The 48221-nt window shown below is 64.1% G+C and carries 45 protein-coding genes and 1 pseudogene; 23 read left to right on the forward strand and 23 right to left on the reverse strand.

Annotation, left to right across the window (positions count from 1 at the left end):
* Window positions 1-92: 92 nt before the first annotated feature.
* The 3 genes from CG471_RS14320 to CG471_RS14330 are packed head-to-tail and all read right to left on the reverse strand — an operon-like array spanning window position 93 to window position 2826.
* The gene (locus tag CG471_RS14320; RefSeq protein WP_099232275.1) at window positions 93-1334 is read right to left on the reverse strand and encodes a cyclopropane-fatty-acyl-phospholipid synthase family protein; all 1242 of its coding nucleotides are present in this window, start codon (window positions 1332-1334) and stop codon (window positions 93-95) included.
* A 32-nt stretch (window positions 1335-1366) separates the two neighbouring features.
* A complete protein-coding gene (locus CG471_RS14325) occupies window positions 1367-2113 on the reverse strand; it encodes a molybdopterin-binding protein (protein ID WP_099232276.1) in 747 nt (248 codons plus the stop codon).
* Window positions 2110-2826, reverse strand: a complete 717-nt coding sequence (locus tag CG471_RS14330) for a cytochrome b/b6 domain-containing protein (protein ID WP_099232304.1) — start codon at window positions 2824-2826, stop codon at window positions 2110-2112. The genes CG471_RS14325 and CG471_RS14330 overlap by 4 nt, the downstream gene beginning before the upstream one ends.
* Window positions 2827-3089: 263 nt before the next feature.
* On the opposite strand from CG471_RS14330, the gene CG471_RS14335 reads away from it, so the two are divergent.
* Together CG471_RS14335 and CG471_RS14340 are read left to right on the forward strand one after the other, a co-directional pair.
* Window positions 3090-3650 carry an outer membrane protein gene (locus tag CG471_RS14335; RefSeq protein WP_099232277.1) on the forward strand — a complete coding sequence of 187 codons (561 nt, stop codon included), beginning with the start codon at window positions 3090-3092 and terminating at the stop codon, window positions 3648-3650.
* A 326-nt stretch (window positions 3651-3976) separates the two neighbouring features.
* Entirely contained in the window at window positions 3977-4486 is a 510-nt protein-coding gene (locus CG471_RS14340) for an outer membrane protein (RefSeq protein WP_004209879.1), read from the forward strand.
* Between the two features lie 52 nt (window positions 4487-4538).
* On the opposite strand, the gene CG471_RS14345 is transcribed toward CG471_RS14340, so the two are convergent.
* From CG471_RS14345 to CG471_RS14355, 3 genes are all read right to left on the reverse strand, one after another.
* Complete coding sequence (locus CG471_RS14345) at window positions 4539-4961, reverse strand: hypothetical protein (RefSeq protein ID WP_099232278.1); 423 nt, start codon at window positions 4959-4961, stop codon at window positions 4539-4541.
* An 83-nt stretch (window positions 4962-5044) separates the two neighbouring features.
* A complete protein-coding gene (rlmN, locus tag CG471_RS14350) occupies window positions 5045-6304 on the reverse strand; it encodes a 23S rRNA (adenine(2503)-C(2))-methyltransferase RlmN (RefSeq protein ID WP_004209881.1) in 1260 nt (419 codons plus the stop codon).
* A 48-nt stretch (window positions 6305-6352) separates the two neighbouring features.
* Window positions 6353-6856: a hypothetical protein gene (locus CG471_RS14355; protein ID WP_026108758.1), complete on the reverse strand. Its 504-nt coding sequence runs from the start codon at window positions 6854-6856 to the stop codon at window positions 6353-6355.
* A gap of 171 nt (window positions 6857-7027) precedes the next feature.
* On the opposite strand from CG471_RS14355, the gene dnaN reads away from it, so the two are divergent.
* On the forward strand, window positions 7028-8140 hold the full coding sequence (gene dnaN, locus CG471_RS14360) for a DNA polymerase III subunit beta (RefSeq protein WP_004209883.1): 1113 nt from the start codon (window positions 7028-7030) through the stop codon (window positions 8138-8140).
* Between the two features lie 90 nt (window positions 8141-8230).
* Window positions 8231-10828 (forward strand): EAL domain-containing protein, encoded by a 2598-nt coding sequence (locus tag CG471_RS14365; protein ID WP_099232279.1) that lies wholly within the window; start codon window positions 8231-8233, stop codon window positions 10826-10828.
* A gap of 43 nt (window positions 10829-10871) precedes the next feature.
* On the opposite strand, the gene CG471_RS14370 is transcribed toward CG471_RS14365, so the two are convergent.
* Complete coding sequence (locus tag CG471_RS14370) at window positions 10872-13748, reverse strand: TonB-dependent receptor (RefSeq protein WP_099232280.1); 2877 nt, start codon at window positions 13746-13748, stop codon at window positions 10872-10874.
* Between the two features lie 224 nt (window positions 13749-13972).
* On the opposite strand from CG471_RS14370, the gene CG471_RS14375 reads away from it, so the two are divergent.
* Window positions 13973-15577 carry a M20/M25/M40 family metallo-hydrolase gene (locus CG471_RS14375; RefSeq protein ID WP_099232281.1) on the forward strand — a complete coding sequence of 535 codons (1605 nt, stop codon included), beginning with the start codon at window positions 13973-13975 and terminating at the stop codon, window positions 15575-15577.
* A gap of 36 nt (window positions 15578-15613) precedes the next feature.
* Here the strand turns inward: CG471_RS14375 and CG471_RS14380 are convergent, their stop codons facing one another.
* Both CG471_RS14380 and CG471_RS14385 read right to left on the reverse strand, forming a co-directional pair.
* Window positions 15614-16321 carry a 2OG-Fe(II) oxygenase gene (locus CG471_RS14380; protein WP_099232282.1) on the reverse strand — a complete coding sequence of 236 codons (708 nt, stop codon included), beginning with the start codon at window positions 16319-16321 and terminating at the stop codon, window positions 15614-15616.
* Window positions 16322-16349: 28 nt separating this feature from the next.
* A complete protein-coding gene (locus CG471_RS14385) occupies window positions 16350-17105 on the reverse strand; it encodes a class I SAM-dependent methyltransferase (protein ID WP_099232283.1) in 756 nt (251 codons plus the stop codon).
* A gap of 222 nt (window positions 17106-17327) precedes the next feature.
* Here CG471_RS14385 and CG471_RS14390 point away from each other — a divergent pair, with 222 nt between their 5' ends.
* The 3 genes from CG471_RS14390 to CG471_RS14400 all read left to right on the forward strand — a co-directional run bounded on the left by CG471_RS14390 (window position 17328) and on the right by CG471_RS14400 (window position 18822).
* Window positions 17328-17627 carry a hypothetical protein gene (locus CG471_RS14390; protein WP_004209889.1) on the forward strand — a complete coding sequence of 100 codons (300 nt, stop codon included), beginning with the start codon at window positions 17328-17330 and terminating at the stop codon, window positions 17625-17627.
* 105 nt (window positions 17628-17732) lie between these two features.
* Entirely contained in the window at window positions 17733-18407 is a 675-nt protein-coding gene (locus CG471_RS14395; RefSeq protein WP_099232284.1) for a hypothetical protein, read from the forward strand.
* A gap of 16 nt (window positions 18408-18423) precedes the next feature.
* Complete coding sequence (locus tag CG471_RS14400) at window positions 18424-18822, forward strand: Rap1a/Tai family immunity protein (protein ID WP_099232285.1); 399 nt, start codon at window positions 18424-18426, stop codon at window positions 18820-18822.
* Between the two features lie 3 nt (window positions 18823-18825).
* Here CG471_RS14400 and CG471_RS14405 read toward each other — a convergent pair whose 3' ends face one another.
* Entirely contained in the window at window positions 18826-19962 is a 1137-nt protein-coding gene (locus CG471_RS14405) for a nucleoside hydrolase (protein WP_099232286.1), read from the reverse strand.
* 50 nt (window positions 19963-20012) lie between these two features.
* Here CG471_RS14405 and pip point away from each other — a divergent pair, with 50 nt between their 5' ends.
* The 3 genes from pip (at window position 20013) to CG471_RS14420 (ending at window position 21789) form a co-directional block, all read left to right on the forward strand.
* Window positions 20013-20954: a prolyl aminopeptidase gene (gene pip, locus CG471_RS14410; RefSeq protein ID WP_099232287.1), complete on the forward strand. Its 942-nt coding sequence runs from the start codon at window positions 20013-20015 to the stop codon at window positions 20952-20954.
* Between the two features lie 21 nt (window positions 20955-20975).
* Entirely contained in the window at window positions 20976-21389 is a 414-nt protein-coding gene (locus tag CG471_RS14415) for a membrane protease subunit (RefSeq protein ID WP_037518689.1), read from the forward strand.
* 85 nt (window positions 21390-21474) lie between these two features.
* Window positions 21475-21789, forward strand: coding sequence for a hypothetical protein (locus tag CG471_RS14420; RefSeq protein WP_037490849.1), 315 nt, complete (start codon window positions 21475-21477; stop codon window positions 21787-21789).
* Window positions 21790-21898: 109 nt separating this feature from the next.
* Here CG471_RS14420 and CG471_RS14425 read toward each other — a convergent pair whose 3' ends face one another.
* The 4 genes from CG471_RS14425 to CG471_RS14440 are packed head-to-tail and all read right to left on the reverse strand — an operon-like array spanning window position 21899 to window position 25992.
* Window positions 21899-22330 (reverse strand): hypothetical protein, encoded by a 432-nt coding sequence (locus CG471_RS14425; RefSeq protein ID WP_099232288.1) that lies wholly within the window; start codon window positions 22328-22330, stop codon window positions 21899-21901.
* Complete coding sequence (gene uvrB, locus CG471_RS14430) at window positions 22327-24510, reverse strand: excinuclease ABC subunit UvrB (protein ID WP_097385271.1); 2184 nt, start codon at window positions 24508-24510, stop codon at window positions 22327-22329. The genes CG471_RS14425 and uvrB overlap by 4 nt, the downstream gene beginning before the upstream one ends.
* 50 nt (window positions 24511-24560) lie before the next feature.
* Window positions 24561-24986, reverse strand: a complete 426-nt coding sequence (locus CG471_RS14435) for a hypothetical protein (RefSeq protein WP_099232289.1) — start codon at window positions 24984-24986, stop codon at window positions 24561-24563.
* The gene (locus CG471_RS14440) at window positions 24976-25992 is read right to left on the reverse strand and encodes a DNA/RNA non-specific endonuclease (protein ID WP_099232290.1); all 1017 of its coding nucleotides are present in this window, start codon (window positions 25990-25992) and stop codon (window positions 24976-24978) included. The genes CG471_RS14435 and CG471_RS14440 overlap by 11 nt, the downstream gene beginning before the upstream one ends.
* A gap of 208 nt (window positions 25993-26200) precedes the next feature.
* Here CG471_RS14440 and CG471_RS14445 point away from each other — a divergent pair, with 208 nt between their 5' ends.
* The 4 genes from CG471_RS14445 (at window position 26201) to CG471_RS14460 (ending at window position 28569) form a co-directional block, all read left to right on the forward strand.
* Window positions 26201-26767, forward strand: coding sequence for a DUF3617 domain-containing protein (locus CG471_RS14445; RefSeq protein ID WP_099232291.1), 567 nt, complete (start codon window positions 26201-26203; stop codon window positions 26765-26767).
* Window positions 26764-27699, forward strand: coding sequence for a hypothetical protein (locus CG471_RS14450; RefSeq protein ID WP_099232292.1), 936 nt, complete (start codon window positions 26764-26766; stop codon window positions 27697-27699). Before CG471_RS14445 ends, CG471_RS14450 begins: the two co-directional genes overlap by 4 nt.
* Window positions 27677-27982, forward strand: coding sequence for an HNH endonuclease (locus tag CG471_RS14455; RefSeq protein WP_099232293.1), 306 nt, complete (start codon window positions 27677-27679; stop codon window positions 27980-27982). Before CG471_RS14450 ends, CG471_RS14455 begins: the two co-directional genes overlap by 23 nt.
* A gap of 80 nt (window positions 27983-28062) precedes the next feature.
* Window positions 28063-28569 (forward strand): DUF3617 domain-containing protein, encoded by a 507-nt coding sequence (locus CG471_RS14460; RefSeq protein WP_004209910.1) that lies wholly within the window; start codon window positions 28063-28065, stop codon window positions 28567-28569.
* Between the two features lie 25 nt (window positions 28570-28594).
* On the opposite strand, the gene CG471_RS14465 is transcribed toward CG471_RS14460, so the two are convergent.
* A complete protein-coding gene (locus CG471_RS14465; protein WP_099232294.1) occupies window positions 28595-29275 on the reverse strand; it encodes an HPP family protein in 681 nt (226 codons plus the stop codon).
* Window positions 29276-29342: 67 nt separating this feature from the next.
* Window positions 29343-30560 (reverse strand): MBL fold metallo-hydrolase, encoded by a 1218-nt coding sequence (locus CG471_RS14470; protein WP_099232305.1) that lies wholly within the window; start codon window positions 30558-30560, stop codon window positions 29343-29345.
* A gap of 198 nt (window positions 30561-30758) precedes the next feature.
* Between CG471_RS14470 and CG471_RS14475 the strand changes: the two genes are divergently transcribed.
* Both CG471_RS14475 and CG471_RS14480 read left to right on the forward strand, forming a co-directional pair.
* Entirely contained in the window at window positions 30759-32210 is a 1452-nt protein-coding gene (locus tag CG471_RS14475; RefSeq protein WP_099232295.1) for an arylsulfatase, read from the forward strand.
* Window positions 32211-32290: 80 nt separating this feature from the next.
* Window positions 32291-32923, forward strand: coding sequence for a MarC family protein (locus CG471_RS14480; protein ID WP_099232296.1), 633 nt, complete (start codon window positions 32291-32293; stop codon window positions 32921-32923).
* Window positions 32924-32979: 56 nt separating this feature from the next.
* Here the strand turns inward: CG471_RS14480 and CG471_RS14485 are convergent, their stop codons facing one another.
* The 4 genes and pseudogenes from CG471_RS14485 to CG471_RS14500 form a co-directional block, all read right to left on the reverse strand.
* Window positions 32980-34068 carry a DUF2235 domain-containing protein gene (locus tag CG471_RS14485; RefSeq protein ID WP_099232297.1) on the reverse strand — a complete coding sequence of 363 codons (1089 nt, stop codon included), beginning with the start codon at window positions 34066-34068 and terminating at the stop codon, window positions 32980-32982.
* Window positions 34069-34182: 114 nt separating this feature from the next.
* A complete protein-coding gene (locus CG471_RS14490) occupies window positions 34183-35544 on the reverse strand; it encodes a methyl-accepting chemotaxis protein (protein ID WP_099232298.1) in 1362 nt (453 codons plus the stop codon).
* 239 nt (window positions 35545-35783) lie between these two features.
* Complete coding sequence (locus CG471_RS14495; protein WP_099232299.1) at window positions 35784-36701, reverse strand: EamA family transporter; 918 nt, start codon at window positions 36699-36701, stop codon at window positions 35784-35786.
* A 30-nt stretch (window positions 36702-36731) separates the two neighbouring features.
* Window positions 36732-37789, reverse strand: a pseudogene (locus CG471_RS14500) (DUF3667 domain-containing protein).
* Window positions 37790-38019: 230 nt separating this feature from the next.
* On the opposite strand from CG471_RS14500, the gene CG471_RS14505 reads away from it, so the two are divergent.
* On the forward strand, window positions 38020-40314 hold the full coding sequence (locus CG471_RS14505; RefSeq protein ID WP_099232300.1) for a TonB-dependent receptor: 2295 nt from the start codon (window positions 38020-38022) through the stop codon (window positions 40312-40314).
* Window positions 40315-40322: 8 nt separating this feature from the next.
* Here the strand turns inward: CG471_RS14505 and CG471_RS14510 are convergent, their stop codons facing one another.
* From CG471_RS14510 to CG471_RS14520, 3 genes are all read right to left on the reverse strand, one after another.
* Entirely contained in the window at window positions 40323-40730 is a 408-nt protein-coding gene (locus tag CG471_RS14510; protein WP_099232301.1) for an endonuclease domain-containing protein, read from the reverse strand.
* Between the two features lie 72 nt (window positions 40731-40802).
* Window positions 40803-42323 (reverse strand): fumarate hydratase, encoded by a 1521-nt coding sequence (locus CG471_RS14515; RefSeq protein WP_069337419.1) that lies wholly within the window; start codon window positions 42321-42323, stop codon window positions 40803-40805.
* A 101-nt stretch (window positions 42324-42424) separates the two neighbouring features.
* The gene (locus tag CG471_RS14520) at window positions 42425-43081 is read right to left on the reverse strand and encodes a glutathione S-transferase family protein (protein ID WP_099232306.1); all 657 of its coding nucleotides are present in this window, start codon (window positions 43079-43081) and stop codon (window positions 42425-42427) included.
* A gap of 614 nt (window positions 43082-43695) precedes the next feature.
* On the opposite strand from CG471_RS14520, the gene CG471_RS14525 reads away from it, so the two are divergent.
* The 5 genes from CG471_RS14525 (at window position 43696) to CG471_RS14545 (ending at window position 47780) form a co-directional block, all read left to right on the forward strand.
* Window positions 43696-45582, forward strand: coding sequence for a ribonucleoside-diphosphate reductase subunit alpha (locus CG471_RS14525; protein WP_010336832.1), 1887 nt, complete (start codon window positions 43696-43698; stop codon window positions 45580-45582).
* Window positions 45583-45657: 75 nt separating this feature from the next.
* Window positions 45658-45978: a hypothetical protein gene (locus CG471_RS14530; RefSeq protein WP_099232302.1), complete on the forward strand. Its 321-nt coding sequence runs from the start codon at window positions 45658-45660 to the stop codon at window positions 45976-45978.
* A 5-nt stretch (window positions 45979-45983) separates the two neighbouring features.
* A complete protein-coding gene (locus CG471_RS14535) occupies window positions 45984-47036 on the forward strand; it encodes a ribonucleotide-diphosphate reductase subunit beta (RefSeq protein ID WP_004209931.1) in 1053 nt (350 codons plus the stop codon).
* Between the two features lie 240 nt (window positions 47037-47276).
* Window positions 47277-47531 (forward strand): hypothetical protein, encoded by a 255-nt coding sequence (locus tag CG471_RS14540; RefSeq protein ID WP_099232307.1) that lies wholly within the window; start codon window positions 47277-47279, stop codon window positions 47529-47531.
* A gap of 54 nt (window positions 47532-47585) precedes the next feature.
* A complete protein-coding gene (locus CG471_RS14545) occupies window positions 47586-47780 on the forward strand; it encodes a hypothetical protein (protein WP_099232303.1) in 195 nt (64 codons plus the stop codon).
* Window positions 47781-48221: the final 441 nt, after the last annotated feature.

Here is a 48221-nt window from a genome sequence, read left to right on the forward strand (position 1 = left end):
ACTGAACCGTCCGGGAACGGGGCTGACAGGCTTTGTTCAGCCCGCCCGGACGGTCGCAATTCTGCCTCGCATCGTCGGTGCGCGGTGGTGTTTCAGCGCCCCCGCAGCGCCGTTTCTGCCTCGATCATATAGTCGCGGGTGATCGGCAGCGCGCGGCGGTCGCGCACATATTGGACCTGGAAATTGACCATCGACCCATGTTCGAACACGGTCGCCGCGCCCGCCAGATAGAAGGTCCACAGGCGGAAGAAACGCTCGTCATAGAGGGCGACGATATCCGCCTTGTGCGCCATGGTCCGTTTGTACCAGTCGCGGATGGTCAGGCCATAATGGATGCGCAGCACTTCCACGTCGGTGATCATCAGCCGCGTGCCTTCGCTGCCCGCCACCATTTCCGACAAAGCGGGGATATAGCCGCCGGGGAAGATATATTTGGTGGTGAAGGTATCGGTGATGCCGGGGCCATCGACCCGGCCGATGGTGTGGATCAGCATCACGCCGTCGGGCGTCAGCAGGTCGCGACACTTGTTGTAGAAGACGCGATAGTCGGCGGTGCCGACATGTTCGAACATGCCGACCGACACGATCCGGTCGAACGGCCCTTCAATGTCGCGATAGTCGATCAGCTCGAACTGCACATGGTCGGCCACGCCGGCGTCAATCGCCCTCTGGCGCGCAACCTTCAACTGCTCTTCCGACAGGGTGATGCCGGTGACGTCGACACCGAAATGCTTGTGCAGATACAGCGCCATGCCGCCCCAGCCGCAGCCGATGTCCAGCACCTTCATGCCCGGCTTCAGGTAGAGCTTGGCGGCGATATGCGCCTTCTTGTCTTCCTGCGCCTGCTCCAGGCTGATCCCGGCCTCATTCTCCGCATCGGGGAAATAGGCGCAGCTATATTGCCGGTCACGGTCGAGGAAGAGGGCGTAGAGCGCGCCCGACAGGTCATAATGATGGGCGACATTGGCCTTGGACCGGCTGCGATGATTGGCCTTCCACAACTTGCGGCGCACCGTCTTCAGCGCGCGCTGCACCGGCCCCTTGGCATCGATCGACTTGCCATTTTCCCAGGCGTTGTTCTGGCGGATCATGGACACGAACTCCATGATGCCGCCGCCCTCGATCGCCACCCGGCCATCGATATAGGCCTCGGCCATGCCCAGGCGCGGATCCTTGACGATGTCGAGGGGCACGCGCTTGTCGAGGAAGCGCAGCGCCAGCGGGGGCAGGTCGGGATCGGGCGAACCGACGGTAACGCTACGGCCGTCGGCATAGAAAACGGTCAACTGACCCTTGGTGACAAGACGTCTCAGAACGCGGTCGAAAATCTTCATGGAGCAGGCTGGTCCTTCTCGTTACGCGGCCGTCAAATGCCTGCATACCAATCATAATTGGCGCGGTCTTCCCAAAAACCGCCCTTGCCCCGACCGATGGACAATAGGCTCTCGACCGCCTCGATCCGCATCAGATATTTGGCCTGCTTATAGCCCAGTTGCCGCTCCACCCGCAGCCGCAACGGCGCGCCATTGGCGACGCTCAGCGGCCGGTCGTTGAGCGCGAAGGCGAGGATGGTCTGGGGATGGAAGGCATCGATCAGGTCGATGCTCTCATAATAAGCGGTGCCGCCGCCCATGTCGTCGGCGCAGTGGAACACGATATAGCGGGCGCGATCGCGCAGCCCCGCGCCGTCGAGCAGCAGCTTCAACGGCACGCCGCGCCATTTGCCGATCGCGCTCCACCCCTCGACACAGTCATGGCGGGTGATCTGCTCGCGATGGGGCAGGGCGTGCAATTGCGACAGCGAAAGCGACAGGGGCCGGGCGACCAGTCCGTCGATGCGCAGCCGCCAGTCGGCAAAGCCGTTGCGCCACAGCGCCTTGTAGGCCGGGGTGTTGGGGTTGGCGGTGCCGTTCGCGCGGAAGAAGGGCGAAATCTGATCGGGCCGGAATTCCTGCGCCAGTGCGTCGCGCGCCATGATTGTGCGCTGCGCCCATTGATGAAAATTGTCGGCGGAAAAGAGGATGTCGCGGGCCAGCGGCTGGCGCGCGATCCGGTCGCATCCCGCCAGCGTCGCGGTTGCGCCCAGCAGCAGGGTGCGGCGGGTCAGGATCATGGCCGGTCCTCAGGGAGGCGATAGCGGCCGGTGATCATCGATCCTATCTCGTTCACCGGGCCGGCCAGCAGCACCATCAGCATATGGACCAGGAAGAAGGCGACCAGCGCGAAGGCGGTCAGGAAATGGATCGACCGGGCCGACTGGCGCCCGCCGAACAGGTCGACCAGCCAGGGCCAGGCGGCGTTCATGCCGGGCGACATGGTAAGGCCGGTCAGGATCAGCAGCGGCAGGGCGATGAAGAGGACGGCGATATAGCTCGCCTTCTGCAGCACATTGTAGCGCAGCGCCGCGGCGCCGCTGGGGAAGCGCAGCCGGGCATGGTCCCTTATGTCCTGCCAGACATGGCGCGGCGCCAGTTCGCCCCGGCGAAAGGCCAGGTCACGGGCGATATGGCCGCCCGCCAGACCCCAGAGCATGTAGAAGAGCAGCGCGAAGGCGAAGATCGGCGCGGCGGTCAGGTGCCAATGGCGGGATAGCGCCAGATTATAGAGGGCGGGCAGGGTGATCCAGCCGGGGAATCGGTCCAGCTCCAGCCAGGCATGATCGAAATTGGCGCCATATTGCCCCCAATAGAGGCGGGGATGGGCGTTGAAGATGCCAAGGCCGGAGGTGAAGAGGATATAGAGCAGCAGCGCATTCAGCCAGTGCCACAGCCGGGTGGTCAGGCGGTGGCGGCGGACCATGTCCCCTGGGGCGTAAGGCGGCTCCATGGCCATGACCCTATTGTCTTTCGTCGAAATATCCAGCCGCATCGCGGTCGTTCGCATGTCCAGGCCGGTCGTTGGTCGAATGGCCATGGTGCGCGCCGTGCGATTGCGATCAACGGCTGGCCCTGCAAGGGACTGATGAAGTCGACTTCAAAGAATTTTCGTACAGAAATTTGAATTGATAAAATTACTCCACGAAACGGGAGTATAAATAAGGTCGCCTGTCACGATTTTCGGCGCTTCGACGCAGATATTGGATGGGTAATATGAAGAGTATCACGTTTTTCATCGCTTCGGCTGTTCTATGTTTTGTTTCGGCGCCTGCCTTTGCGCAGGATTATGCCCATTTCACGGGTGCCCATGCCGAAATCATCACCGGCTATGATGTGGTCGATGCCAAGGGCGTCAAATCGGCCGACGGCCTCCTCTATGGCCTCAACGCCGGTTATAACTTTGCCCTGGGCGGCCTGATCCTGGGCATCGAGGGCGAGATTTCCGATTCCACAACCCGCCTGCATGTCGCCGGCGGCAAGAGCGAGACCGACCGCGATCTTTATGTCGGCGGGCGGATCGGCGTGCCGCTTGGCAGCAAGGCGCTCGCCTATGTGAAGGCAGGCTACAGCAATGCCCGGATGGAATATGCAGCCAGTGACGGCGAAGGCGGCCTGATCCGTGGCGGCGACAATGGCGACGGGCTGCGGCTGGGCGCGGGTCTGGAATATCGGATCGCCGAAAAGCTCTTTCTCAAGGGCGAATATCGCTATTCCGATTATGAGGCAGGCGTGTCGCGCCACCAGTTGGTGACGGGCATCGGCCTGCGCTTCTGATCGCCCGGAAACCGGGGCTTTCGCGAAGGGGGCGGCGGTCGGGCCGTCCCCTTTTTGCGGCCGGTCGTGCTGCAGTCGCGTTGTCACACTTTTGCAACACAAGCCCTGAAATTGATTGAAATAAAGGCCTTGCCCCTTTGCAAGTGAGTTTGGCGATCCTAGATGGCCACTGCGCTCTCATGATGCAGAGGGGGCAGTTTCTCTCCGAAGTCTCGGAGAAGAATAAGCAGGAGGAAGTGTGACTCTATTTCATATTTTCCTAGCATCAAACCTGAACGCTAGATGAACAATTAAGTCGTAGCGTCATAATAAATATCGAGGACTTTATGAAGACTGTGATTTTCGCAGCGATTGCTGCTGCCGCCGCTGTTTCGGCCCCCGCTTTCGCTCAGGATGCTGCGCCGTTCACCGGTCCGCGCGCTGGCGTCACCATGGGCTTTGACAAGGCGCAGGGCGAAGACGGTTTCAGCTACGGCGTGACCGCCGGCTACGACCTCGCCGTTGCCAACCGCGTGACCTTCGGTCCGGAAGTGTCGTTCGGTGACTCGACCGTCGACGGCCAGGGCTTCGACGCCAGCCGCGACCTCGCCGCTTCGGTCCGTCTCGGCTATGTCGTGACCCCGCAGATCCTGGCGTTCGGCAAGGTCGGCTACGCTTCGAGCCGCATCGAAGCCGCTGGCGCCCACACCTCGCTGGAAGGCGTGCGTTACGGCGGTGGCCTGGAATATTCGGTGACCCCGAACACCTACATCTCGGCCGAATATCAGCGCACCGAGTATGAAGACAATTTCGGTGGCCGTGACGCTGGCGTCGTCGGCATCGGCTTCCGTTTCTGATCCCTCTCGATCGGAATATGGGGAAGGGCGGTCCGTTCGGGCCGCCCTTTTTTTATGCCGGCAGCGGCGCCCGATCGGGCGCGACCCAGGCCCGGCGCGCGGCCGGGCTCATCAGCGTCTCGCGCGTCCAGTAGGTGAAGGGCCAGTCCTTGTCGCCCAGCGGCGACGCCATCAGCGCCGCATAGGCTGCGGCCGGCGTCACATCGGCGGGCAGGCCGGCCAGCAACTGCCGGGCCATGTGCAGCGATGCCTGGGTGATGGTCTCATGATAGCCGCTCGTGTCGCTGTTCACCCCGCCGACGCTTTCATTGTAGCGGCGGATCATGCCGGGCATGTCAATTTCGGCGTCAACATCGGGTCGGCGGAGGATCAGCCACAGCGCGGTCGCGAAATGGGCGCCGTGGGTCCAGTGCGCTTTGGGCAAAGTGCAGGCGCAAAAGCCGCGTCCCAGCATATCGATCTCGTTATCGGTCATCCTCATTCCCCCAAAAGAAAAGCCCCGCCGGTATGGGCGGGGCTTGTCGTCGCGCGGCATGCGCGCAGCCAGTCGTCCCCGGATTATCCGAGTGCGGCTTGCTTCTCTTCGGCCAGGCGCTTGAGTTCCGCCTTGCTCTTCTTCTCGCTCGCCGACTTGAGCTGGCCACAGGCGGCCATGATGTCGCGGCCGCGCGGCGTGCGCACCGGCGCGGAAATGCCGCCTTCGAACACGATCGTGCTGAACGCGCGGATCCGTTCGGGACTCGAACATTCATAGTCGGTGCCCGGCCAGGGGTTGAACGGGATCAGGTTGACCTTGGCCGGCAGCTTATATTTGCGGATCAGGCGGACCAGCTCATGCGCGTCGGCATCGCTGTCATTCTTGTCCTTGATCATCACATATTCGAACGTGATGCGCCGGGCATTGTTCGCCTTGGGATAATCGGCACAGGCCTGGAGCAGTTCCTCGATGCCATATTTGCGGTTGAGCGGCACCAGCTCGTCGCGCACTTCCTTGGTCACGGCATGGAGCGAGACCGCCAGGTTCACGCCGATTTCCTCGGCCGCGCGCGCCATCATCGGCACGACGCCGCTGGTCGACAGGGTGATGCGCCGCTTCGACAGGGCCAGGCCATCGCCGTCCATCACCAGCTTGAGCGCGTCGCGGACATGATCGAAATTATAGAGCGGTTCGCCCATGCCCATCATCACGATGTTGGTGAGCATGCGGCCGTCCGCCGTATATTGCGAATCCTCGTCCGTCTCGTCGTCATTGGCGCTGGCCATGCTGCCCTTGGGCCATTCGCCCAGCGCGTCGCGTGCCAGCATGACCTGGCCCACGATCTCGCCCGGCGTCAGGTTGCGCACCAGTCGCATCGTGCCGGTGTGGCAGAAGCTGCAATTGAGCGTGCAGCCGACCTGGCTCGACACGCACAAGGTGCCGCGATCCGCATCGGGGATGAAGACCATTTCATAATCCTGGCCATCGTCCGAACGGAGCAGCCATTTGCGGGTGCCGTCGTTCGACACCTGCGCTTCCACCACCTGCGGCCGGCCGACGATGAAGCGTTCCGCCATCCACAGCCGCATCGGCTTGGCCAGGTCGGTCATCTTCTCGAAATCGGTTTCGCCGCGATGATAGAGCCAATGAAACAGCTGCTTGGACCGCAGCTTGGCGGCCTTCTGGTCGAGTCCGGCTTCTTCCAGCACGCCCTTCATCTGGGCGCGGGTCAGGCCCAGCATGTCGACGCGTCCGTCCTCACGGGGCGTCACCGCGCGGGGCACGGGCACAGGGTCGATAAGGCCGGGAATCGGCATGATGGGATTGGCGGCGGAATGCATGGCCGCGCACATAGTCGATTTTGCCGGATTTTTAAAGTGGCGTTGCAATCAGCGTAAACGGGCGCACCCCAGCGCAGCTGCGTCGATCGCTGTGGCCGCGCCGCGCAGCGCATAGCTGTCGGCAAAGGCGCCGCCCTTGGCCGATGTCGATTGCACGCTCATGCTGCTGGCGGAGCGCATCGCGGCGATGATCGCTGCATCGTCCTGCGGATTGGCGGCCCAGGCGTCGGCCTGGCCCGCGACCAGCGCGAAACGGCGGTCGCCGACGCTGAGCGAGACCCGCGCATTGGCGGCGCGCGGCCGGCTGAGGCGGAAATGGACCTGGCCCCGGACATGCTGGCGCGGCCAGGTGCCGACGGCGGCAAAGCCCTTGGGCGCATCGCCCGCGCGGCGCGGCACCGGCATGGCGATGGCGTAGCAGCGCGGGCCGTTCTGGCCGGCGCCGGGATCGCGAAACGCCCCCCAGCTTTCGAAAATGCCAAGCGAATCGCGCGCCATGGCCGGGCTGGCGAGGATGACGAGCGGGATCAGCAGGGCGGGCAGGCGGCGCATGGTCCGGGCAAAGCGCAAGCCATCGTCATTTGCAAGCCCGGCTTCGTTTCGAAAGCGCGTCGAGGTGCTTGCCGCCGCTGACATAGCGGTTATGAAGGACCATCCATCATTGCCGCCGGGATTCGACCGAATCCTCGCCATCGACGCAAAAAGAACGGACAGAACAGGGACATGAAGGCCACCATCGAACGCGCAACGCTCCTCAAGAGCCTCAGCCACGTCCAGTCGGTGGTCGAGCGGCGCAACACGATTCCGATCCTGTCCAACGTGCTGATCGAGGCATCGGCGGATGGCGCGATCAAGCTGATGGCGACCGATCTCGACCTGCAGGTCGTGGAAAGCGTGTCGGCCCAGGTCGAACAGGCCGGCGCCACCACCATTTCCGCCCACACGCTGTTCGACATCGCGCGCAAGCTGCCCGAAGGCAGCCAGGTGTCGCTGCAGGCGGCCGATGGCAAGATGCTGATCCAGGCCGGCCGCGCCCGCTTCAACCTGTCGACCCTGCCGCGTGACGATTTCCCGGTGATTGCCGAGGGCGATTTGCCGACCAGCTTCGAACTGCCGGCCGAAACGCTCAAGCAGATCATCGACAAGACGCGCTTCGCCATCTCGACCGAAGAGACGCGCTATTATCTGAACGGCATCTATTTCCACGTCTCGGACGAAGGTTCGCCGGTGCTCAAGGCCGCCGCGACCGACGGTCACCGTCTGGCCCGCGTCACCGTGCCGCGTCCCGACGGCGCCGATGGCATGCCGGGCATCATCATCCCCCGCAAGTGCATCGCCGAACTGCGCAAGCTGCTCGACGAGGTCGAGGGTTCGGTTCAGGTCAGCCTGTCGGCCAGCAAGATCCGCTTTGGCTTGGGCAGCGCGATCCTGACCAGCAAGCTGATCGACGGCACCTTCCCCGATTATAGCCGCGTCATTCCGACCGCGAACGACAAGCTGCTCAAGATCGACCCGCGCAGCTTCGAGGAAGGCGTGGACCGCGTTGCGACCATCGCCACCGAAAAGACCCGCGCGGTCAAGATGAGCCTCGACAAGGACAAGATCACCCTGTCGGTCACCAGCCCGGAAAATGGCACAGCGGCCGAAGAAGTGCCCGGCGCGTTCCAGGGCGAAGGCTTCGATATCGGCTTCAACGCCCGTTATCTGCTCGACATCCTTGGCCAGATCGACACCGACATCGTCGAACTGCACCTGGCCGATGCGGCCGCACCGACGCTGATCCGCGAAAATGATCGCAGCCCGGCGCTTTACGTTCTGATGCCGATGCGCGTCTGACCGGTCTTGCCGGGAGATCGCTGAATATCAGGGAATCTCCCGGACCCGGCGGGTAATCGCTTCTCAAGCTTTGTCGGTTAGACGATCGGCATGGCTATTGTCCGCAAAACAGATACTGATGCGCCGGCCAGGACCGCGAACCTGCTGGTTTCGCTGGGTCTGGCCGAAAGCGGCACGGAAGTCGCCGCCAACTGGCTGTCTCGCAGCTTCACCCATGTCGCCGCCCTGTGGCCACTGATGCTGCTGGCCAAGCTGTGCGTTGCGGCGCTGCTCGGCATGCTTTCCTTCACCCGGCCGGAACATGGCGCCCTGCTGTGCGGCGTGGTGCTGATCGATGGCCTGCTGATGCTGGTGCCGCGCTGGGCGCTGTTCCGCAATCTGCGCCCCCATGTCCAGAACTGGCTGATGCTGCCCGCGCTCTTCTGTTCGGGACTGATCTTCAGCCTGTGGCTGGCGCAGGGCAATGGCGTGGCGATGCCGTCCGCCGTGCCGGAAATGGCGATCGCGCTGCTGGCGGTCTGCATCGTCGGCGACCGACGCCTGCTGGGGCTCAGCTATTTCATGGGGGCGCTACTGGTGGCCGGCATCGCCCATGCGGGCATGGTGCATCTGGGGCTGCTGGCCAGCTGCCTGGCGGTGATGGCGATCGCTACCCTGCGGCAGGCGGCGGCGGATCGCGAACGCGCGATCGAACAGCATCGGCAGGATCTCAAGGCGCAGCGTTCCGACCGGCTGCTGGAGGAATATGAACAGTCCGGCCGCGGCTGGTTCTGGGAAACCGATCGTCACGGCCACATCACCTATATCTCCGCCACCCTGGCCGAACCGCTGGGCGTGGAAGCGGGCAGCCTGATCGGCCGGTCGCTGACCGACATCATCCAGCAGGGTGACCGGCAACAGGGCGATGGCGAGCGGACGCTCGGCTTCCACCTCTCCGCCCGGACCGGCTTTGCCGACATTGCGGTGCGGGCTGCGATCGCCCGCGAGGAACGCTGGTGGTCGATCTCGGGCGAACCGGTGTTCAACGAATATGGCCAGTTCCACGGCTTCCGCGGATCGGGCACCGACCTGACCGAAATGCGGCGCAGCCAGGCGGAAGTGACGCGCCTGGCCCAATATGATTCGCTGACCGGCCTCGCCAACCGCGTGCAGATGTTGCAGGCGCTGGAGCAGGCGGTGCTCGGCTCGCGCGGCAAGCAGGGCGAATGCGCGCTGATGATGCTCGACCTCGACCGGTTCAAGAGCGTCAACGACACGCTCGGCCATCCGGCCGGCGACGCGCTGCTGCGTCAGGTCAGCCAGCGGCTCCAGCGCGTGGTCGGCAATCAGGGGCTGGTCGGGCGCCAGGGCGGCGACGAGTTCAAGGTGCTGGTGCATGGCCGCCATGACCGCAACCGGCTCGGCCTGCTGGCTCAGGCGATCATCAGCGCCCTGTCGCAGCCTTATTCGATCGAGGGCACGGGCGTGGTGATCGGCGTGTCGATCGGCATTTCCTTCTGCCCCGAAGACGGCGTCACCGCCGATGCCCTGATCCGCAATGCCGATCTCGCCCTCTACAAGGCGAAGGGCGATGGGCGCGGCGTATATCGCTTCTATTCGGCCGACATGCATGCCGATGCGGAGGATCGCCGCCAGCTCGAACAGGATCTGCGCCATGCGCTGACGGCGGATGGCCTGCACCTCGTCTATCAGCCGATCGTCAGTTCGACGACCGAGCGCATCACCGGCTATGAGGCGCTGCTGCGCTGGGATCATCCGGTGCGCGGCGCCATCTCGCCCGCATTGTTCGTCCCCATTGCAGAGGATAGCGGCCTGATCGCGCCGATCGGCGAATGGGTGATGCGCACCGCCTGTCGTGACGCGGCGCAGTGGGACGCGGGCATCCGCGTTGCGGTCAATGTCTCGGCGATGCAATTCGCCAATCCCGGTTTCCCGACCACCGTGATGCAGGCCCTGGCCAGCGCGCAACTGGCGCCCGAACGGCTGGAGCTGGAAATCACCGAAAGCGTGTTCCTGAACGACAATGACGGCACCGACGCCATGTTCACCCGGCTCAAAGGGCTGGGCGTGCGGCTGGCGCTCGACGATTTCGGCACCGGCTATTCGTCGCTCGGCTATCTGAAGAAGGCGCCGTTCGACAAGATTAAGATCGACCAGAGCTTCGTGCGCGGTGCCGCGATCCGGGGCAGCCGCAACAGCGCGATCATCAAGGCGATCGTCAGCCTGGCCGAGGCGCTGGGCATGGATACGACCGCGGAAGGCGCCGAGACCCGCGACGAGCTGGACCTGATCCGGCAACTGGGGTGCAGCCATATCCAGGGCTATATCTATGGCCGGCCGATGCCCGCCGCGCAGGTGCTGGAAGGCCAGCGCGCCAATGGCGTCTCCGCCCGGTCCGAAGGTTTCCAGTCGAGCCGGCCCGAGCGCAAGGCGATGCTGCGCACGGTCGCCGTCCATCATGACGGCCATGTCTATAATGGCCGCATCCGCAACATCTCCGCCACCGGCGCGATGATCGAGGGGCTGTGGAATGTGCCGGAAGGCACGCAGTTCGCGATTGACCTGTCGGAGGGGCAGAGCGTCGACGCGACCACCCGCTGGTCGCGCGAGGACCGCATGGGCGTGGAGTTCGCCGCCCCGATCGATCTGGCCCTGCTCCGCCCGCAGGCGCGCGCGCTGGCCGGATAGCGACACAGACGACCGGCCGGACATCGCCCGGCCGGTCGCCCTTTCAGAAGAACAGCTTGCGGAAGCTGACCGACACGGTCCGGCCGAGCGGGTCGAGATAGCCCGGCTGATAGCGGACCGGGGTTGCCCCGGTTGCATCGGTCACGTCGCGGCGGGTGTTGAAGATATTGTCGATGCCGATCGACACGCGCGCGCCGCGCAGGAAGGGATGGGCCTTCACCAGGCTGGGCATCTGGCCGAAATTGGCGAACAGCCGCAGATTGGCGGTCGCCAGGCTGGCAAAGTCCAGCCGCGAACTGCCGCCCAAGGCGCCATCGACATGGGTGCCGCTTTCCCAGTCGACGCCCAGCCGGCCGCCAATGCCATTGTTCACATAGCCGACCCGCGCCTTCAACTCGTGGCGGGGCTGCCCGCCCGAGGAGCCGACCGCATCGCCGTCGAGCAGGTTGAGTTCGGGCACGCCGGGCGCGATCAGGATGCTCTCGGTCAGGTGCCAGGTATGATAGAGGCTGAAGGTCAGCCGCCCGCCGGCCTGGCCGGCGCCGGGGCCACGGAAACCGCCCGGTCCACCAAAGCCGCCGCCCGGACCACCGGGGCCACCCGGCCCGCGCGGACCATCGCCACCGCCCGGCGCATTGTCGCCGCCACCCTGGCCGCCATTCTGGCCACCGGGGCCATCATTGCCGCGCTGGTTGTTGTCGCCGTCGCCGCGGGGCGCGCCGTCATTGCCCTCACCGCGCGGTGGACCGCCCTCGCGATTGCCCTCCGCGCCGTCGCGCGGGCCGCGATTGCCGAAGGCAGCGCGCATGTCCTGCAATTCCTTGGGGCGATCCTCGGGCTTGGCGCCGGCCGCGCGCCACGCCTCGATCACCTTCTGGATGTGCGACTTCAATGAGATGGACAGGTCGAAGCCCCAGCGCAGCTGTTCGCTCTGCGAACGCAGATAGTTGATCGGCCGGCCGTCGATGCTCAGCAACTGACCATCCTCGTCGCGCATGAAGCGCTGCGGGAAGGCATTCTCGATCGCCGGCGTCGGCGTCGGGAAGGCGGAAATGGGGTTGCTGGTCCGGCTGTTGAGATAGGTCGCCGTCAGCGTCAGGTTCGGTTTCTCGAACGGCTTGATCCGGGCGTTGATGCGGAACTGGTCGCGCGTGCTGGATCGCAGGTCGGGGTTGCCGCCGGAAAATTGCGTGACGAACACGGTCTGGCCGGTCGCATAGTCGAACACCGACACGTTGGGCGTCGAAATCACCGGATCGTTGATCTGCGTGCCGGTCGGCGCCGACTTGTCCTGATTGGCCGACACCAGCAACTGCACTGCCGGCACCGGCCGCCAGCGCAGGCCATAGCCCAGCGTCGACAGCGTGCCGAAATCCGACAGATGCTGCGCCCCGGCGTTCATGTTGACGCCGACATCGCCAATCGCGCCCAGGAACCCCTTCGACCGGCTCGTCAGCGGTATGTCGAAACTGACCTGCCCGCTCGCAATCTCGCGATTATAGTCGAGGCCGCGTTCCACGCCCGACCGCACCGAATGGCTTTCAAAGCCATTGGCCGATCCACCGACCCGCACCGACGTCATGACATTGCCGGCCGGCAGGGTCAGCAGCGATCCGCTGACCAGCAGGTCGCCGCCGATCGCGCGCGATTGCGACCGGGCGCGGTCGGTCAGGCGCGATTGCAGCAGGTCGGCGGTGAAGGCGCCATAGGGATTGACGCTGGCCGATCCGGCGTCGAGCGCGGCCTGGATGCCGCCGGTGTCGACACCGCGATCGGTCCGGGTGCGGGTGTCGGAAATGTCGCCATTGCCGGTGAAGGACCATTGCCAGGTGCCGCCCAGCCGACCGTTCAGCGTGACGCCGACATGGCCGGTGGTGCCGCGGATCTTCTGCCCCAGCGCGCCGGCCTGCTCCAGATAGCGATAGAGGCGGACATCGTCGCCAAAGGCGGAGAAGGGATTGCCGCCGGGCAGGGTGAGGGCGGCCGCCGACAGGCCCTGCAGCGAATCATTGTCGGACAGTTCCAGCCGGCCGTTGATCGTCGCCGATACGCCGCCCAGCGCGCGCGCCAGGGTCGCGTTGGCGGAAAAATTCTCGGTCGCGGGGCTGAGCGTGCGATATTTGCTGAGATTGCTGACGCTGGTCTGGTTCGCGCCGGCGACGAAATCATTGAGGCCGGGGGCGCCATTGGTGGCGCTGCCGGGCACGCTGGCGACCGTCACGGTCTGGCCGGCGGCGGCCGACAGGGCCGGGTCGATCTCTGCTCCGCGGTCGATCGCGGTGATATTGCCGGCCAACGAATAGGGCATGCTGGGCGCTGCGGCATTGATGCCGCGCTCGCTCTCCAGCAGATTGTCGGCCCGGCTATATTTGACGTTCAGCGTCAGCCGATTGTCGCCCCGGATGCGCAGCACGCCCACTTCGCCCTGGCCATTTTCGCGTCCGCCATCGGTGGTGGTGCCGCCACGCAGGTCGACCGTGGTCGCGCGGAAACGCTGGCGCAGGACGATGTTCACCACCTTCTGCGTCGGCGCATAGCCATAGGACAGGGCCACTTCCTCTGGCAGGATGTCGACCCGCGACACCGCTTCGGATGGCAGGTCGGAAATTTCCGAGAAGCTGGAAATGCGCTTGCCGTTCAGCAGGATGACCGGCGTGCCGTTGGTCTGCGGCGACAATTCGGTGATGATTTCGGAAATCGACGTGACGCCCAGTGCCCGGACATCGGCGGGGGACAATTGCTGTTCGGGCTTGATGTCGCCGGGCACCGCGCCGCGCTGGACCGCGCCGGTCACGACGATCTCGTCGCCCTCGTCCATCTGGGCCGGCGGCTCCTTCTGCTCGGCCTCCTGCGCCATCAGCGCGTCGGGCGCCGCGCCCAGCATCAGTGAAAACAGCAGCAGCGACGTCGTCTGGCGCACGGAAATTTACCCCTAATCTGGACCCTGACAGGATCTCGTTTAGGCCGCACTTGTCGCAAAAATCTGGCAAGGCAAAGACAGTTTTGTCGCAAAGTGTAACGGCGCGTCACATGGTGCAACAAATGCGTATTCGGGGCGTGATCGGCCTCACTTGCGATCCCGCGTCAGTCGGGCATAGACGGGCTTTCGCGGCCGCGCCTGACGGCCGGACGAAGGGGGATTATATGCGCCATTCCATCATCCTGCTGCCCTTGCTGTGCCTGGCCGCCCCGGTCGCCGCGCAGCAGCCCGACGATCTCAACCGCGTCATCGACGAAGGGCTGAACCACAGCCAGGTGATGCAGATCGCCCAGCATCTGACCGACGATATCGGTGGGCGCATGACCAACTCGCCGCAGATGCGGCAGGCGGAGGCCTGGACCGCCGACCAGTTTCGCCAATGGGGCCTGTCCAATGTCCGCAAGCAGGGCTTTCGCTTCGGTCGCGGCTGGTGGATTGCCGGCTCCTCGGTCAGGATGGTCAGCCCCCGGCCGATCCAGCTCACCGCCATCCCCATCGCCTGGACGCCGCCGACCAATGGCGTGCTGAGCGCACCGATCATCGTTGCGCCGATGAAGAAGGAGCGCGATTTCGACGCCTGGCGCGGCAAGCTCGCCGGCAAGATCGTGCTGGTGTCGCTGCCGGGCACAGGCGACGAGCCGAACGAGGCCGCCTTCCAGCGGCTCAAGGGCGAGGATATCGAGAAGCTCGACAAGTTCGAGCAGCCGAAAAATGATCCCGCGTCGCTGGAGCGGCTGATGAAACGCCTCAGCTTCACCCGCAAGCTGGAGGCCTTCCTCAAGGCCGAGGGGGCGGTCGGATGGGCGCGTCAATCCTATCGCGACGGCAAGCTGTTGCATGGCGAGGGCTATGATTTCGGCGTCAACGACACGGCCGCGCTGCCCGGCGTCGAGATCGCGGCGGAAGATTATCGTCGTCTCGCTCGCCTCGCCAAGACCGGCCCGGCGCCGGTGCTGGAAATCAACAGCGACGTTCGTTTCGACGACAGCGACGTCAACGCCTACAACATCCTGGCCGATATCCCCGGCAGCGACCCCAAGGCCGGCTATGTCATGGCCGGCGCGCATCTCGACAGCTGGGTCGCGGGTGATGGCGCGGCGGACAATGGCGCGGGCAGCGCCATGATCATGGAGGCGGCACGCATCCTCAAGTCGCTCGGGATCAAACCGAAGCGCACGATCCGCTTCGCCCTCTGGTCGGGCGAGGAACAGGGGCTGTTCGGTTCGATGGCCTATGTCGACGAATATCTCGCCACCCGCGCACCGGGGCCGAAGGAGGAACAGGGGCGGGAGGAAATGTATTTCCGCTACAAGACCCGTTTCCCGATCACGCCCAAGCCCGGCTATGCGGACCTCAAGGCCTATTTCAACATCGACAATGGCTCGGGCAAGCTGCGCGGCCTCTATGCCGAACGCAATGTCGCCGCCGTCTCGCTGCTGCGCGAATGGCTCAGCCCTTTTGCCAGTATGGGCGCTAGCAATGTCGTGTCGCAGCCGACCGGCGGCACCGACCATGAATATATGCAGGCGATCGGCGTGCCGGGCTATCAGTTCATCCAGGATCCGCTCGACTATGAAAGCCGCGTCCATCACAGCGGCATCGATACCTTCGATCATCTGAAGGCGGAGGATATGCGCCAGGGCGCGGTCGTCCTCGCCGGCATGCTGCTGCAGGCGGCGAACAGCGACAAGACCCTGCCGCGCATGCCGCTGCCGACCCAGCCGGCGGTCAGCGATCCGTTCAAATATGAGGATCCGGCGCTGGATTGATTCAAGAGGTGCGGGGCGGCGGTATCGCCACCCCGCCTAGCTCTGGGCGTCGTGGAAGATGATGCCCAGCGTGTGGCGCATGCCGGACAAGAGTCGGCTGACGCCATGGCGCATCTGCACCCGGTGGACGCCGCGCGTGTCCGTCACCGGCCGCTCGCGCACCGGGAAGACCACGGCATCGCCCTTGCGCAGCGGCACCATTTCGGGGCGCGACTGCATGCGTGGGCGCTGTTCGGTCAGGATGAAGGCGCCGCCGGTGAAATCCGCTTCCGGCTCCGACAGCAATATCGCCGCCTGCAACGGGAAGATGGTCGCGCCATAGACATCCTGATGCAGCGCATTCCAGTCGCCCGCCTCATAGCGCAGCAGCAAGGGCGTCGCCTTGTCCTGGCCACCGAGCGCGCACTGGTTGAGGAAATCTGCGTGGCGCGCGGGGTAGAGCGCATCGCTCCCCAGCATCGCCGCCCAGCGATTGGCGACCTGCGCCAGCGGCTGATAAAGTGCCTCGCGCAGCGTGGCGACCGGCTCGGGCAATGGGTAGTTGAAATAGCGATAGCGCCCCCGGCCATAGCCATGGCGCGCCATCACCACCTCCTTGCGGAAGGCATGGGGCTGGTCCCATAGCGCGACGATCGCGTCGCACTGGTCCGGGGAAAGCAGGGCAGGCAGGCGCGCGGCGCCATGAAGGTCAAGGTCGGTCAGGTCCATGGCGCGCAGCATGGGCGGCGCGGGGCACGGCGTCATCCCGCGCCTTGCGTTCAAATCCTGCGGATCATTTGGGCTTGCGGAAACGGTAGAGGAAACGGTCGGTCTTGCCGCGAATGGCGGGATCGAACACCAGCTTGCTGTGATCGTCGGCGGGATTGGCGAGCAGCGGGCTTTGCGCCTTCAGCACAAAGCCGGCGCGCAGGAAATCGGCCTTGACCACGGCCGGATCGATCCGGTGGAGCTTGTCCACGACGGCGCGGGTGTCGCCCGCCGGGCCGACATGGTCGATGATACCGACGATCCCGCCCGGTTTCGTCGCAGCATAGAGCGTCTTCACGAAGGCATCGGGGTCGGTGCGCGGAATGCCATATTTGTCCGATTGCCAGTAGAGATCATGGTAGCTCAGGTTGATGATGCTGAAGTCGAAACTGTCGGGCGCCGCCGCAAAGGCCTCGAACGGATAGCGCACCCAGTCGACCTCCGGCCGGCGCGCGACCAGTGCCGCCCATTTGGGCTTCTCTTCCTCGCTGGCATAGAATTGGCTGGGCTCGAACCCGGTCACCTTACCCTTGGCGCCGACCGCATCGGCCATGATCTCCGCCCAATAGCCCGATCCGGTCATGATGTCGGCCGCCTTCATGCCGGGCTTGAGGCCCAGGAAGGCCAGCGTCTCGGCCGGCTTGCGGCTCTCGTCCAGCGCCCGTGCGTCGGCGGGCCGCTTGGGATCGGCCACGGCCGCGGCAAGATCGGTCTTGGCAAGGGCGATGATCGGCGTGGACAGGGCAAGGCCGCTCAGGGCCAGGGCAAGCATCAGGCGCATGGATTTTCCCCTCATGGAAGGCGGGCCAGCATGCGCCCGATCGCGCATCCGTTCAACGATCCGCGCCGATGCCGGTCGATCGATTCCGGTCGTTGGTCGAAGGGCGGGGCAGGCCTGCCGCGTCCACTCGGCTCTCCACATGCACGTTCAGGCCCAATCATATTGTCATGGTTAACGGGCTCGGCTTGGGACGGCGCGGGGGCAGATGATAAGGAGAAAATGATGTCGCACCCGATGAAATTAGCCCCCATTGCCATGGTGTTGGTGGGCTCGCTGGGGCTGGGTGGCTGTGCCACGAAATCCTTCGTGCGCGAACAGGTGGCGACCGTGAACCAGCGCGTCGATGCGCTCGACGCCAAGCTGCAGACCACCGACGGCACGGCGCAGCAGGCTCTGGCCCAGGCCCAGTCGGCCGCCGGTCAGGCCCAGAATAACGGTCAGCGCCTCGATCAGCTGAACGCCCGCGTCGACGGTGTCGAGCAGCAGATGCGCGAAGCCAAGACCAAGCGCGCCAGAAACTGATCACGTAGCCGATCAAGCTACCGATCCGGTCGGGCTGGTCCCGATCCTGTGCCGGCGCCCCCGCTTCATGGGGGGCGCCGGCCCCATTCCCGGATATGCTCCTCCATGCACAAATTCCCATGGGCGCTGGCGATGCTGGCGCTGTTCGGTGCCTCTCCCGCGCTGGCGGCCGCGCCCGCAGCGCCCGCGTCCGAGAAGCCCGCGCCTGAAACCCCGCGATCGCTGGATGCGCGCCGGGTGATCGACTGGATTGCCGCGACCGGCGACAATCACGGCCTGCCCTATGCCATTGTCGACAAGCAGGCGGCCCATGTCTTCCTGTTCGATGCCGGGGGCAAGGCGCTGGCCGATGCGCCGGTGCTGATCGGCATCGCGCCCGGAGACGATGCCACGCCGGGCGTCGGCAAGAAGAGCTTGGCGGAGATCGGCCCGGCGGAAAAGACCACGCCGGCCGGCCGTTTCCTCGCCAAATTCGGCCTGGCGGCGGGAAAGCAACGCGTGCTGTGGGTCGATTATGCGACCTCGGTCGCGATGCACACCATCCCCAAGGGCAATCCCAAGGAAAAGCGGCGCGAGCGCATGCTGTCGCCGACGATCGACGATAATCGCATCACCTTTGGCTGCATCAACGTGCCGATCGCCTTCTATAATCGCGGCTTGCGCCCGCAATTCCTGAAAAAGGGCGGCTATGTCTATGTGCTGCCGGACACAAAGTCGCTCGAAGCGGTTTTTCCTCCCCTGCATGTCCAGTCTTATCGGAAGGCGGACGCATCCTCATAAGGCGGGAGCCACGCGCATGATGATCCGGAGGGCAAGCGGCCTGATACTGGTTGCGGCGGCGGGCCTGTCGCCGGGCAGCGCGCAGGCCGGCTTCTATTCCGGCGAAGCGCTGCTGGAAAGCTGCACCGCCGACCGCACCGACAAGGCTTTTTTCGAGAAAAGCTATGAATGCGTCGGCTATGTCGCCGGGGCGGTCGATGCGTTCAACACCACGCGCGAGGTGAATGGCCTTAAAAGCTGCATCCCCGCCGATGTGACGCTCAACCAGTTGAAGGGCGCCACCGTCGACTATCTGCGCGCCAATCCGGACAAGCGCGCCCAGTCCGCCTCCGCCCTGGTCTTCACCGCCACGCGGCAAGCCTGGCCCTGCCCCAAGGCAAAGGCCAGGCCCGGCACGAAGAAGAAACGGAAATAGCGCTTATTTAGCGGCCTTGCCGATGGGCCGCATATAGAGCCGCGCCATCGCCGCCTCCATCTTCGCCCGGTCGACCGACAGGATCACGCGCTGCGCCTGCTCGCCCAGATGCGGGCGATAGGCTTCCGTCCAGGACAGCGTGTCGCCATAGGCGGCCGTTTGGCTGGTCTCGAAATCGACCCACAAAGTCTCGTCCTTCGTCACGATCTCCGGATTGAGCCAGGCCATGGCGACGATCTCGTCCCACATCGGATAGCCCGGCTCCAGCCCGGTCTGGAACAGCTCGCTCAGCGGGGTATGGGCGGGCTTCAGCCCGTCGAGGAAGGTGCGGGTCCATTGCGTGCCGGTGGACGGATCGACCGGGATCATCGTGATCTTCTTCCACGGCGCATGGGCAAAGATCTTCGCCGCTTCGGGATCCCAGCGGATGTTGAACTCGCGGCGCGGCGAGTTGACGAATTCGCGGGCGAACTGCTCGGCCGACGGCCCTTCCAGCACCTGATGCGGGGCCAGGCTGCCGCCCATATAGAGGATTTCCTTCACATTGGCGGCAAAGCTGGGGTCCAGGCTGTGGGCGATGGCGATATTGGTCATCGGCCCGGTCGCGAACAGGGTGATCTCGCCGGGATGCGCCTTCACCATTCGCACCAGGAAGGCGGCGGCAATCTCGGCGCTGGGCTTCGTCCTGGGGTTTCCGATCGGCAGGTCGGGCACCTTGGTCGGATCGGTCGATCCGGGATGTTCCTGGATCGTGTCGCCCGGCCAGTAATCGGTCCATGGCCCCTTGAAGACCAGCCGGCCATATTGGCCTTCCCAGCGCTTGGTCGCCTCGGCGCTGTTGAGCAGGGGGAAGGTCGCGCCGGGCACCACCGGCACGTCGGTCCGGCCCAATATCTCCAGCGTGCGCAGCGCATAGGCGGTCGCCGTGTCGCGCCACACCGATCCGCTGGTGGTGGTGATGCCCAGCACCTCGACATCCGGGCTCTGCAGCAACAGCAGCGGCACGCCATTGAGGCCGATCATGTCGTCATCGACGATCACCAGCCGCTTGGGGCTTGCCGGCGCGGCGGGTTTGGCATGCACCCCCTGCACGCCCAGCATCAGCGCCAGCGCGCCCAGCATGATCTTCATCGTCCGCATTGCGTCAAACCCCCATTTCGCTTCGTCCCGCCGCCTGTTAGGACGGTGTCATGCGCAGCCTCTATCCGCCGATCGAACCCTACGCCACTGGTCATCTTGACGTAGGCGATGGCCACAGCCTCTATTGGGAACGGTCCGGCACGCCCGGCGCCAAGCCTGCGGTCTTCCTGCATGGCGGGCCGGGCGGCGGCATATCGCCCGATCATCGCCGCCTGTTCGATCCCGCCCGCTATGACGTGCTGCTGTTCGACCAGCGCGGCTGCGGTCGCTCTACCCCGCATGCCCATCTCGACGCCAACACCACCTGGCATCTGGTCGCCGATATCGAGCGCTTGCGCGAGATGATGGGCGTCGACCAGTGGCTGGTCTTCGGCGGTAGCTGGGGCTCGACCCTGGCACTGGCCTATGCGCAGGCGCATGTCGCGCGCGTCACCGAACTGGTGCTGCGCGGCATCTTCACCATCCGCCAGTCAGAGATCGACTGGTATTATCAACAGGGCGCCAGCCGCATCTATCCCGACAAGTGGGAACGCTTCGTCGCGCCGATTCCGGAAGGTGAGCGCGGCGACATGGTCGGCGCCTATCGCCGCATCCTGACCGGTGATGATCGTGCCGCGCAGGTCGCCGCCGCCAAGGCGTGGAGCGTCTGGGAGGGCGAGACCATCCGCCTGCTACCGGACGAGGCGTTGTCCGCGACCCATGAGGGCGATGATTTCGCGCTCGCCTTCGCCCGGATCGAAAATCATTATTTCGTCCATCGCGGCTGGCTGGAGGACGGCCAGCTGATCCGCGAGGCAGGCAAGCTGGCGGGCATTCCCGGCGTCATCGTCCAGGGCCGCTACGACATGGCCTGCCCGGCCGAAACCGCCTGGGCACTGCACCGCGCCTGGCCGCAGGCGCGCTTCGAAATGATCGAAGGCGCCGGTCATGCGTTCAACGAACCGGGTATATTGGATGCGCTGATCCGCGCGACCGACGGATTTGCGGGTTAATCCGCGTCACAGGGGGAAGGCATGGTGCGACTGACCGGAACCGGCATATTGGGTCTCGCCTTGCTCATCGGCGTGACGCTGTCCGGTATATTATGGGGCTGCCCCAGCTACAATGTCTACAGCAAGGAACAGGCCGGCCGTGCCGCCCTTGCAGAGGCACAATCCTCGCGCCAGATCGCGGTGCTGGAAGCGCGCGCGAAGCTGGAAAGCGCCAAGATGCTGGCCGATGCCGAAGTCGTTCGGGCCGAGGGGGCCGCGCGGGCCAACCGCATCCTGCAGGACAGCCTGGGCGGGCCGGATGGCTATCTGCGCTATCTGCAGATTCAGGCGATCGACAACAAGGATGCCAGCCTCATCTATGTGCCGACCGAAGGCGGATTGCCGTTGCTTGAAAGCAGCCGGCTTGCGCCGCGCGCGCCCGGCCAGGCCAATTGAGGGATATTTTTCTGCTGCGCCTTTGTTGAGAGGCTGATGTCTCGAATGGCGCGATGAAGTTGACGGAGGAAAAGACGTGCGGACTATGATGTTGCTGGCGACGGCGCTGTTTCTCGCCTCCTGTGGCGGCGGCGATGAGGTGACGGCGGTCGAGAACCGGAACATGCCCGAAACGGGCGCGGCGGCTGAAGTCGCCAAGCTCGACCCCGACCTGCGCAACGGCGTGCTGGAAAAGGCGATCAAGGCATCGGGCGTCGCCTGCCCCTCGGTCACCGGTTCGGAACGCGCCGAAATCCGGCCGGGCGTCAAGGGCTGGAAGGCCCAGTGCGACAACCAGACCGCGCATCTGATCGAAATCCTGCCCGATGGCACCGCGAAGGTTACCAGCCGGACCCATTGATCCCTGTCTAGAGCAGATTCCGATCCGACTGCGTCGGCTCGACTGCTCTATCCTCCTGTTGCGACGCGTTTTCCGAATCATCAGGTGTTCGACCTGATTGGAAAACGCTCTAGGCGGCGCCCGGTCCTGATCGGGCGCCGGTGATCCGCGCCAGCAATGCCATGACGCCCATCACGATCAGCGTGATCCAGGGCGATGCCATCATGATGATGCCGAGGACGATATTCGCGCCGCCGGCAAAGTCGGCAAGATAATCCTGCCGCAATTGCCCGACGGCAAAGGTCGCGAACAGCGCCGTCATGCTGATCGCCACCGCCCAGAGCCATCGCCGGGAACTGCCGATCAGCGCGAGTGCCAGCATGGGCAGCGCCGCGATGACGAAATGAAATAGGACGCCATCGGGCGCATCGATGAAGCCCAGGCGTCCGTTCGTGAAGGGCGTCCGTCCGACGACGATATCGGCCGCCACATTTTCGGCCAGCATGATGACGAGGCCGATGCCCAGCGCTGTACCGATCAGGAGCAGGCGGCGGCGTATCACCGCCCGAACTTCCGCGTCGTCTTCCCGAACCGTCCTTTCCGTGTGCCCGGCTTGCCCTCGGTCGCGCGGCCGCGCGGGGCGGCCACCTGCTGGTCTGCCGGCAGGCCCAGTTCCTCCGCCTCCAGCTTGCGGATTTCGTCGCGGATGCGGCCGGCTTCCTCGAACTCCAGGTCTGCCGCCGCCGCGCGCATCTTCTTCTCCAGATCCTCGATATAGGCGCGCAGATTATGGCCGACGAGATGCGGGCGATCCTCCAGCCCCGTCTCGACCGTGACCTGATCCTTGCTCGCGACATGGGCGATGATGTCGCCGATATTCTTCTTCACGGTGAAGGGCGTGATGCCATGCGCGTCATTATAGGCCTGCTGCTTTTCACGGCGGCGGGAGGTCTCGTTGAGCGCGCGCTCCATGCTGCCCGTCACCCGGTCGGCATAGAGGATGACGCGGCCGTCGACATTGCGGGCGGCGCGGCCGATCGTCTGGATCAGCGATGTCTCGCTGCGCAAAAAGCCTTCCTTGTCCGCATCGAGGATCGCCACCAGCCCGCATTCGGGAATATCCAGCCCCTCGCGCAGCAGGTTGATGCCGATCAGCACGTCATAGACGCCCAACCGCAAATCGCGGATCAGCTCGATGCGCTCCAGCGTCTCGACGTCGCTGTGCATGTAGCGGACCTTGATCCCGGCCTCATGCATGAACTCGGTCAGATCCTCGGCCATCCGCTTGGTCAGCGTGGTGACGAGCGTGCGATATCCCTGTGCCGCGACCTTGCGGCATTCGTTGATCAGGTCATCGACCTGGTCCTCGACCGGCTTGATCTCGACCGGCGGGTCAATGAGGCCGGTGGGGCGGATCACCTGCTCGCTGAACACGCCACCGGTCTGCTCCATTTCCCACGGGCCGGGGGTGGCGGAAACGCTGACCGTCTGCGGCCGCATCGCGTCCCATTCATTGAAGCGCAGCGGCCGGTTGTCGATGCAACTGGGCAGGCGGAAGCCATATTCGGCGAGGGTAATCTTGCGTCGGTGGTCGCCGCGCGCCATCGCGCCGATCTGCGGTACGGTCTGGTGGCTTTCATCCACGAACAGCACGGCATTTTCGGGCAGATATTCAAACAAGGTCGGCGGCGGTTCGCCGGGCAGGCGACCGGTCAGGAAGCGGCTGTAATTCTCGATCCCCGCGCAACTGCCGGTCGCCGCGATCATCTCCAGGTCGAAATTGGTGCGTTGCTCCAGTCGCTGCGCCTCCAGCAGCTTGCCTTCGGCCTCCAGTTCCTTCAGCCGCTCGGTCAGCTCGAAGCGGATCGCCTCCATCGCCTGCTTCAAGGTCGGGCCGGGGGTCACATGGTGGCTATTGGGAAAGACCTTCACATAATCGAGGCTGGCGACCTTCCTGCCGGACAGCGGATCGAATTCGACAATCTCCTCGATCTCGTCGCCGAAGAAGCTGACGCGCCAGGCCGTGTCCTCATAATGGGACGGGAAGATTTCCAGATTGTCGCCCTTCACGCGGAAATTGCCGCGCGCGAAACCCGCGTCGTTGCGCTTGTACTGGAGCGCCACCAGCTTGCGAATGATCTCGCGCTGGTCCTCGATCCCGCCCTTCTTCATGGAGAAGGTCATGGCCGAATAGGTTTCGACCGACCCGATGCCATAGAGGCACGAGACCGACGCGACGATGATGACATCGTCCCGCTCCAGCAGCGCACGGGTGGCCGAATGGCGCATCCGGTCGATGCTTTCGTTTACCGAGCTTTCCTTTTCGATATAGGTGTCCGACCGCGCGACATAGGCTTCGGGTTGATAATAGTCGTAATAGCTGACGAAATATTCGACCGCATTGTCGGGGAAGAAGCTCTTGAACTCGCCATAGAGCTGCGCCGCCAATATCTTGTTGGGCGCCAGTATCAGCGCCGGACGCTGCAACGCCTCGATCGTCTTGGCCATGGTGAAGGTCTTGCCCGATCCGGTGACGCCCAGCAGCACTTGGTCCTTCTCGCCCTGCTCGGCCGCCGCCACCAGTTCGGCGATCGCGGTCGGCTGGTCGCCCGACGGTTCATAGTCGCTGACCAGGGTGAAGGGGCGTCCACCCTCGCTCTTCTCCGGGCGCGCGGGCCGGTGCGGCACGAAGTCCTGGCCGGTTTCGGGTTCGTCAAGGCTGGTGCGGATCTGAATCGACATGGGCGTAATATGGGGCCTTTGGGCAAGGGCGCAATCCGCGCCCTGGCAAGTCAGGGCTGCAATTCGAACGCGCTCTTGGGCGGCGGCGGATAGACGACCGGCTTGTCGCCGAACCGCGCGCGCAACGCGGCTTCGCGGCGCTCGCTATCGATAACTTCGACATCCACCTCTTCAGGATATCGGAAGCTGACATGAAATTTCTTCCCAGTGATCATATATTCCAACACCGACCAGCGCATGTTGGGGCCGTCGGGTTCCAGATACCAGGCTTCCCAAAGCATATCGCTGAGATTTGTGTCGCGCGGATTATAATAACGAACGACGTCGCCTTCATCCTTGAAAACGCTGGGGCTTACCCACCCGTCTCCGATTTCCACATACAGAAACACGCCATCTGGATCGCCTCCGACCAAGCTGGCCAATTCTTGACCGATCTCGTTCATGAGCGGTCCCAGGGTATCGAGTTTATCGCTCATGACGCCGGCCTTTTCTTTCGTTCGAGAAATCCCGGAATTCTTCGACGCCGTTGATGCGCCAAGTGACATGGATTCGATAAGGCCGTTTTGACGCTCCCTCATAAACGGGAACGATATGAACAACGACCTTCTTTCCGTCGCGCAGTGCCTGCGTCCATCCATCTTCCATAGCGCGGTAGGCGCCTCGATTGGAATTCCGATCCTGGGCGAAATCGTTGAAGCTGTCGCCGGGACCGTTGAAACGGGCAGCAATGAAATGACCGCCATCGTCACCGGGGCGACGATCCGGCTGACCTGCCTGAGCCTGTGCCTGGCGGGAGCGTTTGGCGATCGGCCCATCCGTAAGTTTGGCAATAATTTCTCTTGGGCGAGCGATGACGTCGATATCGAACGCATAGCCATTTCTCACTTCCCGCTGCCAGTTCGAGTTCAGTAGCTGGCTTTCCAGCGACGGCGGATCAGCCGGATCGGGCGGCAAGTCCCCGCCATGCGTATCCATATAATGGGCAAGGGCGACGACCTTGTTCTTGGCTGCCCGCCCCGCATCCAGATAGGTCTGATGTGGCAGCTTCAGCCGTTGTCCGATCTGCAAGGGTTGATCGAGCGGCATGTTGTTCAGCCAGGCGAGGTCCGCAGCCGTCAGCCCCTGGCGCTGGGCGGCGATACGGCTGAGCGTGTCGCCCTGCTTGACCATGTAGAGCGAATGATTGGCGGGGTGATCGGCGCGAAAGCGATCGCGATCGGGCGCACCATTTCTCCTTGTCGCCAACGGTGACGATGACCGTGCGACGCCGGTGCCACCGGGACGGGACGAAGGCGCATTTGCGTTGCCACCCGTGGCGCCGAAATAGCGGCCCTGTCCACGGAAGGTGAAGCGACCGTTTTCCTCGTCATGCCAAGGGTTGAATTTCACCTCGATCGCGTCCGGCCCGATACGCCGACCGGTGCGGAGATAAAGACGGAATGCGGTTTCGCGATTGGATCGAATAGACTCCCTCTCGATCATCGACACGCCTCCCCCATTGATGACCGAAACACCTACCATGACATCTGGAACAAATCAAGAACAAGCTATGTAAGAGCGCACCTCGGCACCTTGCCACGCCCCGCCACCCCGGATCGCAATAATCCCGATATCCAGACCCGCCGCCGCTTGCTAAGTCTGGGCCAGATAAAGGGTCGCTTCTGCCAAGATATGCCAGGGGAAGCCGGTGATGACCAAAGCCTTGACCAACGGCCTGCTGGCCTGCGCGCTCGCGGCGCTGGCCGGATGCAACAAGCCGCCCGCCAGCCAGGACACACAGATCGCCGCGACCGACGCGATGAGCCATGACGCCGCCGTCACGCAGATCGAGAAGGTGCAGCTCAAGCCTGGCCAGTGGGAAGGGCGCTTCGTGATGGAGCGGATCGACATGAGCGGCGGGGAGGCGATGCCCGCGGCGGCGCGCCAGCAGATGCAGCAGGCGATGAACCGCACCCTGCGCTATTGCGTCACGCCCGAGCAGGCCGCCCATCCCGATGGCCGCGCCTTTTCCGGCGATCCTGGCAAGGATTGCCGCTACAGCGACTTCGCCGTGCGCGGCGGCACGGTGAAGGGCAATGTCACCTGCCAACGCGATGGCGGCACCAGCAGCATGACGATGGCCGGCATCTATGCACCCGACAGCTATGCGGTGCAGATGGACATGCGACAGACCGGCTTGCCCAATGGCATGGAGATGGCGATGAAGGCACGGTCTGAGGGCCATTGGATGGGGCCGGATTGTGCGGAGGGGCAATGAAAGCATCCGGCAAGCGCGCGCTGGCTGTGGTCATGGCGTTGGCGGTCGTCACCGGCGCGAAGGCGCAGGCGCCAACCGTGCCATCAGACGATATCGTGGTGCAGGGGCAGCGGCTTACCCGTCAGGAAGCGCTAACCCGCGCGCAGGGCTTCGTGCGAACGCTCGGGGTGGTCCAGGGGGATCGCAGCCTCGCTCGCTGGGTCGAGCCGATCTGCCCTAAGGTGATCGGTCTTTCGGCTGAGCATGGTCGCATCGTGATGGACCGGCTGCAGGCGACGATCGGGGCGATAGGCGCCCCTCTGGCCAAGGGCACATGCGATACCAACCTGCTCGTGGCCTTTGTCAGCGACGGAAAGCAGATGGTCAACATCATCGACCAGAAGCAGAGCCGCCGCATGGCCCAGGTGCAGGGGCCGGAACGACGTGCCCTGCTGGAAAGCGATGCGCCGATCCGTTGGTGGTATATGATCGACCTGGGCTCGGGCGACGGCACGGGCCTAGGGTCGAACGCGCCGCCGGGCGTTGGCGGCAACAGCGATACCGGCGCGCCGATGTGGGATGGCATCCCGACCAGCCAATCCTATGGATCGAGCCTGATACGCGGCCCGGTCATCCGGATGATCTCAGCCGCGACAATATTGATCGACGTCAATCGGGCGGAGGGGGTGCCGCTGACGGCGGTGGTCGATTATGCCGCCTTTGTCGGGCTGGCCGAGGTGCGCGCTCGGGCGCTGCCGCCGCTTCCGTCGATCCTTAATCTGTTCGGCGCGCAGCCTGAGGAAGCGAGCGGTCCGAACCATGTCCTGACCGACTGGGACCGGCGCTTCCTGGTTCGCCTCTATACGCTGCCGCTCAATCGCCTGGCGTCGGCACAGCGAAACCGGCTGGTCAACGCCCTGCTGGATGAGGATGGGCCGGACACTGCCGACTGACGGATTGGATCTTTGCTGGCTCTGCGCCCGCCCGCTCGGCGCGCGGGTCGAATGGCATCATCCCGTGCCCAAGAGCCGCGGCGGGCGACAGCTGGTGCCGGTGCATCCGATCTGTCACCGCACCATCCACGCCACCCTGTCCAATGCGGAACTTGCCCGCGCCTATGCCGATGCCATGGCCTTGCGCAGCCATCCCGCCATCGCCCGCTTCCTCGGCTGGATCGCCGACAAGCCGGCCGATTTCCATGCGCCCACCCTGTCGGCCGGACGGCGACGGCGATGAATGAATGGGCGCGATAATTTCCCTTGCGCCCGCGCGCGCATCGGTAGAGCGTGCCGCCGTGGAACGAACGGGGAGAGGATATGCGTGACATTCTGACGCTGGGCGGCTTGCTGGCCACCAGCCTGACCCTTGCCGCCTGTGGCAGCGAACCGGCCGCTCCGCCCGCGCAGGAGGAGGAAGCCGCGCCGGCGATGATGAAGAGCGGGCAATGGACGCTCAGCCGCAAGACCACCGGCTACAACACGCCCACCGTCACGGCGGAGGAATATCAGGCTGCGCTCAAGCAGGTGAGCGAGGACAAGATCTGCATCAAGGTCGATGCCGCCGGCGTGCCCGACGCCGATGCGCTGGCCGGGGCGGAAGGCAGCGACTGCAGCTACAAGGACAAGATGGTGCGCAAGGGCCGACTGATCGCGACCCTCGCCTGCAAGGCCGGCGCCGGCACCTCCGAAATCGTGGTCGAGGGCAATTTTACCGAGGATACGCTGACTTTCGGCACCACCATGACCAAGACGCAGGGCGGCAAGCCGGTGCTGCGCACCACCCACGACCTGTCCGGCAAGCGCGACGGCGACTGCCCGGCCTGATCGGCGGCACCGATCCGGGTGGGCCTCAGCCCGCCCGGCGGGCCTGGGCGTGGATTTCCGCCCGCGACAGCAGCAGGTCCAGGTCGGCGCGGCTGATGTCGAAATTGTCGGGCAGTTCGGCCAGCGCCTTGTCGATATCCTCCAGATGAAAGCCCGCCTCCGCGCGCATCTTGTCGGCGATCACCGGCGGCGCGACCGGCTGGTGGGGATAGCTGTGGCCCGACAGGCGGTGGAAGAACAGGCCGAGGGACATCAGGGCGATCGAATTGATCCCGACCGGCGCAAAGGCGAAGGCATAGCCCGCATCATGAATGCCCTGGCTGCCGATCACCGCGGTCAGCGCCGCCGCGCCGCCGGGCGGATGCAGGCAGCGCAGCAGGCTCATCAATATTATCGCCACGCCCACCGCCACGCCGGCCGCGACCATCATGTCGGGGATCAGCTGATAGGCGGCGACGCCGATCAGGCTGGACAGGATATTGCCGCCCACCACCGACCAGGGCTGGGCCAGCGGGCTCGCGGGCACGGCAAAGATCAGCACCGCCGACGCGCCCAGCGGCGCAACGATGATCGGCAGGTCGCCGGCATGCAGCGGCAACTGGCTGCACACCAATATGGTGAGGCTGATGCCGATCGCGGCGCCCAGGCCCGCAACCAGTCGATCGATCGGGCGGGCGCCAGCAAGCAGGGGCTTGAAGAGGTTCATGCCCGGCCCATGCGGCGCGCAGGCGCGAAACGCCACCCAGATTTTCTTCGCGTCGCCCGAGGGCCGCTTATTGCAGCGCGTCGATCGCCCGCTGGTCGCAATGCCTGGGGCCGCGCGGCACCGGGCTGACATTGGGCACCAGCAGCGACTGGCCGATCCGCACCGGGGCGAAGCGCTTTCGCTCTATCCCCGCGCAGCGCAGATATTGCTCCAGCATCCGCGGCGGCGTGTCGCGCTTCTCGTAGGAGAGGCGGAAGGTGCCCCAGTGGATCGGGATCGCGGTCGATGCGCCCAGCCGCTCGAACAGTTCGACCGCGCGGCGCGGGCCGATATGCGCGTCCGATTCCATCTGCCCCGGCCAGAAGCGGAAGGCGCCGATCGGGATCAGCGCCAGCCGGATCGGCCCGAACCGCGTCGCATCGCCGGTCCAGCCCATGTCGCCCGCGCCGGTGTCACCTGCAAAATAGATATTGCCCGCCCGCGTCTCGATCAGGAAGCTCGACCAGAGCGCCCGGTTGCGGTCGGTGAACCAGCGGCTGCTCCAATGATGGTTGCGCGTCGCATGGACCCGATAGTCCGGGCAATGCTCGTAATTCTCGCACTGGATCACCGCTTCGGGCACCAGTCCGTTCAACTGCGCGCCGGTCACCGACTGGCCCCAGTCGAGCGCGACCGACGGGATGCCGTTCGCCTTCAATAGCGCATCATTGCCCAGCGCCGTGACGATCCTGGGCCGGTCGCGCTGCCACAGCATCTTGAGCGTCGGGATATCCAGATGGTCATAATGATTATGACTGATGACGATCAGGTCGATCCTGGGCAGATCCTTCATCCTGATGCCCGGCTCCGCGACCCGTTTCGGCCCCAGCGGCGGAAAGGGGCTGGCATGGTCGGACCAGATCGGATCGGTCAATATGTTGATGCCTGCCGCCTGCACCAGCACGGTCGCATGACCGACCCAGGTGGCGACCATGCCGCGCGGTGCGGCAAAGGGGGCGGGGCGCGCCGGTTTCACCGCCACCGCATCGGGCCATTCGGGGCGGTCGTCATTGCCCACCAGCCAGCGGGCGATGAAGCCCTGCCGGCTGGTGCCGGGCGGGGCGGGCATGTCGATCGCGCCATCGGGGTTGAAGAAGCGGGCGCCGTCATAATGGCGGCTCGCCGGCCCCTCATAATAGATGCGGTCGAGGAAGGGCGGCACGATCACCGTCGCCAGGCAGGCGGCGATCAGCAGGAACAGCAGCGCGACACCGACAGCCTTCATCATTGCAACCGCGCGTGCCATGCCTGCTCCCATGCCCGTCATCGCGCCGCCATAGCGCACCGGCGGGGCAGGGCAAGGCCTCCCTATTGCCCCTGATCCACATTGGCGGCCCCGGTTTTCCCGGCCTCAGGCTCAAGGATAACCCTGATAGCAACCGGTCCATCGCCGACCTAGCCTTGCGCCGTTCGTCTTCCCAAGTCTGACTCGCAGGAGCATCACATGAGCAAAAAGCCGAATATCCTCATCATTTGGGGCGATGATGTCGGGATGTGGAATCTCAGTTGCTATCATCGCGGCATGATGGGTGGCTCCACCCCGAATATCGACCGGATCGCGAAGAAGGGCATGATGTTCATGGATCATTATGCCCAGGCCTCCTGTACCGCCGGGCGCGCCGCCTTCATCACCGGCCAATATCCGATCCGCGTCGGCCTCAGCACCGTCGGCCTGCCGGGGGCGGAACAGGGGATTCAGAAGGAAGATCCGACCCTCGCCGAATTGCTCAAGCCCCATGGCTATGCCACCGGCCAGTTCGGCAAGAACCATCTGGGCGACCTCGACAAGCATCTGCCCACGATGCACGGCTTCGATGAATTTTTCGGCATTCTCTACCATCTGAACGCCGGCGAATATCCCGAACAATATGATTATCCCAAGGATGATCCGCGTTTCCAGCAGCGTGGCGTGATCCATGCCTGGGCCGACGGCAAGGGGGGCCAGACGGTGGAAGACAAGGGGCCGTTCGGCCGCGAACGCCAGCGCACCCTGGATGATGAGGTGATGGCCGAATCCAAGCGTTTCATTCGCGATACGGTGGCATCGGACACGCCCTTCTTCGTCTGGCACAACACGACGCGGATGCATTATCGCACCAATTTGCCGCCCAAATATGACGGCAAGACCGGCTATGGCCTCTATGCCGACGGCATGGCGCAACTGGACGATCATGTCGGCGAATTGCTCGACCTGCTCGAAGAACTGGGCATCGCCGACAATACGGTGGTGATGTTCTCGACCGACAATGGCGCGGCTTCCAACAGCTGGCCCGATGGCGGCAATCATCCCTTCCACGGCGAAAAGGGCGTAGGCGGCTTCGAAGGCGGCTTCCGCGTGCCCATGGTCGTATCCTGGCCCGGCAAGATTCAGGAAAATGTCGCGACCGGCGAGTTCATGGCGATGGAGGACTGGATTCCCACCATCCTCTCGGCCCTGGGCGAGCCTGATCTCAAGGAGGAATTGCTCAAGGGCAAGACCATCGGGAGCATGACCTACAAGGTCCATCTCGACGGTTATGACCAGACCGCGCTGCTCAGCGGCAAGGGACCGTCAACTCGCAAGGACTTCTATTATTTCACCGAAACCACGCTGCATGGGCTGCGCTATGGCGACTGGAAGTTCCTGTTCAAGAAACAGGACAAATGGTTCAACGGCGTGCAGGAACAGATGACCACGCCCTTTATCACGAACCTGAAGCTCGATCCGTTCGAGCGTTTCCATGAAGCGCGCGGCTATGACGAATGGCAGGAAAATCATAGCTGGACGCTGGGTGCCGCGACCCAGGTCATCGCCGGCTTCATGAAGTCACTGGCGGCCTATCCGCCTCGCATGAAGAGCTTCGATCTCGATCTCGATGCCATGGTGGCGGACGCCTCGACGGCACAATCGCGCTGACCGTTCAGCGTCCATGATGACGATGCCGCAGGTACCCGGCCTGCGGCATCCAATGGTTTAGCAGGATAGGGGAGCGTGCCATGAATGACCTCAGTTTCGTCCTGATCATCTTCTTTGTCACGCTGGGGCCGATCAAGGTGATCCCGGCCTATGCCCAACTGACCAGTCAATTGTCCGAAAGCGATCGTCGCGGACTGGCGATCAAGGCGACCCTGCTGGCCACGGCCGTCGGCTTCCTGATCCTTTTCCTGGGCGACAAGCTGCGCCAGAATTGGCAGATCGGCTCGGCGGACCTGTTGCTGACCGGTGGCGTATTGCTGCTGATCGGCGCGCTGGAGGCGGTCAAGAATGCGCAGCATGCGCCCCCGCCGGGCGCACCGCCGACCTCGGTCAAGGGGCTGGCGCTGTCGCCCGTCACCTTTCCGATCATCATCACGCCCTATGGTATCGTCGCGCTGCTGCTGTTCGCGGCGGTGGCGAGCGATACCCAGACCTTCCTGATCGGGGTGTTCGGGATTTTCCTGGGCATGATGGTCGCCGATTGTCTCGCCATGATCTTTGCCCGGCAATTGCTGGGCTTCATCCGCATCGGCACGCTGATGGCGTTCGGCTGGCTGGTCGCCGTGCTCCAGGCGGCGCTGGCGATTCATGCCTTCATGTCGGGCCTGCAGCAATATGGCGTCGTGCCCGGACCGCTTCCCGTCGTCCCTTGATGCGACGGGGTGGCGGATCAGGCGCCTGCCGGCCCTGATCCGCCCCTTTTCGTGTGTTACGGCCGCAGCATGTCGGGCTTGCGCTTCGCCAGATCGACCAGCGCCGCCGGTCGCCATTCGGGCAGCTTGTGCCAGCGTTCGATCGCGGCGTCGGACAGCGCTTCATTGGTCCGTCCGGCGTCATGCGGCACGTCAATCGCACGCTCGCCCGATCCGAACATGCGATAGAAGAGGGTCTGGGATTCTCTGACCGGCCCCAGCGGATCGGGATGGTGCGGCGGGAAACCGGGCGGCGCCAGCCCGAACGGATCGTCCACCGCCAGTCCGGCGATCCGCGCCCGCGCCACCATCCATTCCAGCGCGATATCCGACAGGCCGGAATCGGGATTGCCGCCGCCGACATCGGCATGACAGCCGGGGAACCAGCATTGCTCGACATGCTGGCCTGCGCCCTGCCCCTCGGGGATCGTCCACAATGTCGGCAGGAACGGCTTGCGATGCTCGTCGATCGCCACGGCATGGAAGGCGAAGGCGACGCTCGATGACAGGTCGGTATCGTGAAATTCCCGGTTCACCCGGAAAAGATGCTTCAATATCCCCTGGAACAAGGTGTTGGGCACGCCCAGCGACCCGACCGTGTCCCACACGCCGACGCACCGGATCGGCGTGCTGTCGGACCAGGCATAGCTTTGCCGGAACAGGCGCGACGCCTCCGATCGCGGCGCGCGCGTGCCGTCGCGCGAACGATAGAGCGCGAAGGCATCGGGGATCAGGCTTTCATGCTCGGGCCGCAATATGCCGGAATTGCGCACGAACCCGGCCAGCGACCGGGCGGTATAGGCGCCCCGGCTGAAACCGAAGAAATAGAGCTGGTCGCCCGGCTGATAGGTGCGCACCAGCCAGGCATAGCAGGACAGGAGGATGCGGCTGATGCCATAGCCGGTCGCCCCGTCGATCAGCCGCTTGGTCCGCGACGCCATCGACCCGATGCCATTATGATAGAAGACGCGCTGGGCCGTGCCGTCCGCCGCCATTGCCGGGATCAGGCTGGCCAGCTTCACCACATTGGTCGGGCAGGGCTTGCCCTGCTCATTATGGTCGGGCTCGTTCCAGGTGCCGTCGCAACAGACCACGATGCGCTTCATTCGTGCCTCCCCACCGGCATGAAAATGGCCGCCCTCCTTTATCGGGCGGGCGGCCATGGTCGCTGCGGGGCAGCCTGTTTTATAGGAGGAAACGGACGCGCCGGGCGGCGCGGATCAGCCCTGATCCTTGTAGGCCATCTGCAAGATTCCCCAGTGGCGCCCGCGCACATGGATGGAGGCGATGACCTGCTTCAGCAGGATGACCTCGCCCTCGGCGGTCAGGCGGCGATAGGCCTTGATGCAGAAGGGTTCGGTGATCTTGCACTGCTCGCGCGTGTCGGGAAAATCGAACACCACGCCCTGGCGCGAAAATTCCGCATTCCATTTCTCGTCGCCCGGCCGCTGCGGCAGCGCGCGTTCCGGCATGGCGATCGCGCCGAAGCTGTTGCGATCGGTGAAGGTCATGCCGAAAAATCCCTTGTAGCCGCGCGCCACGTCCTGCTGCGCACGCGCCTCGGTCTGCATGATCGGCTGGATCGGATGGGTGAATTGCGGCGGATTGGTGCCGCGGATCGGCGCATAATATTCGCTGAACACATCGGCCTCGCCGATGCGGCCATCGTCCAGCGCCTGTTCGATCGCATGGCCCACCGCCTGCGCGGCGGTCAGGCTGAAGCGGATATAGGGCGAATCGGGAATGTCGACGCCGCTTTCCGCCAGATATTGCAGCAGCATGTTGGTGTCGTCGCTGGCGATCGACACCCGGCCCGACAGCCGTTGCAGGCCGTCGGCATTGTCGCCGGACGTGCTCGACAGCGCCGACAGGCCGGTGCGGATCTCGCTGGCGGAACCGACCATCGACGCGATCCGCTCGGCCACCGCCTCGCTGTTGGTCGACAGGCCCTGCATCAGCGACCCCAGCCGGTCGACCAGCGCCTCGATATTCTTGGTGTCGGACAGCGCCGTGCGCGCGGTCTGCGCGCCATGGGTGATGCTGTCCAGCATGCCGCCGGCCTCGCTGGTCAGCGCGCCGATCGACCGCTCGATCGTCTGGGTCGCGCTCGCGGTCTCCTGCGCCAGCTTCTTCACTTCGGCCGCAACGACGGCAAAGCCGCGCCCCGCGTCGCCGGCCCGTGCCGCCTCGATCGTCGCGTTGAGCGCAAGCAAATTGGTCTGGCTGGCGATGCCGCTGATCACGCTGGTGACATGGGCGACGGTCTTGAGCGCCTCGCCAAAGCCGTCGAGGCGCGCATGGATGCGGCTCACCTGTTCGATCAGGTCGACGAAATTGCCGTTCGCGGTCGACAGCTGCCGTCCCGAATCATCAATGATGGCGCGGGCGGCGACCGCCTTTTCGCGCGCGTCCTGGCCGACCAGCGACACGCTTTCGCCGTCGCGCGACAATTGCGACGCGGCGCCGCTGATCGCCTCGATCGTGCGCGCCTGCTGCGTCACCCGGTCCGCGAGTTCGCTGATGTCTGCCTGAAGGTCGAGCGTACGGATACCCAGGTCGCCGGATAATTTGGCGACCTTCATTACCGCTCGTGCGACGGTTCCCGATTGCGTTTCTGTGCCCACGGCAACTGGCTAGCCATGGATGGTAAAATATCGGTTATCATACTGACACGGATGTCAGCTTCGTCAGAATGATGCCTCCGCACCGGCCCACACCCCCACCCGGCCGCCCATCAGGATATCATGTCTGGGAGGCCGGGTGGGGGTGTGGGCCGGTGCGGCTCTTGAAATGCGCTCTTTCGCGCATTTTCCAAAAACGCCTACAGCGCACCCAGCAGCGCCAGCACCACACCACAGGCGACCAGCATCAGCCCCATCGCCTCGCTGCGCGCCATCCGCTCGCCCAGGTAGAAATGGCCGAACGCCATGGTGAAGGCGACCTCGATCTGGCCGACGATCCGCACCAGCGCGACCGGCGCGGTGGCAAAGCCGGTGAACCAGCAGGCCGATCCCATTGCCGACAGGAAGCCGACCTGGCCCGACACGCGCCAGCTGGTAAACACCTTGCGCATCTCGCCCGGCTCGCGCAGCGCCAGATAGCCGCCCTGGAGCAGCGTCTGCAGCAGCACCGTGACGCTCAGCACGATCAGCGCGGCATGGATCGGATCGCCGCCCCCCACCTGCTGTGTCGCGCGGCGGATGCCGATCGCGGTCAGCGCGAAGAAGAATCCCGACGCGATGCCGGTGATCGCCGCCGGCTGGCCCAGCGCGCGCAGGAAATCCATTGGCCCCATCCGCTTGCCGCCGGTCGACAGCAGCATCACGCCGGCGCCCCCGCAGCCAATCCCGGCGCAGGTCAGCGCGCTCAGCCGCTCGCCCATCAGCAGGAAGGACAGGATCGCCCCCTGCACCGCCTCGGTCTTGGAATAGGCTGTGCCGACGACGAAATTGCGATGGCCAAAGGCCATGATCAGCAAATTGGTGGCGATGATCTGGGCCAGCCCGCCGGCCAGGCAGAAGGGCAGGAACAGCGGCCCCAGCACGGGGAAGGGGGCGGGGAAGAGCAGCTGATAGCCGCCAAGCAGGATCAGCGCGAAGGGAATGCCGTAAAGATAGCGGACCAGGCCTGCCGCATTGATCGACAGCGTCTTGCCCACGCGCCTCTGCACCGCGGTGCGCCAGGCCTGCGTGGCCCCGGCCATCAGCGTGGCGGGCAACCAGATCGGGGACGTAATCATGCGCGCCCTATACAATAGGGACGCGACCCGTCACCCCATCATCATCAGGAATGCAAAGAACAGCGACAGCGACGCACAGGCAAAGCCGTACAGCAGCGGCAGCCGCAGCAAGGTGCCGCTGCGCGAAAGCTGATAGGCATCCTTGAACTGGCGATACATGTGCCAGGCCGCGAACAGCAGCAGGACCAGCGTCACCAGCCCATGGGTGATGCCGACCGCGGTCAGGATCATCGACAGCGAGAAGAGCAGCGACATGAAGGCGATCGAATAGGTCACATAGATCGCATGGTCATAGATCTTGAACCGGCGGCTGAACGGGAACAGCAACCACAGGAAGGGCAGCGATATGACGATCAGCAGCCAGGAGAATTTATAGGCATTGGCCTTGAGCTTGTAATAGGCGAATTCGGGATCCTTGGCCGCCGCGCTGATCGCCTTGCCGACCGTGTCGGCGACGTTCTTGTTGACGCCTTCGCCGGTCAGCGAGTTGGTCAGGCCGCTCGCCAGCGACAGGCCCTTCCGCTCGTCCTGCGCGTCCTTCAGCTTTTCCTGCAACGTCTCGCGCCGGCTCGCGCTGATTCCCGGCTCGGCCAGTTGCGCCTGCACCTTGGCGATGCGGGCATCGGCCTTTTCCTCTTCCTTCTTCAGCTCGGCAATCGCCTCGCTGTTCATCTTCACCTGGTTGCGCGCGCCTTCCGGCCCATGATGGCTGGTCAGCGAGAAGATCGCGTACATCAGGAAGGCGCTGAACAGGAACAGGGCAAAGGGCGATACGAACTTGGCCCGCTCGCCATGGATATAGCGGCGCGTCAACTGTCCGGGGCGCAGCGCCAGCTCGGGCAGGGTGGTGAAGATCTTGCCTCGAAATGCAGCACGCCATGGGCCAGGTCATGGCCGATCGCGGCAAAGCTGCGGTGCAGATGCGCGGCCTGGCCGCATTCGGGGCAATAATTGCCCGTCACCGCCGTGCCGCAATTCAGGCAGGCGCCATGGCCGGCCTCATGGGCTTCCCCATGGCCCGGCTCGACTGCCCGTGCCAGCATGCCCCCGGTGATCGCGTCACCCGCTGCTTCGATTTCCCCTGTCATGGGCGGGGAGGATAACAAGGGTGTATGACGCTTGCCAGTCACCTTGGCGCGTGGATCGCATTGTGTTGCATTGTTACAACTCTCGGCAACATTCCGACATGTTCCCATGTTGGGCAGGGCGAACGTCACCGTCCCGCCACAAATCGCGCCTAGCGGCGATGGCATCCCGGACGGCAGGCGCAGGGGCGCCGCTGTCCCGGACGCAAAAGCAATATTATCGGGGAATAACCTTGTCGAAATTCACTTTCGCACGGTCGGCGCTGCTGCTGACCTCGGCCTTCGGTGCGCTCGCCCTTGGTGGCACCGCCCATGCGCAGGAAGCGGGCGCTGACGCCGGCCAGCTCGACGAGATCGTCGTGACCGCCGAGCGCCGCTCGGAAAATCTGCAGAAGGTGCCCGTCTCGGTCGGCGTCGTGCAGGGCGATGCGCTGCGCAACCTGACCGCCGGCGGCGGCGACATTCTCGAACTCGCCGCCCGCGTGCCCGGCCTCTATGCCGAAACCACCACCGGCCGCATCTTCCCGCGCTTCTACATCCGCGGCCTTGGCAATATCGACTTCTATCTCGGCGCGTCGCAGCCGGTGTCGATCATCCAGGACGATGTCGTGCTGGAACATGTCGTGCTGAAGTCGAACCCGGTGTTCGACGTCAACCAGGTGGAAGTGCTGCGCGGCCCGCAGGGTTCGCTGTTCGGCCGCAACACCACGGCGGGCATCATCAAGTTCGACACCATCCGTCCGTCGATGGATTGGGAAGGTCGCGCCCAGGCCAGCTATGGCAGCTATAACACCGTCACCTTCGACGGTGGCATCGGCGGCCCGATCGTCGCGGACAAGCTCGCCTTCCGCGTCTCGGCCCTCTACCAGCATCGCGACGACTGGGTCGACAATACCTACACCGGCCCCAGCGCCGACGGCACCGTCAGCCCCAAGAAGGACGCGATGGGCGGCTATAATGAGAAGGACGTGCGCCTTCAGCTGCTGATGACGCCGACCGAAAATGTCTCGATGCTGACCAGCGTCCATGCCCGCGACTATGACGGCACCTCGACCATCTTCCATCGCGCCGGCCTCACCAAGGGCAGCAACAGCGTGTCGGGCGAACCCCGCTCGAAGATCGCGCTCGACGAAGCGATGAACAACCCGCAGGCCTACAAGACCTATGGCGCGTCGGAAAATATCGCGATCGACATGGGCCCCGTCACCCTGACCTCGATCACCGCCTATGAAACCACGTCGGGCTACAGCCGTGGCGACACCGATGGCGGCGCGGGCGCGGATTATCCGGTGAACGGCGTGGCCAACGGCTTCGGCCAGAGCCAGGGCAATGTCCGCGATCTCGACCAGCTGACGCAGGAAGTCCGCCTCGCCAGCAACGGCGACAGCGCCTTCAAGTGGCAGGTTGGCGGCATGTATTTCGACAGCCGCGACACCACCGATTTCTACCAGCGCGCCTATTTCCTGACCGGCACCGCCAACAATCCCAACAACTGGGTGCGTCTGCGCAACAAGAATGAAAGCTGGGGCCTGTTCGGCCAGGCGAGCTACGAAGTGGTGCCGGGCCTGACCATCACCGCCGGCGGCCGCTACACCAAGGACACGAAGGAAACCCGTCTGGTCCGCGCCACCGCCAATGCGGCCGGCGTCTCGACCTATGCCGGCCGTCGCTATGTGAAGCTGACCGGCAAGGAACCGAGCTGGGACGTCAGCGCCCTGTATGAAGTGACCCCCGAAGTCAGCCTCTACGCCCGCGTCGCGCGCGGCTTCCGTGGCCCGACCATCCAGGGCCGCTCGGCGGTGTTCAACAGCGACTTCACCACGGCGGATTCGGAAACGATCATGTCGTACGAAGGCGGCATCAAGACCAACCTGCTGGGCAACCGCCTGCGCTTCAACCTGTCGGGCTTCGCCTGGAAGGTGAAGGACATCCAGCTCAACGGCAATGACGTGAACGGCAATGGCGTGTTGTTCAACGCCGACGCCGCCAAGGCCTATGGCCTGGAAGCCGATCTGGAAGCGCGTCCGTTTGACAATCTCACCCTGTCGGCCGGCCTCAGCCTGCTGCACAGCGAGATCAACGACAAGAATGTCTATGCCCAGGTCTGCGCGCTGAACGGCGTCGTCGTCTGCACCGTGCAGGATCCGACCGTCACCGTCGCTGGCCGTGGCGTCTTCGCCCAGATCGACGGCAACCCGCTGCCCAACGCGCCGAAATATACCGCCAACATCGCGGCCCGCTATGACGTGCCGCTGGGCAATGGCGGCAAGATCTTCGCGGCGACCGACTGGAACATCCAGGGCTATACCAACTTCGTCCTCTACAAGACGAAGGAGTTCTATTCGAAGGGTGACTTCGAGGGCGGCCTGAAGATCGGCTACACCGCGCCGGACGGCAAGTACGAGATCGCCGCCTTCGCCCGCAACATCACGGGCGAGAAGAATATGAAGGGCGTGATCGAGAACTATATGGCGCCGGTGTTCAACGAACCCCGCATCATCGGCGTGTCGCTCAGCGGCAAGCTGTAAGAGAAACGTTACTCCTCCCCATCGTCAGATGGGGAGGGGGACCGCTCGCGAAGCGAGTGGTGGAGGGGCACTGCACGACAGCAGCTCAAAATCTGCCGCCCCACCGCATCACAATCCCTGAAAATATCCACAGCCCGAACCCGCAGCACGCGATACCCTTGCGCCTGCAACCAGCCATCGCGCTGCACATCATGCGCGACCTGCCCGGCCAGATCATGGCCGCTGCCATCCACCTCGATCGCCAGCCGCGCCGAGGGGCAATAGAAATCCAATATATAGGGACCGGCCGGATGCTGACGCCGGAATTTCAGCCCATCGGGCCTGCTGCGCAGCCATTGCCACAACGCCACTTCGGGCGGGGAGAGGGCGCGGCGTAGGTTGCGCGCCTTCTCTACAGTGCTTCTTCTCGGCGGCATCGCACTTCCCCCTCCACCACCAGCTTCGCTGGCGGTCCCCCTCCCCATCTTGCGATGGGGAGGATGGGAAAGTCACGCCCCTTCGAGCAGCTTTTCTTGTCTGATCTTCTCCTGCCACACCAGCGGGGCGAGGCGGTGGACATTCTGGCCTTCGCTATCGACGGCGACGGTGACGGGCATGTCCTCCACCGTGAACTCGTAGATCGCTTCCATGCCCAGATCCTCGAAGCCCACGACCTTGGCTTCCTTGATCGCGCGGGCGACCAGATAGGCTGCGCCGCCGACCGCCATCAGATAGGCGCTCTTGTGCTTGGCGATGCTGTCGGTGGCGGCCGGGCCGCGCTCGGCCTTGCCGACGCAGGCGGCCAGGCCCTGTTCCAGCATCATGTCCATGAACTTGTCCATGCGCGTCGCGGTGGTGGGGCCGGCCGGGCCGACCACTTCGTCGCGCACCGGATCGACCGGGCCGACATAGTAAATCACGCGGCCCTTGAAATCGACCGGCAGGGTCTCGCCCTTCTCCAGCATGTCGGCGATCCGCTTGTGCGCGGCGTCGCGGCCGGTCAGCATCTTGCCGTTCAGCAGCAGGCGGTCGCCATGCTTCCAGCCCTGCACCTGTTCCGGCGTCAGCGTGTCGAGGTCGACGCGGATGGCTTCCTTGCTCGGCTTCCAGTCGACCTGCGGCCATTCACTGAGCTTGGGCGCTTCCAGATAGGCCGGGCCGGACCCGTCGAGGGTGAAATGCGCGTGGCGGGTCGCGGCGCAGTTCGGGATCATCGCCACCGGCTTGCCCGCCGCATGGCAGGGATAGTCGTGGATCTTGATGTCGAGCACGGTGGCAAGGCCGCCCAGGCCCTGCGCGCCGATGCCCAGCGCATTGACCTTGTCGAACAGCTCGATGCGCAGTTCCTCGATCTTGTTCTGCGGGCCACGGGCCTTCAGCTCGCCCATGTCGATCGGGTCCATCAGGCTTTCCTTGGCCAGCGCCACGGCCTTTTCCGCGGTGCCGCCGATGCCGATACCCAGCATGCCCGGCGGGCACCAGCCGGCGCCCATCTGCGGCACCATTTCCAGCACCCAGTCGACGATCGAATCGCTGGGGTTCATCATCTTGAACTTGGTCTTGTTTTCGCTGCCGCCGCCCTTGGCCGCGACGTCGATGATCACCTTGTTACCCGGCACCATCTCGACATTCAGCACGCAGGGCGTGTTGTCCTTGGTGTTCTGGCGGCTGAAAGCGGGATCCTTCAGGATCGACGCGCGCAGGCGGTTCTCGGGGTTCAGATATGCGCGGCGCACGCCCTCGTCGATCACCTCCTGCATCGACCGGCTGTTATCGTCCAGCCGGCACTCCATGCCCCACTTTACGAAGACATTGACGATGCCGGTGTCCTGGCAGATCGGGCGGTGGCCTTCGGCGCACATGCGGCTGTTGGTCAGGATCTGGGCGATGGCGTCCTTCGCCGCCGGATTGGCTTCGGCCTCATAGGCCTTACCCAGTGCCCGGATATAATCCATCGGGTGATAGTAGGAAATGAACTGGAGTGCGTCGGCGACGCTCTCGATGAGGTCGGCGGTCTTGATGACGGTCATCTACCCTGGTCCCTATTCTTGCGGCCCGCCTCTGCACGGCAGGTCCCTGCAAGGCGGGGCTATAGGCCTTTGAGGCGACGAGTCCAGAAGAGGGTTGCGGTTCAGGACGCAAGCGGCCCGTCGGCAAAGGGAAAATTCTGCCACCAGGGCTGCATCTCGCGCAGCACGCGGGCAAAGCTAGGCCGTGCCTCCAGCCGGTCGAGATAGGCGCCCAGCACCGGATGGCCGGCGCGCAACGGCACGATCCTGTCGGCATAATAAAGCGAGGGCGCCGCCGCACGGTCGGCCAGCGACAGATGATCGCCCGCCGCCCAGCTCCGCCCCGCCAGCCGATTCTCCAGCACCGCATAGATGTTGCGCAGCGCCGCCACATTGGCGGCCACGCCATGGGGATCGCGCGCATCCTCGGGGCGCAGCCGGTCGGCGACCAGCGCCTGCATCGGCCCCATCACATAATTGTCGAACAACCGGTCCATCAGCCGCACCTCGATCGCCGCATCGCCATCGACCGGGATCGGGCGGAAGGTGCCGGGTTCGTGCCAGCCCAGATATTCGACGATGATGCTCGCCTCCGCGATCGTCGCGCCGCGCACCGGGTCGTGCAGCACGGGGAATTTGCCGAGCGGCCAGAGCGCCTGCCATTCGGCCAGTGCCGCCGCGTCCTCCAGGATGCGCGGGGTAAAGGGCGTGCCATTTTCATGAAAGGCGATCAGCACTTTCCAGCAATAGGAAGAGAGGGGATGGTAATAGAGGATCATGCCTGCCTCCCGATCGCTGCGGATGGATTCGCCTGCCTTCCCATCATCATAGCGTATCGTGCGGTGATATGCAGGGGGACGATAGAGGCAGCGATTCAACAGATTGTGGTCGTGTCCGTGCCTCTGCCCCCATGTCATGATTTTGTCGCCGATCGCGCGACGCGCGCATTTGCGTGGCAAGGCAAATTTATTTTTTAATTTCATGGGCCCCCCTTGTCTTTTTCAAGGCCCTTGGAAGTCCGCGCGTCGTTGCGCTATGGGGTGGCGTGTCAGCGACGAAACGAATCCCAGCGTCGATGAACCGAGTCCCCGAACTGTCATTTACCCTCTTGCGTGTCGGCGGGGCTGTGGCACTATCTGTGGTATCGGGACCAAGGGGGTCACCCAATAGATTGTGATTGCATTGTCGGACCTGCTTCCGGCGATACGGGGCTTTTGTCCTTGCGATCGGATCGGTTGACCCCATTTCTGTCCCGGCCCGATCGGGTTCATGCTATGATGCCTGGGTGCGCCCCGGCATTGCTGGACCGAATCGAACGGAACAGGAACAATCGGGGGCTCGCATGGACTTTCGAGATAGTGAACAAGGTGGAAACGGCGACGTGGCGACGGTAATGGACGAGCGTATCGAGGATCTGGTGGACAAGGCCGAGCCCAAGGCTGCCAAGGGCAAGGCGACCGAGTCCGCGTCGTCCAAGATTCATGAGCGTCGCTTTCATGTCGTGACGGATTCGTCGCGCGATGCGCTGCTGACCGAATTCGGCAAGGACACGCTGAACGATCGCTATCTGCTGCCCGGCGAGAGCTATCAGGATCTGTTCGCCCGCGTCGCTGCCGCCTATTCGGACGATGCCGACCATGCGCAGCGCGTCTATGACTATATCTCCAAGCTCTGGTTCATGCCGGCGACGCCCGTGCTGTCGAACGGCGGCACCGGCCGCGGCCTGCCGATCAGCTGCTATCTGAACTCGGTCGACGACAGCCTGGAAGGCATCGTCAACACCTGGAACGAGAATGTCTGGCTCGCCTCGCGCGGCGGCGGCATCGGCACCTATTGGGGCAGCGTGCGCGGCATCGGTGAGCCGGTCGGCCTCAACGGCAAGACCAGCGGCATCATTCCCTTCGTCCGCGTGATGGATTCGCTGACCTTGGCGATCAGCCAGGGCTCACTGCGTCGCGGCTCGGCCGCCTGCTATCTCGACGTCTCCCACCCGGAGATCGAGGAGTTCCTCGAAATCCGCAAGACGAGTGGCGACTTCAATCGCAAGGCGCTCAACCTGCACCATGGCGTGCTGCTGACCGACGAGTTCATGGAAGCGGTGCGCGACGGCAGTGATTTCAACCTGCGCAGCCCCAAGGACCAGTCGGTGCGCGGCACCGTCAATGCCCGCGCGCTGTTCCAGAAGCTGGTCGAGGTCCGCCTCGCCACCGGCGAGCCCTATATCGTCTTCTCCGACACGGTGAACCGGATGATGCCCAAGCATCACCGCGACCTGGGGCTCAAGGTCTCGACGTCGAACCTCTGCTCGGAAATCACCCTGCCGACGGGTCGCGACCATCTCGGCCAGGATCGCACGGCGGTCTGCTGCCTCTCCTCGATGAACCTGGAAACCTGGGATCAGTGGAAGGATCACCCGACCTTCGCGGAAGACATCATGCGCTTCCTCGACAATGTGCTGCAGGACTATATCGACCGCGCCCCGCCGGAAATGGCCCGCGCCAAATATAGCGCCAGCCGCGAACGCTCGGTCGGCCTGGGCGTCATGGGCTTCCACAGCTTCCTGCAGGCACGCGGCATCCCGTTCGAAGGTGCCATGGCCAAGTCGTGGAACCTGCGCATCTTCAAGCATATCAATGCCAAGGTGAACGAGGCGTCGATGATGCTGGCGCAGGAGCGTGGGCCGTGCCCCGACGCCGCCGACCAGGGCGTGATGGAGCGCTTCTCCTGCAAGATGGCGATCGCGCCGACCGCGTCGATCTCGATCATCTGCGGCGGCACCTCGGCCTGTATCGAACCGATCCCGGCGAACATCTACACCCACAAGACGCTCTCGGGCAGCTTCGCGGTGAAGAATCCCTATCTGGAAAAGCTGTTGGTCGAAAAGGCCAAGGATTCGAGCGCCGTATGGAACTCGATCCTGGAACGCGGCGGCTCGGTCCAGCATCTCGACTTCCTGACCCAGGAAGAAAAGGATGTGTACAAGACCAGCTTCGAGATCGATCAGCGCTGGCTGCTCGAACTGGCCGCCGATCGCACCCCCTATATCGACCAGGCCCAGTCGCTGAACCTGTTCATCCCGGCCGACGTTGAGAAGTGGGATCTGCTGATGCTTCACTTCCGCGCTTGGGAACTGGGCATCAAGTCGCTCTATTATCTGCGCTCCAAGTCGGTGCAGCGCGCCGGTTTTGCCGGCGGCGTGGAAGCGGACAACACGATCGACGCTCCCAAGTTCGAAATCGGCGAGACCACCGACTATGACGAGTGCCTCGCCTGTCAGTGACACCGGTCTGACCTGGGCACGTGCAGCGGTTCAAAGCCGTTGCATCGCCCGGAAGGACGGGACGGAGACGATCGCATGACGGCGACCAAGCCTTTGGGGCTGAGGATCGCTCTTCTTGCGCTAATCTCGATCGGGATTGGCGTCGGAATCTATGGCTATTGGGTGGATACGCCGCAGTGGCGTGCGTTGTTCTGGATCACTCTGTCGCTCAGTCAGATCGTCATTCTGTCATATGAATTGCGTCATCCGGCTGCACCTGCGCCGGTAACAGCAACAACCGATGATTTCGTTCGCAAGATTGGCCAGCCACGTCATGCAAGCCAGCTTAGGATGGCTGGTATCGTCATCTTCTCGCTGATTTTGATATTCAATATTTACATATTCTTCTCGGAGTAAACCCGATGCCCCTTCTTCAAGCCTCCAAGGTCTACAAGCCCTTCGAATATCCCTGGGCCTATGAATTTTGGAAGCGCCAGCAGCAGCTCCACTGGCTGCCCGAGGAAGTGCCTCTGGGCGAGGATTGCCGTGACTGGGCGCAGAAGCTCAGCGACCATGAGCGCAACCTGCTGACCCAGATTTTCCGCTTCTTCACCCAGGCCGACGTGGAAGTGCAGGATTGCTACCACGAGAAGTACGGCCGCGTGTTCAAGCCGACCGAGATCAAGATGATGCTGACCGCGTTCAGCAACATGGAAACGGTCCATATCGCGGCCTACTCGCACTTGCTCGACACGATCGGCATGCCCGAAAGCGAATATTCGGCCTTCCTCCAATATAAGGAGATGAAGGACAAGCATGACTATCTCGCCCAGTTCGGCGTCGACACGGACGAGGATATCGCCAAGACGCTGGCGATGTTCGGCGGCTTCACCGAAGGCCTCCAGCTCTTCGCCTCCTTCGCGATGCTGATGAACTTCCCGCGCTTCAACAAGATGAAGGGCATGGGCCAGATCGTCACCTGGTCGGTCCGCGACGAAACCCTGCATTGCGAAGGCATCATCAAGCTGTTCCACAGCTTCGTGAAGGAACGCGACTGCCTGACCGCGTCGGTCAAGGACGACATCATGGACATGTGCCAGAAGACCGTCCGGATCGAGGACGCCTTCGTCGATCTCGTCTTCGAAATGGGGCCGGTGCCCGGCATGACGCCCAAGGACATCAAGAAATATGTCCGCTACATCGCCGACTGGCGCCTGGGGCAGCTGGGCCTCAAGCCCATCTACATGATCGACGAGCATCCGCTGCCCTGGCTGACCCCGCTGCTCAACGGCGTGGAGCATGCCAATTTCTTCGAAACGCGCGCGACCGAATATTCCAAGGGCGCGACCCGTGGCCAGTGGAACGACGTCTGGGACGCGTTCGACCGCCGCAAGAAGCTCAAGGGTGCCGAAGCGGCCAATGTCGACGAAAGCGATCCGGACATGTTCAAGGCCGCCGGCATCGCGGCGGAATAAGATCAAGGCGCGACGTGCCATGCGCGTCGCGCCTTGATCAAGCCCGCGCGGCGCTGACGCGTTTAAGGCTGCTGATCAGCCAGCATCACGCCAGCTTGCAAAGGGCTCCAACCTGTTCGAGGGGAGGGGAGGCGCGGGGAGCGCCTCCCCTTTTCTGTGCGCCGCTGGAGCACCCTGCATCGCGTCCATAACGGACCAGTCTCGCGCCGGAATGGCGATGCCCTGGGCTATGGTCCGGTCATGACCAGCCCCGTCGATCCTCCATCTCCGCCATGCTACGTCTTCGTCTGCAATGTCTGCGGCAGCGATCAGGTTACGCGCGAAGCCTGGGCGGCCTGGGACGTCGCGACCCAGGCCTGGATTCTCAACACGGCCTTCGACTTTGCCTATTGCCATCGCTGCCTGGGCTATGCGCAGCTCGACCGGCTGCTGCTGACCAGCCCGCCACCCGGCTTGCCGTCCCGCACCCCGGCCTTCCCGCCGGCGCCGGGCTGATCGGCGCGGCGGGCATGACGCTTCCTTAACCGCCGCCATGCCAGACCGGTCGCCATGTTCGGCGTCCGACTCCGCTCCCTCTTCACCAGCCGCTGGATGGCCCTGCTCTGGGCGATATTGGTGCTGCTGAGCGCGATCCAGTTCGTGGGCAGCGACGGCGGCGATCGGGCCGGCGCGGATCAGACCGCGACCGCGGCGCTGGACGGCCTCGACAACAGCCAGCGCGCCATCATCGCCAACGCGCTCTGAAATGCACGGGGCGGGCGTCGCGGACGCGCTGTCCTATTCCTTCCCGCCGGCCTATATTGCCGTCTGGCGTCGGGCCTGCCTCTGACGCTCACTTGTTCCAAAATGACAAATGTTGGAAATTAAATGTCAGAATGTGCGGGAATTATGCGAAGTTAAGCGCCGCATTTCCTACAATATCGACCGCCATCTTCGTCTTTGTTCCGTTCGTGCAACATTTGTTCAGCTGCCACATTCTAGCTTGCCTCGATCAACAGGAATCGAAAAGGGACTGGACCATGCATCGCTTTGCCAGAAGCATGATTGCCGCGCTTTCACTGGGCGCCATGGCGTTGACCGCCATGCCCGCCGCCGCCCAGCACGGCCAGGGTCATGGCCGACCCGGCGGGCCGTCATCGGGCCATGGCGGCCCCGGCGGTCCGGGCGCACAACGGCCCCCCAGCC

The organism is Sphingobium sp. IP1, from assembly GCF_002708645.1.
Taxonomy (GTDB): Bacteria; Pseudomonadota; Alphaproteobacteria; order Sphingomonadales; family Sphingomonadaceae; genus Sphingobium; species Sphingobium yanoikuyae.

Bases quoted from the DNA above. Each gene is read 5' to 3' on its own strand.
- rlmN (WP_004209881.1), bottom strand. From the start codon at position 6,304: ATGCATTCCGCCGCCAATCCCATCATGCCGATTCCCGGCCTTATCGAC.
- CG471_RS14365 (WP_099232279.1), top strand. From the start codon at position 8,231: ATGGCTATTGTCCGCAAAACAGATACTGATGCGCCGGCCAGGACCGCG.
- pip (WP_099232287.1), top strand. From the start codon at position 20,013: ATGCGCAGCCTCTATCCGCCGATCGAACCCTACGCCACTGGTCATCTT.
- CG471_RS14375 (WP_099232281.1), top strand. From the start codon at position 13,973: ATGCGCCATTCCATCATCCTGCTGCCCTTGCTGTGCCTGGCCGCCCCG.
- CG471_RS14400 (WP_099232285.1), top strand. From the start codon at position 18,424: ATGATGATCCGGAGGGCAAGCGGCCTGATACTGGTTGCGGCGGCGGGC.
- CG471_RS14415 (WP_037518689.1), top strand. From the start codon at position 20,976: ATGGTGCGACTGACCGGAACCGGCATATTGGGTCTCGCCTTGCTCATC.
- CG471_RS14405 (WP_099232286.1), bottom strand. From the start codon at position 19,962: ATGCGGACGATGAAGATCATGCTGGGCGCGCTGGCGCTGATGCTGGGC.
- CG471_RS14515 (WP_069337419.1), bottom strand. From the start codon at position 42,323: ATGACCGTCATCAAGACCGCCGACCTCATCGAGAGCGTCGCCGACGCA.
- CG471_RS14455 (WP_099232293.1), top strand. From the start codon at position 27,677: ATGGGCCGGACACTGCCGACTGACGGATTGGATCTTTGCTGGCTCTGC.
- CG471_RS14320 (WP_099232275.1), bottom strand. From the start codon at position 1,334: ATGAAGATTTTCGACCGCGTTCTGAGACGTCTTGTCACCAAGGGTCAG.
- dnaN (WP_004209883.1), top strand. From the start codon at position 7,028: ATGAAGGCCACCATCGAACGCGCAACGCTCCTCAAGAGCCTCAGCCAC.
- CG471_RS14385 (WP_099232283.1), bottom strand. From the start codon at position 17,105: ATGCGCCTGATGCTTGCCCTGGCCCTGAGCGGCCTTGCCCTGTCCACG.
- CG471_RS14495 (WP_099232299.1), bottom strand. From the start codon at position 36,701: ATGATTACGTCCCCGATCTGGTTGCCCGCCACGCTGATGGCCGGGGCC.
- CG471_RS14525 (WP_010336832.1), top strand. From the start codon at position 43,696: ATGGACGAGCGTATCGAGGATCTGGTGGACAAGGCCGAGCCCAAGGCT.
- CG471_RS14530 (WP_099232302.1), top strand. From the start codon at position 45,658: ATGACGGCGACCAAGCCTTTGGGGCTGAGGATCGCTCTTCTTGCGCTA.
- CG471_RS14330 (WP_099232304.1), bottom strand. From the start codon at position 2,826: ATGGAGCCGCCTTACGCCCCAGGGGACATGGTCCGCCGCCACCGCCTG.
- CG471_RS14490 (WP_099232298.1), bottom strand. From the start codon at position 35,544: ATGAAGGTCGCCAAATTATCCGGCGACCTGGGTATCCGTACGCTCGAC.
- CG471_RS14390 (WP_004209889.1), top strand. From the start codon at position 17,328: ATGTCGCACCCGATGAAATTAGCCCCCATTGCCATGGTGTTGGTGGGC.
- CG471_RS14450 (WP_099232292.1), top strand. From the start codon at position 26,764: ATGAAAGCATCCGGCAAGCGCGCGCTGGCTGTGGTCATGGCGTTGGCG.
- CG471_RS14445 (WP_099232291.1), top strand. From the start codon at position 26,201: ATGACCAAAGCCTTGACCAACGGCCTGCTGGCCTGCGCGCTCGCGGCG.
- CG471_RS14540 (WP_099232307.1), top strand. From the start codon at position 47,277: ATGACCAGCCCCGTCGATCCTCCATCTCCGCCATGCTACGTCTTCGTC.
- uvrB (WP_097385271.1), bottom strand. From the start codon at position 24,510: ATGTCGATTCAGATCCGCACCAGCCTTGACGAACCCGAAACCGGCCAG.
- CG471_RS14435 (WP_099232289.1), bottom strand. From the start codon at position 24,986: ATGAGCGATAAACTCGATACCCTGGGACCGCTCATGAACGAGATCGGT.
- CG471_RS14470 (WP_099232305.1), bottom strand. From the start codon at position 30,560: ATGGCACGCGCGGTTGCAATGATGAAGGCTGTCGGTGTCGCGCTGCTG.
- CG471_RS14395 (WP_099232284.1), top strand. From the start codon at position 17,733: ATGCACAAATTCCCATGGGCGCTGGCGATGCTGGCGCTGTTCGGTGCC.
- CG471_RS14335 (WP_099232277.1), top strand. From the start codon at position 3,090: ATGAAGAGTATCACGTTTTTCATCGCTTCGGCTGTTCTATGTTTTGTT.
- CG471_RS14345 (WP_099232278.1), bottom strand. From the start codon at position 4,961: ATGACCGATAACGAGATCGATATGCTGGGACGCGGCTTTTGCGCCTGC.
- CG471_RS14535 (WP_004209931.1), top strand. From the start codon at position 45,984: ATGCCCCTTCTTCAAGCCTCCAAGGTCTACAAGCCCTTCGAATATCCC.
- CG471_RS14325 (WP_099232276.1), bottom strand. From the start codon at position 2,113: ATGATCCTGACCCGCCGCACCCTGCTGCTGGGCGCAACCGCGACGCTG.
- CG471_RS14520 (WP_099232306.1), bottom strand. From the start codon at position 43,081: ATGATCCTCTATTACCATCCCCTCTCTTCCTATTGCTGGAAAGTGCTG.
- CG471_RS14440 (WP_099232290.1), bottom strand. From the start codon at position 25,992: ATGATCGAGAGGGAGTCTATTCGATCCAATCGCGAAACCGCATTCCGT.
- CG471_RS14475 (WP_099232295.1), top strand. From the start codon at position 30,759: ATGAGCAAAAAGCCGAATATCCTCATCATTTGGGGCGATGATGTCGGG.
- CG471_RS14485 (WP_099232297.1), bottom strand. From the start codon at position 34,068: ATGAAGCGCATCGTGGTCTGTTGCGACGGCACCTGGAACGAGCCCGAC.
- CG471_RS14420 (WP_037490849.1), top strand. From the start codon at position 21,475: ATGATGTTGCTGGCGACGGCGCTGTTTCTCGCCTCCTGTGGCGGCGGC.
- CG471_RS14340 (WP_004209879.1), top strand. From the start codon at position 3,977: ATGAAGACTGTGATTTTCGCAGCGATTGCTGCTGCCGCCGCTGTTTCG.
- CG471_RS14545 (WP_099232303.1), top strand. From the start codon at position 47,586: ATGTTCGGCGTCCGACTCCGCTCCCTCTTCACCAGCCGCTGGATGGCC.
- CG471_RS14380 (WP_099232282.1), bottom strand. From the start codon at position 16,321: ATGACGCCGTGCCCCGCGCCGCCCATGCTGCGCGCCATGGACCTGACC.
- CG471_RS14355 (WP_026108758.1), bottom strand. From the start codon at position 6,856: ATGCGCCGCCTGCCCGCCCTGCTGATCCCGCTCGTCATCCTCGCCAGC.
- CG471_RS14465 (WP_099232294.1), bottom strand. From the start codon at position 29,275: ATGAACCTCTTCAAGCCCCTGCTTGCTGGCGCCCGCCCGATCGATCGA.
- CG471_RS14480 (WP_099232296.1), top strand. From the start codon at position 32,291: ATGAATGACCTCAGTTTCGTCCTGATCATCTTCTTTGTCACGCTGGGG.
- CG471_RS14510 (WP_099232301.1), bottom strand. From the start codon at position 40,730: ATGCCGCCGAGAAGAAGCACTGTAGAGAAGGCGCGCAACCTACGCCGC.
- CG471_RS14460 (WP_004209910.1), top strand. From the start codon at position 28,063: ATGCGTGACATTCTGACGCTGGGCGGCTTGCTGGCCACCAGCCTGACC.